We start from the raw sequence: 57,326 nt of genomic DNA, 5'->3' as shown, positions 1-57,326 counted from the left end.
GGAGGGGCGGCCCCGGGTCATGGCGATGCTCGTCGGCTTGGTGATCGTGGTGAGCGCTGTCGGCCTGCTCGCGGTGCTGCTGTTTCCTTGGCAGTCGCTGAACTCGCAGCGGCGCAACATCGACCATGCCGCCGACACGCTCGAACGGCTGCAGGCGCAGACGGCGCACCTGGCCACTCAGGTCGCGGACGCCCAAGACCCGGTGGTCGTGGAGCGGATTGCGCGTGAGCAACTCTCGCTCGTGCGCGAGGGCGACACCCTGTACCGCCTGAACGTGAATCCCGCCGAGGTCGTCACGCTGCCGCCGGCGTGGCCGCTGCCCGGCGTAGCCCATCTGCTCGGCAACGGCGACCGCTGACCGATCGGCTCAGCCCCTAGTCGGTCATGATGCGCAGGGCGCGTCCGATGATCGCATCGCGATGCACATCGAGGTCCACGCCGCTCTGCTCAAGCGAGAGACGAATCGTGCCCACGGCGGCTGCAGCACGTATGCGATCGGCGACGTCGGGGGATGACCCGGTGAGCCACGCAAAGAGGACCGCGGCTTGGGCTCGCAGACGCTGACCGACCGCGCTTCGCTGAACATCGAGATCCTTGGTCACAAGACGGAAGGCCACGATGTCGTGGGCGAGCAGATCGAAATAGCGGTCGAGCACCTCGCGCATGGCCTGTGGCGTTCGCTCGAGGTCCTCCATCTCGGCGATGATGGTCTCGCCGTCGCGTTCCATCGGGGCCAAGATCTCAGCGAGCACCTGTTGCTTGCCGGTGAAGTGGTAGTAGAGCGCAGCCGGCGTCAGGTCGAGTCTCGAGGTGAGCTGCCGGATCGATGTGCCGCGGTAGCCCTGTCGGGCGAACAGGTCACGCGCGAGCAGCAGGAGCGAGCGACGCGTGTCCCGCAGCACCGGTTCGCCCGCGTCTTCAGGCGTGCTGTCAGCACTCGCTGCGCCGCGTTCGCCGGTCACGCCGTCAACCTACTGCTGCACTCGGGAACCGCTGGTCCCCGTGTCTGCGCGTGGTCCTTGGATGTTGCATGATGGTGCGCGCCAGCGTCCGGGGGCCGTGCAGACTGTCACCGCCCGCGGACCGTGTAGACATTCACTCGGTATTGACGAAGAATTCGCTTGGCCTCGTGGCCGGCGAGAAGAGGGGTCATTGTGGAGATCAGCGTCACTGTGAACGGCGAGACTCGCAGCGGCGACGTCGAACCGCGCACGTTGCTCGTGTACTGGCTGCGGGACGACTTGCGGCTGACCGGCACCAACGTGGGCTGCGACACGTCCTCATGCGGAGCTTGCACGGTGCACGTGAACGGCGAATCGGTGAAGTCGTGCACGATGCTGGCGGCGCAGGCCGATGGCGAGGACATCTTGACGATCGAGGGCTTGGCCCCGTCGCACGACGAACTGCACCCGATGCAAGAGTCCTTCCGCCAGAACCACGGGCTGCAGTGCGGCTACTGCACTCCCGGCATGGTCATGGCGGCGGTATCGCTGCTCGAGGAGAACCCCGACCCGTCCGAGCGCGAGGTGCGCTTGGGTCTGGAGGGGAACCTGTGCCGCTGCACGGGGTACCACAACATCGTCAAGTCGGTGCTGGCATGCGCCGCCGGCGAGACATCGGACTGAGGGGGGTACAGCAATGATTCCTGCAGCATTCGACTACGCACGAGCTGGCTCCGCGCAAGAGGCGATAGCGCTGCTCGGCGAGCATGGCGACGAGGCCAAGCTGCTGGCGGGCGGCCATTCGCTGCTGCCGATGATGAAGCTGCGCCTGGCGGTACCCAGCGTGGTTGTGGACATCGGCCGCGTCACCGATCTCAGCTACATCAACGACGGCGGCGATCACATCGCCATCGGTGCGCTGACACGCCACCGGGCGCTGGAGACCAGCAACCTGCTGGCCGCCGAGTGCCCGTTGCTGGGACACGTGGCCGGCGAGGTCGGCGACCCGCAGGTCCGCCACCGTGGCACCATCGGCGGCTCGCTGGCGCACTCCGATCCGGCTTCGGATCTGCCGGCGGCCGTGCTGGCGCTGGGCGGCACGCTCGTCGCGCAGGGCCCGAACGGCAGCCGTGAGATCTCCGCTGGAGACTTCTTCACCGGCTACTTCGAATCGGCCTTGGCCGACGACGAGATGCTCACCGAGATCCGGGTGCCCAAGGCGCCGGGGGACGGCTGGAACTATCAGAAGTTCAACCGACGGGCCCAGGACTGGGCGATCGTGGGCGTCGCCGCAGTGAAGGTGAACGGTGGGACCAATGTCGCGCTCGTGAACATGGGCTCCACGCCGCTGCGCGCGGGTGCGGTCGAAGCCGCACTGGCCGGGGGAGCGTCGGCCGCCGATGCTGCCGAGCAGGCGGCTGAAGGCACTGAAGCCCCCACCGACCTGAACGCCACGCCGGACTACCGCAACCACCTCGCCCGGGTACTCACCCGCCGAGCACTCGAAGCCGCCGGAGTCTCCTAGCCGAGACTTCCGCGATCAGTCCAGGAGGCCGGTGGCCTGGCCGCCGTCGATGAGCAGGCCTGTGCCGGTGACGAATTTGGCTTGCTCGCTGCACAGGAACGCCACCGCGGCGCCGAAGTCATCGGAGTCGCCGCAGACGCCCATCGGGTTGCTCTGACCGGCCTGTTCTTGGTCCATCATCTTTGACACCCGGTCGGTCCAATGCGTACCGGGCTGAGCTGAGTTCACCGTCACTCCGTCGGCTGCCACTTCTCGGGCGGTGAGCTTGAGGAAACTGGTCAAGCCGGCCCGTGCGACCGAGCTGGCGAGCAGGAACGGGATCGGCTGCTTCACGCCGACGCTGGTGATGGCGCACACCCGCCCCCAGCCGCGCTCACGCATTGGTGGGATGGCCACCCGGCACATCTCGATCATGGCTTTGCAGTTCATGTCGAATGCCACCTGGTAGGCATCCATCTCGGTGGTGTCGAACATGCCCGGCGGCGGACCGCCTGCGTTCGTCACCAAGATGTCGACGGAGCCGAGCCCAGCAATGGCCTGCTCCACGAAGCTGCGACCCTCGTTGGGATTGCCCAGATCGGCGGTGATCGAGAGCACGTCGCCATCGATCTGCGCAGCCGCCGCGGCCAGGCGCTCAGAGTCCCGGCCGCAGATGGCCACGCGCACGCCTTCGGCCGCGAGCGCCTTGGCCGACCCGAGCCCCAATCCTGCTGAGCCCGCGGCCACGGCCGCGGTACGTCCTGAAATTCCCAAATCCATCGTCGATTCCCCTGTCTCAGCCGGCTGTGAACGGATCCAGCCACTCGGTGGTCGCCCGGAACCGTAGCTAACGACCGGCTCCCCCGGCCAGCCCAAGCGAGTCGGCAAGTCTGCGGACTCGGTCTGGACCAGCCCAGTGCCGTGACGACTCTGCCGTGCTGTCCGAGCGCCGTAGCATCAAAGCGTGAGCGTGACCGACGCGCCGCCGACCCACGACGAGCTTGTGGCGAAGATGACCGGCGGCATGACGCGCCCCGATCTGCCCCGGTTCGAGGGCTCGGAAAGGCTGCGCCCCGACGGCCGTCCCAAGCCCGCGTTTCGAGCAGAGCTGCGCCGAGTCCCGAATGTGATCAACGCACTCGAGGTCATCGCGACGCTGGCGGCGCCGGTGGCAGTCGTCGCCGCGGTGATCGCCATCGGACACCCGCTCGCGGTGGTCGCGGCGGTGCCCGTGATCGGAACGCTGCAGCTGCGATGGTTCATCCTTCATCACGAAGCGGCCCACCGGTTGTTGTTCTCTCACCGCTGGCTGAATGACCGCATCGGCATCAACCTGTTGGGCTGGCTGCCGATGGGCACCGGCTCGCACTTCTACCGGCGGGGCCACGCCAACCATCATCGTGACGAATTCGGACCCAAAGAGCCCGACTTCCTGCTGTATTCCTTCTACCCGATATCTGCACGGTCGCTGCGGCGGAAGCTGTTGCGCGACCTCGTGGGCGTGTCGGCGTGGCGCATCACCAAGCCCCGTTTCACCGGGCTCGTGAAGCTGAAGTACGTGCCGCTCAGCCTGCGGTTTTTCGCCGGGCAGGCGATCGTGTTCGGGCTGTTCTGGCTGGCCGGCCACCCATGGCTGTACCTGTTGCTGTGGGTGCTGCCGTGGTTCACCTGGTACCAGTTCATCAACCGCCTGCGAGCCGTCGCAGAGCACGGCGGCATGACCCGGACGTCCGATCGCCGCAATACCACGCACCACATCCGCCAGAGCTGGCTGGCGCGGGTGCTGTTCGTGCCGTACCACGTCGGTTATCACCTGGCCCATCACGTCGACTCGGGCGTGCCGGCCCGGAACCTGCCGCGCTTGCAGCGCGCACTGGAAGAGGACGGCTACCTGCCCGCCGCAGCATCGTGGCCGACCTACCGGGCCCTCTGGCGCTCCCTTGCCGCCGGTTCGCCGCAGAGGCTGAGCCGATAGGCGAAGCCGTGGCCCGAGCGGCCCGTGAGCGAAGCGAACAAGAGCGGGAAACAAGAGGTCTACCGACGCAACGGCTCGCCTGTCGGCGGACTGTCGGATCTCGCGTAGCCCCCATTCCCGATTGCCGGCGGGGCAAACCGACGGGTGAGGGCCGCCGTCGAATACGTTTCGGGGCCATGTCGCGACTGAAATCCACCCAGCTCGGTTCGAACTGCGGTCTCCAGGTCTCCGAGCTCTGCTTGGGAACCATGAATTTCGGGATCCCCGGCCGGGGCCACCAGGGCGACTGGACGCTCGGCGTCGACGAAGCCCGCCCGATCTTCGAGGCCGCCATCGAGCGGGGGCTGTACTACTTCGACTGCGCTGACATCTACGGCGTCGGCGCCTCCGAGGAGGTCGTGGGGCAACTGCTGAGGGAATTGCTGCCGCGTGAGCAGTATGTACTCACCACCAAGATTTCGATGCCGATGGGCCGCAACCCCAACGAGGGCGGCCTGAACCGCAAACACATCATCGAGGGCATCGACAACTCGCTGCGGCGCCTCGGCGTCGATTACGTAGACCAGCTGATCATCCACCGCCATCCCCACGGCATCCCCGGCAGCGTCGCGACACCGATCGCCGAGTCGATGGAGGCGTTGCACGACGTGGTCAAGGCCGGCAAGGCGTTGTACCTGGGCGGCTCGTCGATGTTCGCCTGGCAGTTCGTCGAGCTGCAGATGACTGCCGAGATGCGCGGCTGGACGAAGTTCGTCTCGATGCAGAACCACTACAACCTCATCTACCGCGAGGAAGAGCGTGAGATGAACCCCTACTGCGCTAGCACCGGGGTGGCGCTCACCCCGTGGTCGCCTCTGGCGCGCGGCATTCTCACCGGTTCCTACCGGGGCAGCCTCGACGCTGGCACGACCGACCGCTCGAAAGGCCAGGACCGCTCCCGCACCGAGAGCCTCTACCGGGGCGAGCGCGACTTCGACATCGCCGAGCGGGTGTCCGAAGTGGCCGAACGGCTCGATGTGCGCCCCGCCCAGATCGCCTTGGCGTGGCTGGCGAACAAGCCCGAGATCACTGCCCCCGTCGTCGGTGTGTCCAAGATCAGCCAGCTCGACCAGCTCGTCGAGGCAACCACGATCGAGCTCAGCGCCGACGACACGGCCTATCTCGAAGAGCTCTACCAGCCCGTCGAGAACCTGCTCTCGCTCGGCACGAGCTGAGCCGGCGCACAGTGACCGAGGACCCGGTGACGAGATCCCTATGACCGTGCTCGTGACCGGCGGAGCGGGCTACATCGGCTCAGTCGTGGTCGATGCACTCACAGAGCGCGGTGAGCGCGTTGTGGTTGTTGACAACTTGTCGCGATCCTCGCAGCCGGTGCTGCCTCCTGGGGTCATCTTCGAGTCCGCCAGCGTGGGTGACAGCGAGGCGATTTCCCGACTCGTGCGTGGTCATGGCATCACATCGTGCATCCACCTTGCGGGGTTGATCTCCGTCGGAGAGTCCGTGCGGGACCCGGGTACGTACATCGAGAACAACGTCGTTCAATCGGCACGGCTGATCCGGGCGCTCATCGACGGCGGCGTCAAGTTCGTGGTGTTCTCCTCGTCTGCCGCGGTGTACGGAAACGCGTCGACTCAGCCGATCACCGAGAGCGCTCCGCTGCAGCCGACGAGTCCTTATGGCTGGACAAAGCTCTTCGTCGAGCAGATGCTGCGCATGCATGACACCGGCGATGGCCTTCGATCGGTGTCGCTGCGATACTTCAACGCTGCTGGTGCGACGTCGAACCGGACCGAGCGGCACAATCCCGAGACGCACCTGGTGCCCTTGGCCGTGCGCGCAGCATCGGAGCATCAAGAGCCGTTGACCGTGTTCGGTTCGGACTATCCCACGCCCGATGGCACCGCCATCCGGGATTACATTCACATCCGCGATCTCGTTGACGCGCACCTGCTGGCGCTTGACTACCTTCGCGATGGCGGTGCGACCACGGCGCTGAATCTGGGTGGGGGAACGGGCCACTCAGTGCTCGAGGTAGTCGCAGCAGTCGAGCGTGGCCTCGGACGAACAGTTCGGTACGAACTTGGGCCACGTCGCGTCGGTGATCCAGCCGAGCTGATCGCCTCACCGGAATTGGCTCGTCGCACCCTGAACTGGAAGCCGTCGCGCTCGACGCTTGACGAGATCGTGGCATCTCTGGCCGCGTTCGAGGGTTGAGCTGCTGGTGTCACCCGACATGCCATTCGGCTCGGTCGATGATCGAGGCGCCTGCCGCTGGCCGTGACAGCCAGACACTCGCGTCGAGTCCTGAGGTGGCCCGGTAGCCCTCCCGGACAGCGTTGGTGAAGGCACCTGCGGCGGCGGCGGTGACCAGCGCCACAGCGCATCCGGCAAAACCCCCGCCCGTCATGCGGGCACCGATGCATCCGGGACTGGCCTGTGCGATCTCCACGATTGCATCGAGCTCAGGTCCTGAGACCTCGTAGTCGTCTCGCAAGCTGACGTGACTTGCGTTCATCAGCGACCCGAGGACCTCAGCGTCGTTCTCTTCCATGGCTTGCGCAGCTTCGAGCGTTCGCTCATTCTCAGTAACGACGTGTCGCGCTCGCCGTCGCTCGGTTGCGAGTTCCTCCGGCAAGCGCTCGATCTCATCGAGCTGCGCGTCGCGCAGCGCGGGCACTTCGATCCAGTTCGCTGCCCGAGCGCAGGCGGAACGACGGTCGGCGTAGGCCGAGTCGACCAGCTCTCGCCGAGTCGTCGTGTCGAGAATTGCCATCACAGTTCCGTCTGGAAGCCGCCGAGGCCGGACATCGAGCAATCGGCAATCGATCAACGAAGCGTGGCCTGCGATTGCGCAGGCGGAGATCAGGGGATCCATGATTCCGCAGGGCATGCCGACGACTTCGTTCTCGACTCGTTGACACAATTGGGCAGTTTCCGCAGGTTCCCAGCTCTCGCCTGCGAGTCGCAGCAGTGCTCTTGCCAGAGCGACTTCCAGAGCCGCGGATGACGACAAGCTCGCCCCGATCGGGACGTCCGTTGCTATCGAGCAGTTCCATGAACCGGTTGAAATGCCGTGTCCATCCAGCAAGTGGCTGACGCCGAAGACATACGAGGCCCAATGCGTGGAATCGATCGACTCGCATTTGCTGTCCAGTGTTGCCGTGCCGAAGATTTCCGAGATCACTGTGCTGCGGAGACCGCTTCGAGCGGGACTCAGTGCGACGACCGTGTCGAACTCGATCGCCATCGGAAGTACGTACCCGTCGTTGTAGTCGGTGTGCTCGCCGATCAGGTTGACTCGACCGGGGGCCCTGCTCACCACAGCCGGTTCGCCCCAGCTCTCGCGATGCAGCGCAATAGCGCGCTGAGCCGCCGGCGTTCGATTGGTCACGCCGACTCGCGGACAACCAACTCGACGGGCAGCACCACGGTCTCCCTCTGCGCACCCGGCGATCCGATCAGGTCGCTGAGGGCAGCCACGGCCTCTGCGCTGAGCCGTGAGCGATCGAGTCGAATGGTCGTGAGAGCCGGCGTCACGTAGGAGCTCATCTCAATGTCATCGCAACCCACGACGGCGATGTCCTCGGGCACTCGACGACCGCTTGCGACAGCCGCTCGAACGGCTCCGATGGCGACGAGGTCGTTGTACGCAAAGACACCGTCCAGGTCTGGCATCTGGGCCAGCAACTCCGCGAGACCCGCTTCGCCCCCTTTCACCGTCGGATCTGTCTGCGCCATGGCCGGTGGCCGATGGTCGCCGCGGGTGTCCGCCAAGGTTCGCAGGAAGCCGCGCTCGCGATGACGTCGCCGGGGCGGGGACACCGTGGCACTGATGACGCCCATTTGCTGGCAACCACGATCGAGTAGGTGTGTCGCAGCGAGCCCGCCTCCGCCCTCCAGATCGAACGACACGCATGCGACGTTTGGTGCCTCCAGGAAGTCGTCCACGACCACGATCGGCAGCCCGCGCTCTCCGTAGTCGGTGAGTTGGTCGATCGAGTCGAGCGCGGGAAAGACGATGACACCGTCCACGGCGCGCACCCAGAACGACCTGAGTACCTCGGCCTGCCGCTCGGGGTCGCTGCCAGTACTCGCGAAGAACATGGTTTGTCCGGCTCCACGGGCGCGCTGCTGGATCCCTTCGGCAAGGGCGGGGAAGAACGGGTCGGTCATGTCGCCCCCGACGAGACCGACCGTGCCGCTGCGCTTGGTGATGAGTGCCCGGGCGACCATGTTGGGCCGATAGTGCAGTTCATCGACGGCCGCCATCACCTTGCGGCGCGTCTGCTCGGAATAGCCGCCCTCGTCGTTGACGACGCGCGACACGGTGCGCGGCGAAACGCCAACCTTGCCGGCCACGTCGTGGAGTGTTGCTTCCCGATCCATAGCGCTCCGTAAGCGAACTTCTGACCTGATCTGTTCTGTCGAACGTCACCGGATCAGTGTCAGCGCGAACTTACCGGCTCAAGCGAAGCGGGCACCAGTGCCAGGTCATCGTTGACGTCAACGTTGACGCCAACGTTGACGTATAGTAGTTTGGCCGGAGCGATCGACCTTGCGGCAGCCGAGAGCCTCGGCCGCCGAACACCGAGGCCGGATGATCGAAGCCCGCAAGGGGGGCAGATGGCCGCAGTCGCATTCATCGGGGCGGGGAGCACGGTGTTCTCGCGCAACCTGATGGGCGACCTGCTCGCGTACCCCGACCTGCGCGACGACCTCGACATCCGCCTCCACGACATCGACTCCGATCGACTGCGCACCTCTGAGATCGTCGGCCATCGGCTGGTCGAGGCGGCTGACGCACGCGCCAAGATCATGGCAACGACGGACCTCCAACGCGCCATCGAGGGCGCCGACTTCGTCGTGACGATGTTCCAGATCGGCGGTTTTGAACCGGCGACCGTCTTGGATTTCGAGATCCCTGAGCGATACGGCCTCCAGCAGACGATCGCGGACACCATCGGAATCGGCGGAATCATGCGCGGGCTCCGGACCGTGCCTGCACTGCTGGAAGTGGCCGGCGCCATCAGTGAGTTCAGTGCCCACGCACGCTTGCTCAACTACGCGAATCCGATGGCGATCAACATGTGGGGCCTGTCGTCGATGACTGATGTCGAGGCTTACGGGCTCTGTCACAGCGTGCCGATCACAGCGCAGCACCTCGCTACCGACTTGGGCATCGGCATCGCCGAACTGGACTACGAAGCTGCAGGCATCAATCACATGTGCTTCTTCTCGCGGCTGGAGCACAACGGGGAAGACCTGTACCCGAGGCTGAGAACCCTTCATCGGGAGCCGGAAGACTCGCCCAGGCGTGGTGAGTGGGGTTTGCATGATGCTGTCCGCTACGAGATGCTGCGGCGTCTCGGCTATTTCGTCACGGAGTCCAGCGAGCACTTCGCCGAATACACGCCCTTCTTCTTGAAGGACGGACGGCCGGACCTCATCGAGCGATTCAAGATTCCGGTGCGCGAATACGTGCGGCGTTGCGAGGAACAGATCGCCGAGTGGGAAGAGCTTCGGCGACGCCTCGAAGACCCCGAACACCCATTGGAAGTTCCCCGCAGCGACGAATACGCACCTCAGATCATCCACAGCATCGCGACAGGCACCGAGCGCTCCGTGTACGTCAACGTGCCGAATCAAGGCCTGATCGACAACCTGCCCGCGGGCTGCACGGTCGAAGTACCGGCCACAGTGGGAGCCACTGGGATCACGCCACACAAGATCGGTGCGCTGCCACCGCAACTGGCTGCGTTGATGCAGACCAACATCGGTCCCCAAGAACTCACCGTCGAGGCGCTTCGGACCGGTCGCATCGAGCACGTGTTCCACGCTGCGATGCTCGATCCGCACACCGCCGCTGAACTCGATCTTGACCAGATCTGGTCGCTGACAAGCGAGCTGATCGAAGCGCACGGCGAGTTCATTCCGGAATCACTCCGGCTCGAGCATCGGTCCGCCGGAAGCGGACCCGTGACGCAGCCTGCCGGAGGCGGACCCGTGACGCAGCCTGCCGGAGGCGGACCCGTGACGCAGCCTGCCGGAGGCGGACCCGTGACCCAGTCTGCGGGGGCAGACGCGTGACACAGACCGCGGCGCCGTCGCAGGTATCGCGCCGGCGCCGCGGTTTGGGGTCGTCCAACCTGCACGGTGGTTGGCGGTCGGCCTTCTGGTTCCTGCTTCCAGCCCTTGTGGGGTTTGTGGCGTTCTACCTGTATCCCGCGCTGCGGGGCGTGTACATCAGCTTCACGGACTGGAATCTCATCGCCAACCGGGGCAGCTGGGTGGGGGCCGACAACTATGACCGGCTGTTCAACGACCGTCAGGTCTGGGAATCGCTCAAGATCACGTTCAGGTACACGGTGATCAACATCGTCTCGCAGACGATCCTGGCGGTCGCCATAGCGGTGCTCATGGATCGGCTCACCAAGTCGGTCACGATCCGGGGAATCCTGCTGCTGCCGTGGCTGATCCCGAACGTGATCGTGGCGTTGCTCTGGGTCTGGATGCTCGATGGGAACTTGGGCATCGTCAACGACTTCCTCGGGCTCTTCGGGATGGATCCCGTCAGGTTCTTCACCGATTCCGACAAGGTCATTCCGAGCCTGGCGGGAATCAACACGTGGCGCCATATGGGCTACACCGCGCTGCTGATCTTCGCCGGCTTGCAGACCATTCCTCGCAGCCTGTATGAGGCGGCCGCAGTCGACGGTGCAACCGAGCGTCAGATGTTCCGTGACATCACGATCCCGCTGCTGCGCCCGATTCTGGCGCTGGTCTTGGTCATCACGATCGTCGGCTCGTTGCAGGTGTTCGACACCGTGTTCGTCGCCACCGGCGGATTCAACGGACAGCCCGGCGGACCCGCCAACGCCAGCCGCGTGATCTATCTGTACATCTACCAGAACGCCTTCGACTTCAACCAGCTCGGCTACGCAGCCACGATCTCTGTGCTGCTGGTGGCCATCCTGCTGACCGTTACCTTCCTGCAGCTCAAGCTCCTGCGGGCCGGCGAGAGCGACCTGGCATGAGCACGCCGACGGTCGAAGACGTGGCGGCCGACGTAGCGGGACCGCAACCGCTCGCACAGCCCTCCGCCCGGCTGGGAAAGCCGCGGATCGGACGTGCCGCGGCATGGGCATTCATGGTCGCCATCCTGATCGTCAGCGTGTTCCCGTTCTGGTGGGCACTGCGCACTGGCCTGTCGACCAACGGTGAGCTCTTCGCCGGTGAGCAGAGCCTGCTGCCGGTCGGGTACACCGACAACAACTTCGAACGAGTCCTCGGCACCGCCAGCGACGAAGAGATCCTGGAGAGCCTCGGACGCCAGAACACCGGATCGTTCGACTTCCTGCAGTCGTTGAAGGTCAGCGTCATCGTGTCGACGGCGGTGACCGTCGGGCAGGTGGCGTTCTCTGCCATGGCGGCCTATGCGTTCGCTCGCCTGAGGTTCCGGGGCCGCGACAAGCTGTTCTTCCTCTTCCTCAGCGGGCTCATGGTTCCGCCGATCTTCACGCTCATTCCGAATCTGATCCTGGTCAAGAACCTGGGCTGGCTGAACAGCTACGCGGGAATCATTGCGCCGTTCTTCTTCATGACGCCATTTGCGGTGTTCTTCCTGCGGCAGTTCTTCCTGGGCATCAGTCGCGAGGTTGAGGAGGCAGCGCTGCTCGATGGCGCCGGGCACTTCAGGACATTCTTCGGGATCATCGTGCCCGTCAGCGCCGCTCCGCTCGCGACGCTCTCGATCCTCACCTACATCACTTCGTGGAATGAGTTTCTCTGGCCCTTGGTGGTGGCTCGGGACCCGGCGCGCCAGCCGCTCACGGTGGCGCTGGGTCAATTCACGGCTCAGCAGCCGGGGACCTCCCCGGACTGGTCTGGCCTGATGGCGGGCACATTGCTCGCCGCTCTGCCGATCATCGTGATCTTCCTGGCCTTCGGCCGGAAGGTCGTCGACTCGATCGGCTTCTCGGGGATCAAGTGATCCCCACCGACAGTCGGGGGCCCGATGTGGGTCGCCGCTTACTCCTGGGAGGGAGAACCAGATGACTAAAGCGCTATGGAGGCTGCTCGCAGTCCTTTTCGCATTTTCGCTCGTCGCCGCAGCGTGCGGCGGCGACGACGACGAAGAAGCCGACGCCCCTGCGGCGACGGAGGCCCCGGGGGCGGACGACGCCGACTCCGACGCTGACGACGACATGTCCGCAGAGGCAGTCGGCATCGAGTACTGGCTCTGGGACGGCAACCAGCAGCCGTTCTACGAGCAGTGCGCCGCCGACTTCGAGGCGGCCAATCCCGGCATCGACGTCGAGATCACCCAGTTCGGCTGGGGCGACTACTGGACCAATGTGACCGCAGGATTCGCTTCCGGCTCCGGTCCCGACGTGTTCACCGATCACCTCGCTCGTTACCCGGAGTTCGTGGCCAGCGATGTCCTCGTTCCGCTCAATGACTTCGTCGAGCGTGACGGCGTCGATACCGGCGCCTACTTCCCGGGTCTTGCTGAGCTGTGGGTAGACAACCATGGCAACCGCTACGGCCTGCCGAAGGACTTCGACACAATCGCGCTCGTGATGAACGCCGACCACGTTGCCGGCGCAGGCGTGAGCGCCGCGGACTTCGCAGCAGCCGAGTGGAACCCCGACGACGGCGGTTCGTTCGGCGAGCTCATTCGCAAGCTGAGCGTCGATGCCAACGGCAACACCGGCGACTCGGCGGACTTCGATCCGGGCAACGTCGAGGTGTACGGCCTCGGCCTCGAAGGCAACTTTGGCGCATTCGGCCAGACGACCTTCTCGGCATTCGCTGCGTCGACCGGGTTCGAGTTCCTCGACGTGAATCCGTTCGGAGACTCGGCCAACTACGACGACGCGCGCTTGGCGGCCACCATCGACTGGTTCACCCGGATGATCGAGGCCGGGTACGTCGTGCCCATCGAAGACGTTGAATCGCTCGGCGGCACCACCGTGTTCCAGAACGGCTCAGCTGCTGTCATGGCAGACGGTTCGTGGAAGATCGGAACCTACGTCGGCGCCGATACGCCGTTCGACGTGGAGTTCGCTCCGCTCCCGGTCGGACCGAGCGGTTCGCGCGCCTCGATGTTCAACGGCCTCGCCGATTCCATCAACAAGCACTCCGAGCACCAAGAAGAGGCCTGGCAGTGGGTCAAGCACATGGCGTCGGCTGAATGCCAGAACGTCATCGGCGAGGGCGCGGTCGTGTTCCCGGCCATCCCCTCGGCTGCGGAGATCGCGATCGCTGCGCATCAGGGCAACGGCGTGGACGTGACTGCGTTCACCGTGCATGTTGACGACGGCACCACGTTCCTGTTCCCGATCACCGACAGCGCCAGCCAGATCGAGGCCATCGTCGGCCCTGCCATGCAGGAAATCCTGCGCGGCCAAGCTGACGCTGCGGAGCGCCTCGCGCAGGCATCCGACGAGGTCAACGCCGTCCTCGGTTCCTGATGGTTGTCTGCCCTCCCAGCTGAGTTCGGATCGGAGGTGCCAGTGTTGTTGAGGAGTCGCCTCCCGTGTTCCTCGACGCCCCGGTTGCCTCCGATCCGCCTCCGCGCTCGCGCCGGCCGGAGCACGCCTTCCCGAAGGCCGATCCGTACAGCTGGCGTCAGTGTGCTGCTGGCACTGGCAGCGCTGATCGGGAGCGCCTGCGGCGGCCAGTCCTCAACGAGCATGGGAATCCTGGGGATGACTGTCGAGACGTCGCCTCATGGTGATCGCGGGACGTGTGATGGCCGATTCGCGTCGTTCGACCTCGAGCACCACACGCGGGGCCCCGGGACGAGCCGCTCCATGTTCGACGGGATGGGTGCCGGTCTCGCCGTCGGCGACGTGGACTCCGACGGAGACGATGACATCGTGCTGGCCAACATCAGCGGCGAAACCTCCTTGCTGTGGAATGAAGGCGACCTGCGCTTCCGCCGCGATTCACTCATCGAGGGCCGCTTCCGACAGGTGTCGATCGTCGACAGCGACGGCGACGGCAGCAATGACGTTGTGCTCACGACCGGTGTCGGCCGTCCGCTGGCCATGCGCAATACGGGGACGGGATCGACAGCTGCCGAGCGTTTCGAGCGGCATGAGATCGTCGGCCTCGATGCTTACACCTACTCCATGGCATGGGGCGATCTCGGAGGCGACGGAGATCTCGACGCAGTGACCGGCGCCTACAACGCTGAGCTCACTGCCGAGCGTCGCCTGAACCTCGGCGACAAGGGCGGCGTGGGACTGTTCGAGCGCGCCGATGGTGCCTTCGCCCACACACAGCTCGCGCCGGAGTCTCAGGCGCTCGCCACCCGCATCGGTGACATCGACGGCGATGGCAAGGCCGACATCTTCGTCGGCAATGACTTGGCGACACCCGACTACGTATGGTTCGCAGGTTCCGACGGAGCGTGGGAGCAGGCATCGCCGTTCTCCCAGACTGCATTCAGCACGATGGGCGTTGACGCCGGCGACATCGACAACGACGGCGACCTGGACTTGTTCGCCACCGACATGAAGCCCATGGATGATCGCCCTGAGACCCTCGACGCGTACGCGGAGGTCCAAGCTGACATCGACGCCTCGCCCACAGACGACATCCAGAAGCCGGAGAACGTGTTGCTGCTGTCGAGGGGCGATGGCTATGACAGCGACGCACCCTCGTTCGGGGTCGAGGCCACCGGCTGGAGTTGGTCCGGTCTCTTCGGCGATCTCGACAACGACGGTTTCCAGGACCTCTACGTCGTGAACGGGATGGTGGCCGAGAATCTGTTCGGGCATCTTCCCGACGCCAGCCTGGTCGAGCCCAACCAGGCATTTCGCAATGTTGACGGTGAGCGATTTGAGCTGGCCCCGAGCTGGGAACTGAACGACACGACGGGCGGTCGAGGCATGGCATTGGCCGATCTCGACCTCGACGGAGATCTCGACATTGTCGTGAACAATCTCAATGCACCGTCGCGGCTGTACGAGAACCGGCTGTGCGCAGGGAACGCCGTCACGGTGGCGTTGCAGTGGGCCGGCACGGGGAACGCCGCGGCATGGGGGGCTGTCGTCAGGCTTCGTGATCGAGACGGCGACACGCTCGTGCGTACCGTCGAATCGGCGCGTGGCTACCTCTCGGGCGCGTCTGCGGTCCTGCATTTCGGCGTGGGCGATACAACGGGACCTGTCGAGATCGAGGTGACGTGGCCTGACGGCGCAGTCGGCAAGGTCGGCGACATCGACGTGAATCGCCACGTATCCATCACCCGCTCGGCAGGGGAAGTGCAGCGATGAGTCGTGAGTACTCCGTGCAGCCAGGCTCGTCGGCCGATCGTCGCCGAGATGCCGCAGTGCACGTGACGCCGTTGATTCCGGCCGCCGCGGCTGTGGCGGTGATCGGCCGGCCTGCGCTCTGGGCTGCGCCGGTGCTCGTGCTGGGACCGTTGGTTGTCGGCGGGATCCTGACGCGAGGGCGAGATGTCGGCAGGAGGCATCGGATTCGGGCCATCGACTTCAATGCAAACGTCGCGCTCGCTGCGTTGGTCTTGTGGGGAGTTCTGGAACTCGGCACACGAATCGAGTTGCTCGGCATCCTCGTGCCGGTCGGCGTGCTGCTGCTGTCACTGCTTTGGCTGAATTGGCTGCTGATGATCGCGATTGCTGTGAACCGGGCGAGATACGGAGAGCTGTTCGAACCGCCGTGGGTCGTGCCGTTCGCGCGCTGGAGAGACGGACGAAGCCTGCGGATCATGACGAAGGAGCATGCACATGGCGACGGTTGAGCTCGCTGAGCTGACGAAGGTGTATCCGGGCGGCGTCACCGCCGTGAACGCCATGAGCCTGAGTATCGACGACGGCGAGTTCGTCGTGTTCGTCGGTCCATCGGGCTGCGGCAAATCGACGGCGCTGCGTATGGTCGCCGGTCTCGAAGAGATTTCCAGCGGGACCCTGCGAATCGGCAATGCCGACATGACCAAGGTGCATCCGAGAGACCGGGACATCGCCATGGTCTTTCAGAACTATGCGCTGTACCCGCATCTCACGGTGCGCAAGAACATCGCCTATCCGCTGAAGCTGTCCAAGACACCAAAGTCCGAGATCGACGAGCGGGTTCAGCGGACAGCCGAAGTGCTGCACCTGACGGAGTATCTCGACCGCAAGCCGGCGGCGCTGTCAGGCGGACAGCGCCAGCGCGTCGCCATGGGACGGGCAATCGTGCGCGAACCGGCGGTGTTTCTCATGGACGAGCCGCTGTCGAATCTCGATGCGAAGCTGCGCGTGTACATGCGCAGCGAGATCTCCCGAATCCAGCAAGATCTCGGCGTCACCACCGTCTATGTCACCCACGATCAGGTCGAGGCGATGACCATGGGTGACCGCGTGGCCGTGCTCAACGGCGGCGTGCTCCAGCAAGTCGCCGAGCCCTCCGTGCTCTACCGACAGCCCGAGAACATGTTTGTCGCGGGATTCGTCGGATCACCGGCGATGAATCTCTTCGAGTCGGAGATCTCGATCGGCGACGCCGCGATCGCCGTGGAGATGGCTGATCAAACAGTCGAAATGCCGCTCTCGTTTCTTGACGGCTGTCCGGCGCTGCGCGCCCACGAAGGCAGGCGCCTGGTGTGCGGCATCCGGCCCGACGACGTCTACGACGCAGCACTGGCCCCGGAGGGGGGCCAGCGGATCAGCGCCAATGTGCAACTGCTCGAGGAGCTCGGTTCTGAGATCGTGGCTCATCTCGACATCGGCGTCCAACGTGTCGAGGCGGGCGGTCCGACCACCGATGCGGACGACTCCGAAGACCTCGGCAGCGCCTTTTTGGGTCGGTTCGCCCAGCAGAGCGAGGCGCGTGTCGGTCAGCGCATCGAGATCGCCATCGACGTGTCGGCGCTGCACTTCTTCGATATGGCGACTGGCGGCGTCATTCGGGCCTGAACCTGCCTGCATTCGCTAGCTGAATAACCCTCATGGCTTTCTTGAGTTTCGTGAGAGATTTCGTGAGAGATACTGTGCAATTGGGAAGCAGCTACACGGCTTAGGGGGTACGGGAAACGGCAATGGCGTACTTCGATTTGGGCTCGTACCGCTGGCCGGTAACGACGCCCGACGCTGAAGCCCAGCTCTGGTTCGACCGAGGCATGGCTTGGTGCTACGGCTTCCACCACGAAGAGGCGATTGCCTGCTTCGAGCGTGCGCTGCTGCACGATGCCAACTTCGCGATGGCCCACTGGGGCATCGCATACGCCGTCGGCCCGAATTACAACAAGGCGTGGGAAGAGTTCGATCCCGACGACCTGCGCACTTCGTTGCAGCGTGCTCGTGTCGAGGTGGCGGCAGCCGTCGCTCTCTCGCAGGGCACCAGCGACCTCAAGCGAAATCGTGCCGAAGCATCTCTTGCTGCGGAAAGATCAGCAGACATCAGCGACCTCGAGCAGGCATTGATCGGCGCGCTGGCACATCGCTACCCGTCTGCTCCCCACGAACCCGGCCCCGACGACTTCCGGCGCTGGAATGACGCGTATGCGTATGCGATGCGCGAGGTGTACCGGTCCTATGGCGGCGACCTCGATGTCTGCTCGCTGTTCGCCGAAGCCATCATGAACCGGACCCCATGGGGGCTCTGGGACTTGGTGACCCGCGAGCCGGCGGCGGGCGCGGGAACGCTCGAAGCAGTCGACGTGCTGGAGACGGCGTTCGAGACGCTCGACGCCGCAGGCGCCAACGCTCACCTGGGCTTGCTGCACATGTACATCCACCTCATGGAGATGTCGCCGCATCCCGAGCGCGCCTTGGCTGCTGGCGACCGGCTCGTCGAACTGGCGCCCGATGCTGGGCACCTCGTGCACATGCCCACCCATATCGACGTGCTGTGCGGCCACTACCACAACGTCGTCACCCGCAACTCCGCAGCGATCGTCGCCGATCGGAAGTACCTGGACCTCAAGGGCCCTATGAACTTCTATTCCGCCTACCGCTGCCACGACTACCACTTCAAGGTGTACGGGGCGATGCTGGCCGGCCAGTACGCCCCGGCCCTCGAAGCTGCCGAAGAGATGAACCGCACGCTGCCCGAGGAGCTGTTGCGAACTGGCTCGCCGCCGATGGCCGACTGGCTCGAGGGATTCGTGGCGATCAAGCAGCACGTGTTCGTGCGATTCGGCAAGTGGCACGAGATCCTCGATCAGCACCTGCCGTTCGACCAGCAGTTCTATTGCGTGACCACGGCCATGATGCGCTACGCGCGCACCGTTGCATACGCCTCGCTGAACCAGGTCGACGACGCACTCGCCGAACGCGAGGAGTTCATAGCCGCCAAGGCTCATGTCCTGCCGAGCCGGACGCTGTTCAACAACACCGGCCTCGACATCCTGGCTGTGGCCGAAGCCATGCTGAATGGCGAGGTCGAGTACCGGTGCGGCAACTTTGATGTCGCCTTCGCCTATCTCCGCGAAGCGGTAGAGCTCGACGACAACCTGCCCTACGACGAGCCTTGGGGCTGGATGCAGCCGGCGCGTCACGCCCTGGCCGCGTTGCTGTCAGAACAGGGCCAGTTCGAAGAGGCCGAGGCGCTGTACCGAGCCGACCTGGGCCTGGATGACCAGCTGCGGCGCCCCTGCCAGCATCCCGACAACGTCTGGAGCCTCCACGGCTTGCACGAGTGCCTCGTCCGGCGCAACGAGAAGGTGGAAGAGCCGCTGATCCGCCAGCGTCGTGACCTCGCCGTTGCACGGGCAGATGTGCCCATCACGGCGTCCTGCTTCTGCCGCCTCGAGGCCGCTGCATCGGGGTGAATGCCAGGGCGTAGCCTTGGCCGCTGTGTTCACGGCGCCCAGTACCACTGCTGATGTCTCCGCGGCGTTGACCAAGCACGGGTATCTGCCCGATGAGGGCCTCTCGACGGTGGTGTACCTCTCGCTCACGATGGGTCGGCCGCTGTTCCTCGAGGGCGACGCTGGCGTCGGCAAGACCGAGCTGGCCAAGGTGCTCGCGGCTTGGATAGGCGGCGACTTCATCCGCCTGCAGTGCTACGAGGGCATCGATGCTGCCCAGGCGCTTTACGAATGGGACTACACACGCCAGCTCCTCCACCTGCGCACTGCGGAGGCTGCGGGACGTGCCGCTTCCGACGCCGAGGCCATCGAGGATGAGCTGTATTCGGAGCGCTTCCTGATTCGCCGGCCGCTGCTGCGGGCCATCGACCACGACGACGCCACGCCCGCTGTGCTGCTGATCGACGAAGTCGACCGCGCGGACGACGAATTCGAGGCATTTCTGCTCGAGGTGCTGTCGGATTTCACCGTCACCGTGCCCGAGCTGGGCACCATCACGGCGGCCCAGCCGCCGCTTGTGGTGGTCACCTCTAACCGCACCCGCGACGTGCACGATGCCCTCAAGAGACGCTGCTTGTACCACTGGGTGTCGCATCCCTCGGTGGAGCGCGAGGTTGAGATTGTCAAGCTCAAGCTGCCCGACGTGGACGGCGCACTCGCTCGGCAGGTGGCGTCGGCCGTGTCGGTCATGCGCGAGATGCGGCTGTACAAACCGCCCGGTGTGGCCGAGACCATCGACTGGGCAACGGCCTTGGGACGGCTCGGAGCGGCCGAGCTCGATACCCCCATGCTGGAAGCCACGCTGGGCACGGTGCTGAAGTATCGCGAGGACACCCAGCGAGTCACCTCGGTGGGCATGGAGATGATCATGGCCGCCGTGGCTGAGGCCTGATTGAGCAAGCCATGAGCGCCGCCGGCACTGAACTGGGTGCCCCTGCGTCGGCAAGCGACGGTCACGTCAACGAGCCCGAGCGCTTGGCCTCGGCGTTCTCGTCCATTCTGCGCGGCGCCGGGCTGGTGGTCACGATCCGGCGGGTCATGGCCTTCACCGAAGCGCTCCGGCTGCTTGGTGTTGCCGACCGTGCGGACGTGTACTGGGCAGGCAGGGCGACGCTGGTGGGAAGTCCCGCCGATATCGGCGTCTACGACCGCGCATTCGCCGTCTTCTGGGAGGGCCGTACGCCCAGCGGGATCGTCGTGGAGCTGCCGCCGATCTCGGTGACGCTGGCTACCGACACTGAGGACGACGACGACGCTGCGCCGCCAGCCGATGGCGATGAGCCCGACACCGGCCCCACGCTGCGCGTCCGCTACAGCGATGTCGAGACGCTGCGTCACAAAGACTTCGCCGACTGCAACGACACAGAGCTGACTGAGCTTCATGCGCTGATGGGCGAACTGCGCTTTCGGGCGGTCACCCGGCGCTCGCGGCGCGCTGTTCGGGCAAAGCGCGTCTCCCGGCGGCCCGATCTTCGCCGCACGATCCGCCGTGCGCTGCGCACGGGAGGCGAGGCCATCCGCCGCGAGTTCCTGACCGGCGACCGCAAGCCGCGGCGCCTGGTGCTGCTGCTCGACATCTCTGGCTCCATGGAGCCCTACGCCCGTGCGCTCGTGCGTTTCGCTCATGCCGCGGTGGTCGGCCGCACTCGGGTGGAGGCATTCACGATCGGCACCCAGCTCACCCGGGTCACCCGAGAGCTGTCATCGCGCGATCCCGATGCTGGTTTGCGGGCCGCCTCCGACTCGGTACAGGACTGGTCGGGCGGCACCCGGCTGGGTGCAACACTGCATGAGTTCAACGATCGTTGGGGAGTGAGAGGCCACGCTCGCGGTGCGATCGTGGTGATCTGCTCGGACGGCTGGGACCGTGGAGCTCCTGACGAACTGGCCGAGCAGATGGCGCGATTGCACTTGGTCACCCACCGGCTTGTGTGGGTCAACCCGCTCAAGCACACTCCCGGCTATGCGCCGCTGGCCCGAGGCATGGCCGCGGCGTTGCCGCATGTCGACGAGTTCATCGAAGGTCATTCCTTCGATTCGCTCGAACATCTGGCCGCCGCCATCGCGGCCTGAGTCGGGAAGCATCGCTACCTCACCCGACGGATCACTCATCGAGAAGGCGAGACTGGACAGATGGACGAGATCCTGAATGACATCGACCGATGGCGGTCCGCAGGCCAGAGAGTGGCCGTCGCCCGGGTGGTGGACATCGAGGGCTCGGGGCCACGCGACCCAGGGGCTGCGATGGCCGTGAACGAAGAAGGCGAAGTCGCCGGCTCGGTCTCGGGCGGATGTGTCGAAGGCGCCGTCGTAGGCGAAGCGCTGGAGCTGCTGGGCGGACGACGAGACCCGGGTATCACCACCTTCGGCTACAGCGACGACGAGGCATTCGCCGTCGGTCTCACCTGTGGCGGCACGATCCACCTGTTCGTGGAGGAACTCAACTGGTGACCAGCATCTACGAGGAGTTCCGCGACGCCATCCGGGCTGAGGAGCCGGTTGCACTCGCGACGATCATCGAGGGCCCTGATGCGGGCGCTGCGTCTGATGTGCGCCCGCATCTGGGCGCTGCGTCTGATGTGCGCCCGTATCCGGGCGCCAAGCTGCTCGTGCGACCCGATGCGCCGACACTGGGCACGCTCGGCGATCCGGACCTCGACCGCGTCGTGGAACGCGACGCGCTGGGCATGCTCGATGCCGGCATCAGCGAGGTGCGCCACTACGGCCAGCACGGCGAGGCCCGCCAGATGGATCTCAGCGTGTTCGTGGAGTGCCACGCCCGCCGCCCCCACATGGTGATTTTCGGCGCCGTCGACTTCACGAGGGCACTCGCCTCCCAAGCCAAGCTGCTCGGTTACCGTGTCACGGTCTGCGACGCACGAGAGGTATTTGCCACGAGACGTCGCTTCCCGATGGCCGACGAGGTTGTCGTGGACTGGCCGAACCGCCTGCTCGACCGCATAGGCGACGACCTCGGCCCGCGAGACGCTGTCTGCGTCCTCACCCACGACCACAAGTTCGACGTCCCCGCCATAGTCGGCGCCCTGCCGACTCGGGTCGGCTACCTCGGCGCCATGGGCTCCCGAACGACCCACGAGAAGCGAACTGAGCGCCTCCGAGAAGCCGGCGTCACCGATTCCGAACTCGAACGAGTCATGGCGCCGATTGGTCTCGACATCGGCGGCCGCACCCCAGAGGAAACCGCCGTCTCGATCGTGGCAGAGATCATCGCCGCCCACACAGGCCGCCAAGCGCCCCGTTTAAGAGACGGCCAAGGCCGCATCCACTGATCAATAGGGCCGACGGTGTGAGGGGTGGGCGGGGGCAGGGGTGCCCACGCGCAGTTCGCAGCGCCAAAGCCCATCCACCTTGCAGCGGGCGGCGCTGCGCCTGTCCGAGCATGGGTGCGCCTGCCCCCGTCCATCCCGGGCTCGGATTCGCACCACGACCGCCCGGTAGCGTCACCGAAATGGACTTCACGCAGAACGAGGACCACGAGGCAATCCGCGAGGGCGTACGGCGCGTCTGTGCCGACTTCCCCGATGAATACTGGCGCGAGCGCGACGAGCAGCACGAATTCCCCTGGGACTTCTACAACGCCATGGCCGAAGGCGGCTGGGTCGGCATAGCCATTCCAGAGGAATACGGCGGCGGCGGCCAAGGCATCACCGAGGCGTCGATCGTGCTCGAGGAGGTGGCCGCCAGCGGCGCCGCCATGAACGGCTGCTCGGCGCTTCACCTGTCGATCTTCGGCATGGAGCCGGTGCGGAAATACGGCTCAGAGGCTCTGGCCAAGGAGATCCTGCCAGGGGTGGCCGATGGCTCCATTCACGCCGCGTTCGGGGTCACCGAGCCCGACGCCGGCACCGACACCACATCGATTCGCACCCGCGCTGAGCGTGACGGCGACGAGTACGTGATCACCGGCGCCAAGGTGTGGACCACCAAAGCGCCCTACTGCGACGTGTGCCTGCTGCTGGTGCGCACCACGCCCAAGGAGCTGTGCGACGGCCCAACCCAGGGCATGACCCTGCTGCTGGTGGACTTGCAGGACCCGGCGGTCGACATCACCCCGATCCCCAAGGTGGGCCGCAACGCGGTGGTGTCGTGCGAGGTCCGCTACGACGGCCTGCGGGTGCCGGTGGACCGCCGCGTCGGCGAGGAAGGCGAAGGCTTCCGCTACATCCTCGACGGCCTGAATCCCGAGCGAATCCTCATCTCCGGCGAGGCGTTGGGCATCGGCCGCGTCGCGCTGCGCCGCGCCGCGGAGTATGCGAAAGGCCGAGTGATCTTCGGGCGCCCGATCGGTCAGAACCAGGGCATCGCCTTTCCCCTGGCCGACAGCCACGCCCGCCTGCACGCCGCCGAACTGGTGGTGCGCGATGCGTCGTGGCGCTACGACAACGGCCTGAGCTGTGGCGAGCAGGCCAATCTGGCCAAGTACCTGGCCTCGGAGGCGGCGTTCGAGTGCGCCGATCGGGCAATGCAGACCCACGGCGGTTTCGGCTACGCCAAGGAGTACGACGTGGAGCGCTACTGGCGAGAGGCGCGGCTGATGAAGATCGCTCCTGTCAGCCAGGAGATGGTGCTGAACTTCGTGTCGTCCAAGGTGCTCGGCTTGCCGCGCTCGTACTAGCGCCGACACAGGCAGACTGGCGCCATGAATCCGTTCTTGGCACAAGAATGTTCGCATAGCGACGTTTCTTGTGCCAAGAACTTCGTGGGATCAGAGATTCGGTGAGTACGGCGGGAGTGCTGCTCGCGGCGGGGGCGGGGAACCGGTTCACCGGTCCGCAGCACAAGCTGCTCGCCGATATCGACGGTCGGTCCGTGGTCAGCCGTGCATTGGAGTCGCTGTTGGGGGCATCGCTTGACGCCGTGGCCGTCGTCACTGGAGCTGTGGACGTCTCGGAGGCGCTCGTTGGTGCGCCCGGCGGGATCGTCTGGATTCAGAACGAACGCTGGCACTCGGGGATTGCGTCGTCGGCTCGTTGCGCCGCCACATGGGCCGCCCACCAGCAGCATGAAGCGATGGTGGTGGGCCTCGCCGACCAGCCGTTCGTGACGTCGGCAGCGTGGTGGGCCGTCGCTGCCAATGCGGGCCCCATCGCCGTTGCCACCTACGGCGGCCGGCGGGGGAACCCGGTCCGTTTGGCACGGGAGGTCTGGCCGCTGCTGCCGCACGACGGTGACGAGGGCGCACGGACGTTGATGCGCCGGCTTCCGGAAATCGTGGTGCCGGTAGCCTGCGAAGGGCTACCTGACGACATTGACACCGTGGAGGATCTCAGCCGATGGAACTGAAGAGCGAGCTTCGTGTCGGCATACCAGTCGAGCAAGCGTGGGATACGTTGACTGATGTCGAGTTCATAGCGCCGTGCATGCCAGGCGCTCAGCTCACCGAGGTCGATGGTGACGAGTTCAAGGGCGGCGTAAAGGTCAAGGTCGGCCCCATCACTGCGCAGTACAAGGGCACGGCGAAGTTCACGGAACTCGACAAGGCCAACCGTCGGATCGTGCTCGAGGCATCGGGGCGCGACTCGCGAGGTGCTGGAAACGCAGCTGCCGAGGTGACCGCGCTGATGAGGCCTGACGGGGATGGCACCGCGGTGTCGATTGCCATCGACTTGAAGGTCACCGGCAAGGTTGCCCAGTTCGGCCGCGGCGTGATGGCCGACGTCACCGAGAAGCTCATCGGCCAATTCGTGAGTTCGCTGGAGCAGAAGCTCTCCGAGGCCGGCGAGCAGGACGGGACGGAGGCCGCCCAAGCCCCCACAGGCGAGTCCGACGGAGACGAATCAGGCACCGATGCCGCGCCAGCCAGCGCCCCATCGGGCACATCGTCACGCGCCGCAAGCGGACCGCGCAAGATCGAGATGGCCGAGCCGGAGCCTGTCGATTTGCTCGGCACCGCGGGCAAGCCCATGCTCAAGCGCATCCTGGCGCCGCTGGCGGTGGTGGCGTTCTTCCTGTTCAACCGTCGCCGCAGGCGAAAGCGTCGCCGAGGCTGAGGGTCCGCCGCCGCTACTTCGTCCACCGATGCGCGGACATGTGAGCCTTCTCGCTGCGGCATTTCTTGATTCCCGCTCTTGTTTGCTCCGCTCACCGGGCGCGCGGGCCGCGGCTTCGCCCTGTGCTGCCCGCTCTGGCTCGCTGCGCTCGCGGGCCGCCCGGCTCCGGGACTCAGCTTCGTAGGGCATTGCTTGTCCGTCGCGCCCTCGGCGCACCCACGACGCCCGCTCAATCCGAAGCGGTGGCCGCCTTGCTCGGCCGTCGGCCCCAGTGCGCTTTCGATGTGGCTGTCGCGCACGACGACGGGCGACCGGCGGTGATCGCAAACGCGCCATTGCTCGACGATGGGCGTCCCATGCCAACCCGCTACTGGCTGGTGGATGCCGACTTGCGCCGGCGGGTGTCCCGGCTTGAGGGTGACGGCGGTGTCAGGGCGGCCGAGGCGGCCATCGATCCCGAGTCGCTGGCCGTGGCTCACAGCCGCTACGCCGCCGAACGTGATGCGCTGCTGCCTCACGGTCACGTTGGACCTCGCCCGACCGGCGGTGTCGGGGGGACAGCGCGAGGTGTCAAATGCCTGCACGCGCATCTGGCCTACCGGCTGGCCGGAGGCGATGACCCCGTCGGCGACTGGGTGCTGGAACAACTCGACGCACATGGGCCGGACCGGTGACAGAACAGCGTTCTCCCGACCTGGTTGCCGTCGTGGACTGTGGCACGAACACCACGCGTCTGCTCATCGACGACGGCGAGGGGCTGGGGCAGAGGCTGCTGCGGGTCACCGGGCTGGGTCGGGGAGTCGATGCCGGTGGTCGGCTTCGGGACGATGCGATCGTCCGTGTGCTCGACGTGCTGGGGGAGTACCGAGAGATCATTGAAGATCGCCAGGCGATCGCAGTGCGCGCCGTGGCGACCAGTGCTGCCCGCGATGCGGCAAACGGCGCGGAATTCCTCCGCAAGGCGAGCGAAGCCCTCGGCACTGAGGTGGAGCTGCTGGACGGCGGAAGCGAGGCAGCGTATGGATTTGCCGGTGCCACGGCCGGTCTCGACGCCGCCCGACATGGCTCCGCGCTGATGCTCGACATAGGCGGGGGCTCGACTGAGTTCGCCTACGGCACGCCATACGAGGGTGCCGGGCCGAAGGCTGTGACATCGGTCGACATGGGCTCAGTGCGGTGGACCGAGAGGTTCTTGGCGTCGGATCCCCCTCGGCCTGAAGAGTTGAGCTCAGCGATCTCGGTAGCTCGCCTGCATCTCGACGACATCGATCGGGAGCATCCGGTCATCGGCCGGGGCGCTTCGGGGGCCACGCTCCTTGGTGTTGCCGGGACTGCCACGACGGTGGCCGCGGTCGAGATCGGCCTTGATCCCTACGATCCTGAGATCATCGACGGGTTCGTGCTCACGAGGGCCGCGGCAGAGGATGTCTTCCGCACGCTGGCCACCGAGCGGCTGGCTGACCGCGTGCACAATCCGGGCCTGCACTTCGACCGTGCACCGGTGATCGTGGGCGGCTGCTGCATTCTTGTGGCGGTGATGCGTCACTGGGAGATCGACGAGTGCGTGGTGCGCGAGCGCGACCTGCTCGACGGCATAGCGGCTGAGCTCCGCGAAGCGCAGGCCAGCCCAGCGGCTGAGCTCCGCGAAGCGCAGGCCAGCCCAGCGGCTGAGCTCCGCGAAGCGCAGGCCAGCCGCCGAGCTCCGCCAGGCGCGGAGGGAGGGAGCCGCTGATGCCGCTCGGTGAGCGGCGACGGCGCGCCGGTACTGTGCGAGGCGTGAGTCGTCTGCGTACCGAGCGGCTCGAGCTTCGCCCGCTCGTGCCGTCGGACTTCGCCCAATGGAACGAAGTCCGCGACCGCTGCCGTCACTGGCTTGTGAAATGGGAGCCCCGGCCGCCCGCAGGCGTGCCTGATCCGTCGCGCGACCCTCAGGCGTTCACCAATCGCTGCCGCGTGCGTGAACGCGAACGCTCGCTGGGAACGGCGTTCGACTTCGGCCTGTGGCATGAGGGCTGGTTCTGCGGCGAGATCAACATCTCGCATGTGGCGCGCGGGGCGTTCCAGAGCGCCCATGTGGGCTATTGGATCGACGAGCGGCTGGCGGGTAGGGGATTGATCGCCGAAGGACTGATGGCGGTGTTCGGATTCGCCTTCGATCAGGCGGGCTTGCACCGGGTGCAGGTGTCGATCATGCCGCGCAACGCCGCCAGTTTGCGAGTGGTGGAAAAGCTGGGGTTGCGCTCGGAAGGGATCGCGCAGGGATACATCCAGATCGCCGGTGTCTGGGAAGACCATTTGCGCTTCGGCCTGACCACCGAAGAATGGCGAGCCGGCCGTGATGACATGGCGGCAGGGCTGCGATCTGCCCGCAGTGGCGGCATCGCTCAGTCGTCGGGGTCCGACAACCACTCCTGACCGGGTCCGCATTCGGCTGAGATCGGGCACCAACGGCATGGCGGCCCGGGAACCCGGCTGGGTTCGTGATCGCCTCGGCGGAGAGCGATGAGCCGGCCGATCCCATCGAGTGTCCGGCGCAGGGCGCTGTCGAGCACCCCTGCGGTGACTGTCTCGTGCTCGATGCGCCCCTCGGCGACGTAGAACGAGCCGATGCCCAGCGGGGGCACGCCGATCGACAGGGTCTCGACGAGTGCGTAGAACCGGAGGTCCTCGGGGTCGGTCGGTGATCGCGAGCCGGTCTTGAGGTCGATGATGACCTTGCCGGCGCGCTGGCGGCCGTCGGGTCCGCCCAGCGGCGCCGGCGATCCCAGCGTCAAGTCGTACTTGCCGCTGAGCACGAAGGCCCCGCCGCACAGCCGGGCGCGGGCGGAGACTTCGGCGGCGGGCCGCCATGCACGCTGCATCGGCGGGAACGTCTCGCTGAAGCGTGTGAGCAGCGCGACGCAGTTGGCCGTCAGGTCCGCGAGCTCGCCGTCGGATGCATCGGCCAGGAAGCTGCCGAGGTTGTCGTTGTCGGCCACGAGACGTTCGAGGGCGGCGTCGACGGCGTCTTCGGGTTCGAATCGCCGATGGGTGGACAGCTCGACTGCTTTGTGAAGCACGATGCCGCGGGCGATGGGCACGGTCCATGCAAACGGAGACGTCGCCTCGGCAAGGTGCCGCGCTTGGCAGCCGAAGACGCCCGCCAGGTCTCGCTTGCGCACCCACAATCCACGGCTGTCGATATCGTGAGCCGGGTCGACCAGTTCTGCCAGCGCAGACTCAGCCCGGCTTCGCAATTCGGCGGCGAAATCGCCGGCGTAGGTGGGGCGTTCGGGTCCGGGCGTGCGGATTGCGTCGAGCGTGACCTGCTGGGCAGGGAGCATTCCGGGGGCGGCGTTTGCCATCTCGGTCCATTGTGGCCGTAGCTGCGGGGCTGCAGCATTCATCCGACTCGCTGACAGGGTGTCGCCCGTTTGATGTCACACCCCCCGGTGATGCTGGGCACATGCCAGCAACACCCCGAACCCACCCGCCTGCACCGCTGCGGCTGGTCGACGCATCGCCCGCCCGCGGCCGGCCGCACCGAACTGGGAGCGCCTCAGTGCGCGCTCAGCGAGATGCCGGCGGCCCTGCCCCCGACCCGTCCGGCCGGTTCGTCTTGACGGTGCGCACGCTCGCCATGACGGCTCGTTCGCTGGGTCTCACCGCTCCGAGCTTTCAGAGCCCGCCCCGTTCCGACGAGCTCGACCGCTCCATCCAACGCACTCCGTCGGGCGATTGCGTGGTCGCCGTGCGCGTGCGAGGACGCCCGTTCGGCGCTGTCGTGGCCGATGCCATCGAGGGCATCGTGGTCAGCAACGAACTGGGCGTCGACGCCGCCGGGCCGGTGCGCGATGAACTGTGGCGGGAAGCCGAAACCGCCGGGCCGGTGTATGACGAGCTGTGGCGGGCAGCCGAGGCCGCCTGAGCGATACGGCATCGTGACCGGGTCTGCGAGCGAGCATGATAGGAGGTGCGGACGTAGCGACCGCACTGGCTGGCCCGGGTGGCGGAACTGGCAGACGCAGAGGGCTTAAACCCCTCGGCTCCCTCGGGAGCGTGCGGGTTCGAATCCCGCCCCGGGCACCTGCGGCGGAGCGCTGCTTCGTGAAATCGCTTGGCGCCAGCGACCAGAGCCCGCTAGGCAAGGGGCGAGACGAGTGCTGTGCACGGTGTGGCTACACTTGTGGGCACATTGGATCCGTGTGAGCTGCTGCGAAGGGGAGACCGATGAAGTCGGTAGGGATACGGGAATTCCGTGATCGCGCGACTCAGTTGATCGCCTCCGGCGAGACGCTGGTCGTCGAGAAGCATGGCGAACCCGTCGGATTCTTCGTGCCGATTGTCGCTAGAGACCGCCGAGCGGGCGCGGCTGCGCTCGACCGCCTGGGGGAGACGGTGAAGGGCGTACTCGCGAGAACCGGCCTGACCGAAGATGATCTCGTGGCGGAGTTCACGGGAGCGGTTCTCGCCGATGAGGCGGGCGAGAGTGAGGACGAGACGTTCCTGATCAGTTCTCAGACCATTGCGACCAGTGACGCTTCATCGCCGCAGCATGCGTCTGGTCGTTGACACGAGCGTTCTGGTCGGTGAGCTGCTGCGCGAGCGAGGCCGGCAGCGGCTCGCCGAACAGCACATAGATCTGTACCTGCCAGAGCGCATGTGGCATGAAGCGCTGCGCGAGATTCCGCGACGCGCGGAGAGATTCGGTCGTCATCGGGGTCTGAGCACAGACGAAGTCGGCGAGCTGTCGGACCGCTGCCTGCAAGTCGTCGCCCTCAACTGCACCATCGTCGCCGAAGCCATCTACTCGGCATGGGAGGGCCGAGCCCGAGAGCGCTCGATTCGCGATCCCAGCGATTGGCCGGTGGTCGCGTGCGCCCTTGCCGTCGACGCAGGAGTTTGGACCGCGGACAACGATTTCCTCGGCACCGGTGTGCCCACATGGACCACAGACACGCTCGATCTCTGGCTGCGGCGAACAGAGGAAGACTCCTAGCGTTCGACGCTTCACCGCGGTCACCAGCCTCGCGCTGGAGCACTCATTTGCAGTGCCATAGCGGCTCGATCTTGAGCGATGAATCGTCGCTCGCGTCGAGAGTGTGTTACATGGCAATCCGCTTCCGAGTCGCTCGGAGCTGCGAGTAGTCTTGGGTGTCAGAAGCCAGCCTCCCCGAGCTTGGTAGACGTACCGCAAATGGCGTCACTCGGGGGCTGGCCCTCTCGCGAACTTATGCCGCGGCGCTCAGAAACTGAGGTGGATTTCTTGGCGGGGAGATCAGCGTAGGGCGGCGGCGCGCAGTGACGCCACGGTTTCGGTGCCAGGCCCCAGCCGGCGGGCTGCTGCGTCTTGGCACAGTTCGTTCAGCGTCCGGTTCAGCGGCGTGGCGATGCCGAACTTCTCGCCGAGCTCGCATATGCGGCCGTTGAAGTGCTCCACCTCCACAGTGGGACGCCCGAAGTGCAGGTCTTGCCAGGTCGATGGGTAGCTGTGCATCACGGGGTCTGAATCACCGCGGGGCTCGCGTTCGCCCGGCTTGCGCATGCGCTCGATCCACTCGCGCAAGTCCCGGCCGTCGTCCATGACTGACGAGATCCCAGCCGCATCCAGCACATCGGCTGCTTCTTCTTGCAGGTCGGCCATGAAGAAACGGGTTTCTTCGGCGCTGAACCACTCCTGCACGGGCAGGTCAATCAGTGCTGAGAACGCGTTCGTGAGGTTCAGCACCAGCTTTCCCCACTTGGCATCCGCTACGTGGTCGTCAACCGAAGCGCGCATGTCGGCGGCGACAAGGTCGTCCGCCACGGCCGTGCACAGCTCGTCGGCGCCGGTGGGCCAGCAACCGATCTGTGCTCGGCGAGCGCCGGTGTGGGTGACCACCCCTGGCTCGTCGATGCGAGCACCGATTCGCACCATGACTCCGTAGGCCCGAAAGCCCTGCTCAGTCAGCCATTCCTCGTTGGTGACGCTGTTCTGAAAGCAGAACAGCGGCACGTCGTCGTACAGCTCACGGTGCTGTTCGATCGCCTCGAAGGTGTGCTGAGTCTTCATGGCCAGCAGCACGACGGTGTTCGAATCGATCGACAGCTCGTGGGCTCGGCGGGCCGCAGGCAGCCGGAAATGACCCTCGGTGTAACCCGAGATGTGCAGCCCGTCGCGCTGCAGAGCCTCCAGGTGATCTCCGCGTGCGATGAGTGCGACGCTTCGTCCCGCTTGGGCTAGCCGGGCGCCCAGCACGCAGCCGATCGCGCCGGCGCCGTGAACGATGTAGTTCAGACCGGCATCGGCTCGGGCCGTGTCGTCATCAGGGTTACGGTCTGGCGTCACGGCGGTACATCGTGCCAGATGGCCCAGTCCCGGGCCCCACGCGCGCCCCGCAAGCGCCGCCGCGGCAGTGCTCTGGGCGCGCAGGCATTCCGGCACGGCCATGCACGAAGGCGGAGTCTTCCGAGGGCATGGGCGGTGTTGGCGGCCGCTGGCGCGGCGCTACCGTGCTGCCATGCGCGAGTGGAACACCGAACTGCCGAACCTGATGGAGCCGTGGTTCTGGACGCGGCCGGCCGACGAGATCGATGCGGTGATCGCCCGCTACCACGCCGAGGCGCCGCTGGACTGGTTCGAGGAGCCGTACTTCTCCGAGTGGGTCGCTCCCAGCCCCGGTTACTGGTGCGTCACCCGTCACGCAGACATCGCCACTGTCTCGCGAAACGCCGATGTCTTCAGTTCCGCAGGCGGTATCACCTTGGGTGACAACCCGCCCGAGTTCACCGAATTCTTCAGCTCCATGATCGCCATGGACGACCCGCGTCACGCCCGGCTGCGGCGAATCGTGGCCAAGGGCTTCACCCCCAAGATGCTCGAACAGCTCGACGGCGGCATCCGCGAAGGAGCGCGGGAGATCGTCAACTCGATCTGCGAGAGGGGCACATGCGAGTTTGTGTACGACGTGGCGGCTGCGCTGCCGCTGCGCATCGTGTGCGACCTCATGGGCATCCCTCGCTCCGAGTACAAGTTCGTGTTCGACCGCACCAACATCATCTTGGGCATCTCCGATCCCGACTTCCAGCCGCCCGACGGCGACCTCGCCACAGCGCTGCTGCGAGCGGGGGCCGAACTGGCCGAGCTGATGAATGAAGTTGCCGCCGAGAAGAAGGGCGGTGACGGCAACGACCTCACCAGCATCCTCGTCAACGCAGAACTCGAAGACGACCGGCTGAGCGAGTCCGATCTGGCGAGCTTCTTCATCCTGCTGGTGGTGGCCGGCAACGAGACCACCCGCAACTCCACCGCCTGGGCGCTGAAGTTCCTCACCGACCACCCCGATCAGCGCGCCATCTGGATGGCCGACTTCGACGCCGTCGCGCCGACCGCTGTCGAAGAGATCGTCCGCGTCGCGAGCCCGGTGGGTTACATGCGCCGCACCGTGACCAGAGACTTCGAGTGCGGCGGGCGTCAGATGCTCGAAGGCGACAAGGTGGCGATGTTCTACATCGCTGCGAACCGCGACCCTGCGGTGTTCGATGATCCGTTCCGCTTCGACGTGCTGCGCGACCCCAACCCGCAGTACGGCTTCGGCGGCCCCGGCCCGCACTACTGCCTCGGCGCGCACCTCGCGCGTCGCCAGATCACGGTGATGTATCGCGAGCTGCTCTCCCGGCTGCCCGACATCGTCGCAGCAGGCGAGCCGGATCTGTTGCAGGCGTCATTCATCCATGGCGTCAAGCGCCTCGACGCAGAGTTCACGCCCACGGCTCCGCTGGCCGCCTGAACCCGCGCTCCTGCACGACGACAACTCGGCGCAAAAAAGTTCGCTATGCGACCGTTTGGTGCCCAGAATGAACGACAGCACCCGCAGCGTTGGCCGAGGTGCGCCCGGTCGGGCTGCCCGTAGCGTTCTTGTCATGAACCGACCGCAGATCGCGCCCGCCACTGGCAAGCTCGGCGTGCTGACGCCCGGCATGGGCGCGGTGGCCACCACGTTCATCGCCGGAGTGCTCGCTGCACGGGCCGGGCTGGCGGCGCCCATTGGCTCGGTCAGCCAGATGGCCCATATCCGCCTCGGCGGCCGGGCCGACGGCCGCAATCCGCTGATCCGCGACTTCGTGCCGTTGGCCGAGCTCGACGATCTCGTCTTCGGCGGCTGGGACCCCATCACGCCCAACGCGCTCGAAGGGGCCCGCACCGCCGGTGTGCTCGAGGAGCGCGACCTCGGGGTGATCTCGCGCGAGCTGGAAGGCATCGTGGCGATGGACGCCGTGTTCGACCCCCGCTGGGTGAGCCGGCTCGAAGGCACCCGCACGAAGCCTCCGATGAGCAAACTGGACGCCGCACAGGCGCTGATGGATGACGTCGAGCGCTTCCGCGCCGAAAACGAATGCGACCGGTTGGTGATGGTGTGGTGCGGTTCGACGGAGGCCTATCAGGAGCCCACCGAGGTGCACGCCACGGTCGAGGCGTTCGAAGCCGGGCTCGCCGCCGACGACGACAACATCTCGCCGAGTCAGATCTACGCCTACGCGGCGCTCATGAGCGACGTGCCGTTCGCCAATGGGGCCCCGAACCTGGCGGTCGACATTCCGGTGATGACCGAGCTGGCGCAGCGCCGCGGGGTCCCCATCGCCGGCAAGGACTTCAAGACCGGCCAGACCCTCATGAAGACGCTGGTAGCGCCGGGCCTCAAGGCTCGGATGCTGGGTCTGCGCGGCTGGTACTCCACCAACATCTTGGGCAACCGTGACGGCGAGGTGCTCGACGATCCGGAGAACTTCAAGACCAAGGAGACGTCCAAGCTGGGCGTCCTCGACACGATCCTGCAGCCCGAGACCTACCCCGATCTCTACAGCGAGATCGATCACGTGGTGCGCATCAACTATTACCCGCCCCGCGGCGACAACAAAGAGGGCTGGGACAACATCGACATCTTCGGATGGCTCGGTTACCCGATGCAGATCAAGATCGACTTTCTGTGCCGCGATTCGATCCTTGCGGCACCGATCGTGCTGGACTTGGCGCTGTTCTTGGACCTCGCCCAGCGTGCCGGCCACGGCGGCGTGCAGGAGTGGCTGTCGTTCTACCTGAAGGCCCCCCAGTCGGCCGATCCTGCCGGTCCCGAGCACGACCTGTTCATCCAGCAGACGAAGCTGAAGAACACCCTGCGGGAGTGGATGGGCGAAGAGCCGGTCACCCACTCCGAAGCCGGCTGAGATCACCGCTGAGCTCATTCTCATCTTGCTCTCAGGTTGACTTCAGGGACCGTTCAGGTTCGCCTGCCATCGTCTGGGTCGTCGCACATCCCCTTCCGAAAGGAGCGACGGCATGACCGAATCCGACGAGATCAACGAACCCGCCCAGACACGGAGGCGCAAGCCTGCCCGAGGCCGCTTGACGGCGCTGCTGGTGGCAGTGCTCATGGCGGCCACGGCGACCGTCGCGTTCAGTGCGGGCAGCGTGAGCGCCCAAACGGCCGATGACAACGGTGATGCCAGCCAGCAGCAAGCTGACGACGGCGTCGATGACCCCGATGGTGACGGCACCTGCGACCGCGACGGCTCCCACCGGGACGGCAAGCCCTGGCGGCTCGGCGCGAGCGACACGCTGACCGAAGTGCTCGGCATCGATGCCGAGACCTTGCGCACCAAGCTGAAGGACGGTTCGACGCTGGCCGACATCGCCGCCGAGCAAGGGGTCGAGGCTTCCGACGTCGTGGATGCGCTCGTCACCGCCATCACCGAACGCGCCGCCGAGCACGACCGCGAGATCGACGCCGAAGAGCTGACCACCAAGATCGCTGCCTTGGTCAACGGCGAAAAGCCCGAGCGACCCGAAGGCGCCGAGGGCCGCAAGGGCCGCGGCGGCCACCACCGTGGCGGCTTCGGAAACTGGGGGCGCTGGGGCGCACACGCCCACTCCGGCACCGCTGCGCCGTCTGGTTCGGCGACGGCTGCATAGAACAGCTGTGCCGCACGCGGCACCCCCCGAAGCGGGCCGGTCCCCTCTCCGCCGGCCCGCTTCGGCGCGCCTCGGGCGCGGTGCGGTGCGTCGCATGACTGGCGGGCAGGGCACGGCAATCCCCGTGATCGACATCTCCCCCAATGTTCCTTCGCACGACGTGTGCACCCAGATCGACTCGGCCTGCCAGTGAGGGCAGCGCATCGACCGTTCAGACGAGCAGCGGGTCGGTCAACACTTCCACCAGGGCCGGGCCCGGGTGCGCCAATGCGTCGCTGAGCGCCGTGTCCAGCTCGTCCGCCGACGTCACTCGGCGGCCCATTGCGCCGCACAGCTCGGCGAAGGAGGCGAAGCTCGGGTTGTGCAGCGCCGTCTGCCACACGTCGAGTTCGGCCGCTCGCTGCTCCTTGGAGATCTTGCCCAGCTCGGCGTTGTTGAGCAGCACGTGAGTGATGTCCATGCCGTACTTGACTGCGGTGGTCAGCTCCATGGCGTATTGGCCGAAGCCGCCGTCGCCCGAAACCGACACGACCGCTCGGCCTGACCAAGGGGACGCCTCTGCGCCCGACCCATGCTGGGTTGCGGCCCAGCAGCCCATGGCGGCCGGAAACGCGAACCCGATCGATCCCAGATAGCCCGACATGAGCACCGCCTGCCCGCACGGTTCGAAGTAGCGGCCGAACGAATATGCGTGGTTGCCGACATCCACGGTCATGATGGCGTCAGCCGGAACGAGGCGGCTCATGGCCTCGAACACGATCGCCGAGTTCACGCCGCTTCCTCGGTCGTCGACCTGTCTGCGCTCCTTCTCGGCGCGCCAGATGTTCCAGCGAGCTGCCACCTCGGCTGCGGCGCTGCCGGTGCCGGCCCGCCTTCGCAGCGCCCCGGCGAGCGCTCGGGCCCCAACGCCCACATCGGCGAGCATCGGCACCGTCACTGCGTGGAACCGTCCGAGCGCCATGGGGTCGAAGTCCACCTGGACGATCGGCTTGTACGAGGCGATCCCGGTGTGGTTCGCGAACGACACGCCGAAGGTCACCAGAGCGTCGGCTTCGTTCATGAACCAGCTGGCGATCGGCGTGCCTGAGCGGCCCAAGACCCCGCACGCAAGCGGGTGCTGGTCGGCGATCAGCCCCTTGCCCTTGAACGTCGTGGCGATCGGCGCATCGATCGCTTCGGCCAGTGCCACGACGTCGTCGATGCCGCTGCGGGCGCCGTGGCCCACAATGATCATCGGTCGCGCTGAGACCGACAGCACATCGATCGCCGCGTCGAGCGCACTGGCCGCCGGCGAGATGCCGCGATCGCCCGTACGGCCCTGCGGCGAACCGGCAGGGCGCTCGGCGACAGGCGCCGGCTGCACCTGCACCTCGTCGGGCAGCACAAGGTGCGCCACGTCTCGCTCCACCAGGGCCGTCTTGCAGGCCAGGTTCATGAGTTCTGCCGCATCGGAGCCGGCTTGGACCGTCGCCGAATACCGGGCGACATCGGCGAACGCCGCCGACAGGTCGGTGTCCTGAAAGGCGCCTCGGCCCCGCACGCTCGAGGGCACCTGACCGCAGAGTGCGAGCACCGGCGCTCGATCCATCTTGGCGTCGTAGAGCCCCGTCAGCAGGTTGGTGCTGCCCGGCCCGGCGATGGCGAAGCACGCAGCCAATCCGCCTGTCAACTTGCCGTAGGCCGTGGCAGCGAACGAAGCGGCGCCCTCGTGGCGGACGCCGATGAAGCGCAGCGAGCCGTCCGCTTCGGCCTCGCGCAGCGCGTCGGCAAAGCCCAGATTCGAGTGTCCGACCATGCCGAACACCCACGCCACGCCCCACGCCGTCATCGTCTCGACGAGCTGGTCAGACACGGTGCGGATCCGCTGGTCGGTGACCGGCAGCGCCACGTAGACACCGTCACTGCGAACTTCGGTGCGAAACGCGGCTGGTGCGTCGTCGAATGGCGGCGGTGGCTTGCCGTCGTGCGGCGAGTAGTCGTAGCCGTGCCACGGGCAACGTAGCCAGCCGCCCTCGATGCTGCCTTCGCCGAGCGGACCGCCTTGGTGCGGGCATGCGTTCGCGAGGCAGCCGAAGCCTGCCTCGGTGCGGGTGACGCACAAGCTCTCGCGCTCAACAGTGACGGTCGTGACCCGGCCCACGTCGAGTTCGTCGACGCCGATGAGGCGGTGCCAGGAGAACTCCCCGGCAGGCAGTGCGGGCACCGCAGTGGTGGGCACTGCCGCACCGGGAACGTCATCGGTGGCTTGCGGATGCTGGGATGTGTCGCTCATGGCTCACCCCTGTTCGACTCGCGCTCATCGTCGCACACGGTGCTTGGGGTCCCGTAGTCGCGCGGGGACGCCAGACACTCCCGCGCGGCTCTAGCGTTTCGGGCGTGCTGTATCTCGTCCGTCACGCCTCGGCAGGCGACCGGCGAGCCTGGCAGGGCGACGACAGCAACCGGCCGCTCGACCCGATGGGTCACGCCCAAGCCGAGGCCATCGCAGCGACGCTCGCCTCCGCACCGATTCAGCGCGTGCTCACAAGTCCCAGCGTTCGTTGTGTCCAGACGATCGAGCCCCTCGCAGCGAAGCTCGGACTGGACATCGAGATCTCCGGCGAGCTTGCCGAAGGTGCCGATGGCTGGCGAAGCGAGGCCCTCGTGGAGCGTCTGTGCGGCCTAGCGGGCGACAGCGTGCTGTGCAGCCACGGCGACGTGATTCCCGAGGTGCTCTGGCGACTCGCCTACGGCGGCATCGACGTGAACCCGGCACGCTGCAAGAAGGCGTCCATCTGGGAACTCCACGTCGTCGACGGCACCGTCAGTCATGGCGTCTACCGGTCTCCTCGCAGTTTCGGGGCTCGTGCGGAGGACCTGATGTGAGGACCAGCCGGCACTACTACGTCGAGTCGTTCGACACGATCTCGTTGGCGCCCTACCGGATCAGCCGGTCGCCGTTCGCGCACCGCTACACCACCGATCAGACCGTCCACGCGGTGTACTGCAACCGGCTGTACCCCATGAAGTCGAGCCCCGACGAGGACCCCATCCCGGCTTACTGGAAGCTGCGCCGCGGCGTCATGCTGTACGACGTCCCCGAGAAGCCTTTGGCGATCGAGGGTCCCGATGCGGTCGAGCTGCTTGAGCGCGTTCTCGTGTGCCGGGTCGCCGATCTCGGCATCGGCCGCTGCCGCTACGGGCTCGCATGCGACGACGACGGTTCGATCCTGATGGACGGAGTGCTGATGCGCCTCGCCTCCGACCGCTTTTGGTACGTCATCGCCAACGGCGAGTTCTTGAGCTGGCTGGGCGCCCTCGCTATCGGGCTCGAGGTCAAGGTCTTCGACCCCAATTCACGGGTGCTGCAGATTCAGGGCCCCAAGTCGCTCGATGTGGCAGACGCAGCCATCGGCGGCGGGTTGCCGATCGATTTCCGATACTTCCGCGCCGGCTTCTTCGAGGTCTGCGGCCAGACGCTGTGGGTGTCCCGAACCGGCTGGACGGGCGAAGTCGGCATCGAGATCTACACCAACAGCGGGCCCGAGCCCACCGACTGCAACGCCCTGTGGGACGGCTTGTTCGCCTGCGGCGAGCCGCTCGGCATGGAGTTCAGCTCTGGGTCGTCGATGGGGATCCGACGTATAGAAGCCGGAATCCTCGACAACGGCAGCGACATCGAACGAGACCTGACGCCATACGGCGCCGGTCTCGGCCAATTCGTCCGGCTCGACAAAGAGGACTTCGTCGGCAAGGCGGCGCTGGAGCGGGCCGACCGCAGCCAGCTGCTGTTCGGCCTCGCGTGCCCCACCGCGATGCCGGAGCCCCAGATGGGCGTCAGCTTTGGGGGTCGGCACGTCGGGCACGTGACCATCGGGACCTGGTCGCCCACGCTGGAGGTGGGCGTCGGCTACGTGCGCTTCGACGAACCGCTCGGCGGTGACGACTGGTTCGCCAAGTCGGTATCTCTGCACGACTACGACGGCACGCAGCACACGGCGACGGTCGACACCCTGCCGTTCGTCGACAAGGAAAAGCAGCTGCCGCGCGTTAGCTGGCACGGCCCAGGCACGGGCTCTGGGTGATGCTGTCGCTCAACGCGGCGGCGGTGCGAGAGGCCACGCCGTGGGATGAGCTGATGGCCACCATCGCACGCCTGCTCATCGACGGGCGCGCTGGGGGCACACAATCTGGGCACTCCGGCGGGGTGACCAAGTTTTGGGCCGCAGTTGCGGTGGAATGACGTGAAACCCTGCATTGGCACCACATGCTCTGGAATCCGACGCTCGTGATGGCTCGACACGGCAGCCGACGCCTTGGCTGGGGCCTCGCGGCCCTCGGCATGCTGCTGGTCTCCACCGATTCGCTGTGGGTGCGCACCTCGGGGGCTGACGCGCTCGACATCGCCTTCATTGTCGGTGTGCTGTCGCTGGTGCTGTACGGCGCGATGGCGATCCGCCGATCGGCAGAGTCGCTGGCATCTCTTCGCGCCGACAAGAAGCCGCTGCTGGCGATCGGCGTGCTCGGCGCGGTCAGCCAGCTCTCCTTTATCTCGGCGATCACGCACACCGAGATCCCCAACGTGGTCGCGATCGTGGCATCCGCGCCGGTGCTGGCCGCTGGCTTCGCATGGATCGGCTTGCGCGAGCGGACGTCTCCCCGTGTCGCGGTGGGCATTGTGCTCACAGTGGTCGGCATCGGCCTGGTGGTCTCGACATCGGTGGGCTCGCCGAACCTGCTGGGTGATTTCCTGGCCCTCATCGCCGTGATCTGCTTCGCCGCCAGCACAGTCATCTGGCGCCGCTATCAGGGCATGAGTCGCGTCGTCGGTTTGATCCTGGCCTCTGTTCTGCTGGTGATCCCCACGGCCTTCGTCGCCAATCCGACCTCGCTGGACGCACAGGCGCTTGCAGCGATGCTGGTCATGGGCCTGGTCTGCAACCCGCTTGGCCGCTTGTCCTACAGCTACGCACCCAGGTACGCACCCGCAAGCGAAGTGGCTCTGTTCGCGCCGGTGGAGACCGTGGCCGGCATCTTCTGGGCAGCCGTATTCCTGAGCGAATATCCCGAGTTCATCACCGTGGCGGGTGCGGTCGTCGTGATCTTCGGGATGCTGTATGCCACGGTGCTCGACCGCAGAGGCGCAGTGGCGTTCGGCAGCGACTGAGGCGCACGCGCCGGCCAAGCCCTTCTGAGCGCCCGGGTCCTCGTCCTGCGAGCCGCTCGGATACTGTCCGAACCTATGGGGACGACGGCCGCACCGGGAGGCGCTGCGTCGCAAAGCGAGACCGGCACTGGGCCTGATGTCACTTCCGCTCACGAGCCGGAAGATGAGGCGCCTGTACGGCCACCGAAGCGCAAGAGTCGCCTGTCTCGTCGCACGTACGAGCAGGAGCTCAAGCTGCTGCAGCAGGAGTTGGCCCGCCTCCAGCGTTGGATCCGCCACAAGGGGCTCAAGGTCGTCGTCATCTTCGAGGGACGGGACGCGGCTGGCAAGGGCAGCACGATCAAGCGCATCACCGAGCGGCTGAACCCACGTGTGGTGCGTGTGGTCGCCCTCGGGACGCCCAGCGACCGTGAGAAGACCCAATGGTGGTTCCAGCGCTACGTGGAGGAGCTGCCCGCGGCTGGCGAGATGGTGCTCTTCGACCGCAGTTGGTACAACCGCGGGCTCGTCGAGCCGGTCATGGGCTTCTGCACCGACGATGAATACGAGGAGTTCCTGCGCTCGTGCCCCGAGTTCGAGCGGATGATCGTGCGCTCGGGCATCGTCCTGATCAAGTACTGGTTCTCGGTCAGCGACGAGGAGCAGGAGCGCCGCTTTCAGAGCCGTATCGCCGATCCCGCAAGGCGCTGGAAGCTGTCCCCGATGGATCTCGAAGCCCGAACGCGCTGGGTGGATTTCTCTCGGGCCAAGGACACGCTGTTCGCGCATACCGACATCAAGCAGGCGCCGTGGTTCGTCGTCGATGCTGACGACAAACGGGCAGCCCGGCTCAACTGCATCGCCCACCTGCTGTCGCAGATTCCCTACGAAGCCGTTCCGTGGGAGCACGTTGAGCTGCCCGAGCGCAACCCATCGGGCGGCTACGTGCGGCCGCCGATGTCGGACCAGACCTTCGTTCCCGAGCTGTACTAGGCCCTCGACTGAGGCGTTGAGCGCCTCGGTCGCCGGTGAGGCGCGGGGACTCAGGTGTCCGAGCTGGTCTCCATGTTGATCTCGAGCAGTCGTGCAGCGATCAAGCGGGCGTCGTCAAAGCTTGCGACGAAGTGGTCGCCGGGCACCCGGTGGAGCACGTCCAGCGACTGCAGGCTTCCCGAGGGCAGGCTGTCGAGCCCGATCACGATGCACTCGGTGTCGTGTTCCATGGCGGCGTCGATGAGCTGCTCGACTACCAGTGCAGCGCTGTCGTCGATGTAGCTGGTCTCGGAGAAATCGAGGATCACGACCTCGTGCTCCTGGATGTCCTTGCTGATGGCGATCCGCAGCCGGTTCGACGATGCAACGGTGAAGCTGCCACGCATCTTCACCATGCCGACCCGTGCGGTAAACGCATCGAACTGGGTGATGTCGACCCGGTCGCTGTCGGCAAAGAACACAGCGTCGAGCATCGGCACTGACAGAACGCTGTCGAGTTCCAGCCGCTCGAAGCGATGGCTGGCGGCCAGTGCTGCCACGACGATCCCCGCAGCGATGGCCACGAGCAGGTCGACAAACACGGTCAGGCCCAGCGTCAGCAGCATGACCAGCATGTGCTCTGGCTGCACCCGGTACAGGTGGGTGATCAGTCGCCAGTCGATGAGGCTGAGCCCAAGCCAACCCAAGATGCCCGCCAGCACGCCGTAGGGGACGTTGTCGATGAGGCCGGAGAGCACGACAATCAGCACGAGTGCGACCACGGCGGAGACGGCGCCTGCGACACGGGTCTGTGCTCCGGCCCGGATATTCGACTGAGTGGCACCTGGCGACCCCGCACCCGGCAGGCCGCCGAACATTGCGGCTACCGCATTGCCGATGCCCACGCCCAGCAGTTCACGGTTCGGGTCGTGTTGGTGACCGGTCATCGAATCGGCTGCCGAGGCGCTCAGCAGGCTGCTCAGCGAGCCGATGAGGGCAATGGTCATGGCGGCCGCGACGGCTGTCCAGAAACCGCCGCCCGGCATCTCCATGGCCCAGAACGACGGCGCTTCCACTACCTCTGAGATTCGCGGCGCTCCGTCAAAGATCCACGCGCCGAGGATGGCTCCGCACACCAGGGCGCCAGCTGCTGAGGGCACGTACTTGCGCCACTGCTTCGGCCACCCGGCGCAGATCACGAAGGTGGCGACTGCCACACCGAGTGCGTGGAAGTCCATGTCGCGGGCCGCGTCATCCCAATGACGGATGGAGTCGATCGGATTGCCCAGCACCGGGTCGGCGCCGAAGAACGGCAGCACTTGCAGCAGCACCACCATCACCCCGACACCGCTGACGAAGCCTGACGTCACCGAGTGGGGCGTGTACTGGAACAGGTTGCCGATGCGCAGCAGCCCGAGCAGGACCTGGATGATCCCCGCAATGAAGATGATGGTCAGCGCCTCGACCGGTGAATCTGCATACCTGACGAGGACGAAAGACACCGCCAGAGCCACCGGTGCCGTCGCGGCGGAGATCTGCACCCGTGTGCCGCCCGCGACGGCGGCAATGAAGCCGACGGCGACCGCTCCCCACAGACCTGCGATGGGCCCCAGACCCGACACCACGCCGAAGGCAAGTGCCAAGGGCAGCACCACAATCGCCGAGACGATTCCGGCTCGGAGATCCGCACGGAAATTTCCGCTGTCGTAGTTCATCTCAGACCTCGCCGCGTGGGATACACCCGCGGGTCACAGTAGTTCAGCCCCGGGACCACTCAGCCGATGTGTCTGATGGTTCGGCCGAGCAAGCTCAGCCGATGTGTCCGATGGTTCGGCCGAGCAAGCTCAGCCGATGTGTCCGATGGTTCGGCCGAGCAAGCTCAGCCGATGTGTCCGATGGTTCGGCCGAGCAAGCTCAGCCGATGTGTCCGATGGTTCGGCCGAGCAAGCTCAGCCGATGTGTCCGATGGTTCGGCCGAGCAAGCTCAGCCGATGTGTCCGATGGTTCGGCCGAGCAAGCTCAGCCGATGTGTCCGATGGTTCGGCCGAGCAAGCTCAGCCGAACATGCCCCCATCGACGGTGAATTCCTGGCCGGTGCAGTAGCTGCTGGCGTCCGAGGCCAGGAACAGCACCACGCGGCCGACTTCGGCGGGCTCGGCGATGCGGCCCAGCGGCACCTGACGCAGCACTCGGCGGGTGCGGTCGTCGTCCTCGGTGAACACGCTGGTCTGGGCCAGCATCTCAGTGTCGATGTAGCCGGGATGCACCGAGTTGACCCGCACGTTGCGGCGGCCCAGTTCTTTCGCAGCCGACTTGGTCATGCCTCGTACAGCCCACTTGCTGGCGCTGTACGCGAACGATCCCATCGTTCCCATGAGGCCGGCGACCGAGCTGATGTTGACGATCGAGCCCGTCTCGGCGCCGGCCATGGCGGCACCGACCTTCTGCATGCCCAAGAAGACGCCTCGGGCGTTGATTGCGAGCATGCGGTCGAAGTCGGCAGCCGATGTGTTCATGAGACCCGCACCCTGGAAGATGCCGGCATTGTTCACCAGGACGTCGATGCGATCGTGGCGATTCACGACATCGGTGACGACCGCATCCCAATCGGCCTCCGAAGCCACATCATGGTGCAGGTACTCACACCCCACCTCCGCGGCAGTCCGTCCGCCCTCGTCGTCGAGCACGTCGGTGAGCACCACCGTCGCGCCCTCGTCTGCAAAGAGCTGGCCCTCGATGGCGCCCTGCCCTCGTGCGCCGCCGGTGATGATCGCAACCCGTCCGTCCAGGACACCCATCTGCTGTCTCCCCATCGCTGTGCTGTTGCACCTATTGACGTGGCCCTGCGTCTGGCGAGGGCCGACGGCGAGACCCTAGACCCCCGGAGATTTGCCGTCCGAAGACCGAATGCTCACGGACGGGTTGCGGAGCCCAATTCGACCAGGATTGCCGAGAGCTGCTCGCCGTCGCTGGGTGCGCTGACGGGGATCGAGAACTCGATGCGGTCGATGTGAGGGCCGTACCGCTCGGCGAGCAGCCGGCCGATCTCGTCGTAGGTGCCGACGGTGGCGATGGTGTGGAGCATCTCGTCGGACACGATCGCCGAGATCTCGTCCCATCGCTGTGCCTTCGACAGCACCGCGGCCTGGTTCGCCTCCTCGGTCCAGTCGTGCACATCGAAGGCTGCCCGGTAGGCGGGTGTCGAGAGGTAAAAGCCCACGCGCTCGCGCACCGTGCGGGCCACCACGGCCAGCGTTGCCTCGTCGGGCGCCGTAGCAACCAGCGGCTTCATGCACCAGTCCACTTCGTCGGCGTCACGCCCAGCGCGTTCGGCGCCTCGGGCCACTGCAGGCGCCATGACCTCGGTGATGTAGCGGGGCGAGCACACCGGGTGCAGCCGGACGCCGTCGGCGACTTCACCAGCGACGCCGCACATGTTCGGGTTGATCGCTGCGAGGTGGACGGGAATATCGGGATGGTCGATCGGGCCGGGATCGAACAGCGGCACCATCAAGTTGAGGTTGTAGTGCTCGCTCTCGAACTCCAGCGGAGTGCGGTCCTGCCAGCAGCGCCACACCGCACGCACCGCGCCGACGTAGTCGCGCATCCACGGGCCCGGTGCCGACCAGTCCATGCCGTAGCGGCGGCGGATGTGGCCGCGCACCTGGGAGCCCAGCCCCAAGATCGCCCGTCCTGCGGAGGCTTTCTGCAATGTCCAAGCCGACAGCGCGGTGACTGTCGGGGACCGGGGGAACGCCATCGCCACCGACGTGCCGAGTCCCAGCGTCGAGGTCGCCACTGCCGCCATGGCGAGCAGTTGGTACGGGTCGTCTTTCGTCTCTTCGACGACGAGGGCGTCGTAGCCGAGTGACTCGACCTGTGCTGCGGCCTCGCCGATAGTCGTCACATCGAGCGGCACGTCAGGTGCGCGCAGCCCCGGGTCGAGCTTGCCCAACGGCAGCAGCGTCTCTGTCTTCATGATGCAGCTCTCACAATCCAGCTCTCATGGTTCAGCCCGCCACGAGCAGGCGCGGCGTATCGCCAGCGAGGAACGTCTCGAGCTGGCTGACGAACAGGTCGTCGTTGCGGGCCGCCATGCCGCTGCCGGCACCGCCGATGTGGGTGGTCATCACCACCTTGGGGTGATTCCACAGTGGGCTCTCAGCGGGCAGCGGCTCGGTGTCGAAGACGTCGAGCGCTGCGGTGGCCTCGTTGTCCGCGTCCAGCCACGCCAGCAGCGCTTCAGCGTCGATGACGGGGCCCCGAGAAACGTTGACCAGGACAGCGTCGCCGCGCATGGCCGCCAGGAAATCGGCGTCGACGAGCCCCCGCGTCTCATCGGTGAGCGGGCAGGTCAGGACGACGACATCGGCCAGCGGCAGCTCGTCGGCCACGGCCTCCATCGTGACCATCGCGTCGGCGGCTGCGAGATCGGCGTCATCAGCGACGCTGCGGCGGGCGCCGACAACAAGTGCGCCAAAGGGTCGGGCGAGCGCGGCAAGCTTGCGGCCGATCGATCCGAATCCGACGATGAGCCAGCGGCTGCCGCGCACCTCCCGCCATGGCACCTGCAGCCACGTGCCAGCCCGCCGCCGATCGATGCGCCCAGCCCAGTCACCGAACGTACTGAGCACCAGCGACATCGTGTGCTCAGCGGTGGCGTCGTTGGGAGCGTCGCTGCGACTCAGCTGCACGCCTTCGGCCAGCAGTTGCTGAAATGGCGGCGCATCAGTGCCGGCGAGACATGCCTGCGTCCAGCGCAGCGTCCCCGGAGCGAGGGCGGCTTCGACGAAGGGCGCTAGGTCGCCGCCGAACAGCAGCCCGATCGAGATGCAGGCGGCGCTGGGTGCGTAGCCAGCCTCGCCGATCGGCGTTCCGTCTGCGTCTGCAATCGCCGAACCGTCAGGGAGGCTCACTCCGTCGCGGCTCCACAGCAGCGGCTCGATGTCGTGGTCAAGCGCCGACAGCCGGTCGGCGAGCCGCTCGTAGTCGTCGGCGGGAATCAACACCTGGGGAGAATTCACGCTGGAACGCTATGCACTCTGGACGGCCGCTGCCTTCGTGGGAATGTGCGGCTGATGCCTCGTCGCTGACCGAGGTGTGCCTGGCGACACAACTGTGCCGAGTCACAGCGGCCGCACGGTTGTCGGGCAGCAGACATAGGGTGCCAGTCGATGACAACGGGCGACGCTGCAAGGGCAACGTCAGACGCGCCTGCAGCGCCCGGATCGACCGGCGACAGCCCGATGCAGCGCCTCGGTCTGAACTTCGTGCTGGTCGCGACGATGGTGCTCGGCCCGATCCCCATGATGCTGCCGGCGGTGATGGCAGTTGATCTCATTGCCGAGCTTCACATCACGACCGGCGCGTTCAGCGTGGCCCTAACAGCCAACACGGTCGTCGCGGCCGTGTTCGCCCCCCTCTCGGGCCGGCTGACCGATCGCGTCGGGCCGAAGCTCTCTACCGTGCTGACGATCAGCACCGCAGGTGTGGGCATGTTCGGCATGGCGTTTGCCACCAACCTGTGGGTGCTCATGGCTTCGGCAGCGTTCGCCGGTCTCGGCCAGGGCTGGTGCAACCCGGCGACCAACAAGCTCATCGCCGAGCGTGTCCCCGCAGGACATCGCGGCACCATCACGGGCCTCAAGCAGTCGGGCGTCATGTTCGGCATCTTCCTGTCGGGCTCCACGCTGCCGACGCTGGCCGTCTGGTTCGGCTGGCGGACCGCCATGGGCATCTACGGCACTGTGGCGCTGGTGTGCGCCCTCGGCATCGGGCTGTGGATGCGGCCCGATGCCCGCCCGGGCGCCGGTGGCGAGCCCGAGTACGACGCGTCGCCGGGCGCGGCGTTCGCCGACAAGCCCAATCATCGCCGACCTGAGCGGATGGAGTTCGCTGAGCGGGTATTCATCACCAAGATCGCTTGGTTTTCGCTGCTGATGGGCGGCGTGGTCGGTGGCGTCGGCCGATTCCAGGTCCTCTTCGCCGAGCAGTCGCTGGGCTGGACCAACTTTTGGGCTGGGATGGCCAGCGCGCTCGCAGGCATCGTCGCGGCAGCGTCGCGCATCTGGTGGGCCCGTCTCACGGAGTCGCGGGTCCGCCCGGCGAGCGCGCTCGCCGTCCAGTCGGCGTTCACCGTTGTCGCGATGGTGATGCTCCTGGCTGCCACCTCAGTCCATGGCTCGCTCATGTGGGCGATGTCGCTGCTGGCGGGCTTCACGATGATGTCGTGGAACGCCGTCGCGATGCTGGCCATCATCACCGGCGTCCCCGTTGCGCTGACCGGGCGGGCGTCAGGCATCGTGATGTTGGGCTTCATGTCGGGACTGAGTGTCGGCGGCCTGGCGGCTGGCTTCGTCATCGAGTGGACGGGCAGCTTCGACGTGGTCTGGATGGCGTTCGCCGTGTGCGCCGCTGGCGCCTCAGTACTGGCGATGACCATGCGCCGCCGGCGTCCGGTCGGCCCTTGAGACGGCCCACGGCCTCCGTGAAGGAAGCTGTCAGAGGCCCGATCTAGGCTGGCCGCCATGGGGGACGACTTTGGCATCGAGTACCAGAGCGGGTTCGGCAACGAGCACGCCACCGAGGCTGAACCCGGCACGCTGCCGATCGGCCAGAACAGCCCCCAGCGCGTCACCCATGACCTGTACACCGAGCAGTTGACCGGCAGCGCCTTCACAGTTGCCCGGGCCGATGCGCTGCGGACGTGGATGTACCGCATCCGCCCGTCGGTGCGCCACGTCACTGCGCTTGGTGACATCGATCCGGGCAACATCCGCACCTCGCCGTGCCGCGAGGGCACACCGCCGGTGGCGCAGTTGCGCTGGAGCCCCGTCGGGATCGGAGATGAGCCCCGAACCTGGCTGGAAGGTCTCTGCACGCTGGCGGCAAATGGCGACGCCCATACCCAATGCGGCGCAGCCACGCACCTGTACTTCGCCAACCGTTCGATGGAAGACGAAGTGTTCGCAAACGCCGACGGCGAAATGCTGATCCTGCCCCAGCTGGGGACGCTGCGGCTCGTCACCGAGTTGGGCACGCTCACCGTCGGGCCGGCTGAAATGGCAACCATCCCCCGTGCCGTCAAGTTCCGGGTCGAGCTCATGGAGGAGACCGCTCGGGGCTACGTGTGCGAGAACTACGGGGCGCCCTTCCGTCTGCCTGACCCGGGCCTCATCGGCGTCGACGCGTTGGCGATGCCGCGGGATTTTCTGTATCCCGTAGCCGGCTACGAGGCCGAGGATCGGCCTACACGGCTGGTCTTCAAGCACGACGGCCGCCTGCTCGAGACTCACCTGCCCCATTCGCCGCTCGACGTCGTGGCCTGGCACGGCAATTTCGCCCCGTACAAGTACGACCTGCGCAACTACTGTCCGCTCGGACCGCTGCTGTTCGACCATCCGGCGCCGTCGATCTGGACGCTGCTGACATCTCCCTCGGACATTCCGGGCACTGCCAACGTCGACTTTGTGCTGTTCCGCGAGCGTTGGGCCGTGCAGGAGCACACCTTTCGCCCGCCCTGGTACCACTCCAACGTGATGAGCGAGCTGATGGGGCTCATCGAGGGCACCTACGACGCCAAGCTCGAGGGATTCATGCCCGGCGGCGTGAGCATCCACAACGCCTTCCTGCCTCACGGCCCCGACATCGACGCCTACGACGCCGGCACCACAGCTGATCCGGAGCCCCGGCGGATGGCCGACATGCTCGTCTTCATGCTCGAATCCCGCTACGCGTGGATCCCCACGGCCTGGGCAGCTGGACTCGATGAGCTGCAGGACGGCTACGCCGATGCATGGACGCCGCTGGAAGACCGCAGCACGTTGCGCCGCAACGGTGGCCGCTGAGCGCGCGCCCCGTTCGAGGGCTGGCTGATGACTGGGGCACGGGCGAGCGCGGATCTGAGCGGGCGGGTGGCGATCGTCACCGGTGCGGACGCCGCTCGTCGGCGGCGACGACATGCCCTCCGAACTCGCCGAGGCCCGTCGACGGGCCAGCGTGCTGAGAATCGAAGGCAACGGCTGGGACATCGGCGCGGCGGTCAGATTCCTGTGCACCGACGAAGCCCGCTACATCACGGGCCACACGCTGGTCGTCGACGGCGGCGTGACCCTGCGGGGACCGTCACGGGCCACGTTGGCTGGCTGAACAGGCCGCATTCCGGCCAGCGCAGCATTCCTCCACCAAACCCGTCCGCAACTCTCCGCTGAGCGAGCGATCCGGCGCCAGGAGCGCGCAAGTGCGAACTTGCCGCGTCGGCTATTGGCGGAAACCGGCGCCGTAGTGGGTGTCGGGCAGGCGACTGCGGCCGAAGAGCTTTTCGCGCAGCGTTCCCGGCAGGTATTCCCGCTGCACGAGACCTCGCTCGCGCAGCACTGGGACGACCCCTTCGATGAAGTCCACGAACGTGCCTGGGGTGGTGGCATACACCAAGTTGAAACCGTCGACGCCTTGGTCCAGCCGGCGCGCCATGCCATCGGCGATCTGCTCGGGTGAGCCCACCAGGAACTGCCCAGCCATGTTCAGCTTGATGAGGTCGCCGAAGGTTCGGGTGCCCGGCCGAGCTGAATCCAGCAGGGACTTGACCGTCCCGCGCACTCCTTCGGTGCGCAGCGATTCGAGCGGCTGGTCGGGGTCGATGTGGCTGAGATCGACATTGAGATTGCCGCTCAGGTGCGCCAGACCCGCTTCCACCGAGAGCGTCTCGAGGTAGTCGGCGTGCTTGGCCTTCGCCTCGGCCTCCGTCCCGCCGACGATGGGGGACAGGCCCGCGATGATCTTCACATCGTCGGGATGACGCCCCGCAGCGCTCACCCTGCGCCGGATGTCCTCCGCAATGCGCCCGAGGCCTCGTGAGCCCCCCACGACGAAGACGCACTCGGCGTGCTTCGCTGCGAAGTCCCGCCCCCGGTCCGACGAGCCGGCCTGGTAGATCACCGGCGTGCGCTGCGGCGACGGCTCCGACAAGTGAGGTCCGGCCACCGAGTAGTACGGGCCCTCGTGGTCGATCGGCCAGACTCGGTCGGGGTCGGTGTAGACGCCGCGTTCGGTGTCGGCCACCACGGCATCGTCAGACCAGCTGCCCTCCCAGAGCTTGTAGCACACGTCCAGGTAGTCCTCGGCTCGTTCGTAGCGTGTGTCGTGCTTGGGCAGCCGGGGGTAGCCGAGGCTCTGCGCACCGTTCTGCAGGTACGAGGTCACAACGTTCCAGGCCACGCGCCCGCCGGTGAGGTGGTCGAGCGTGGAGATCTGGCGGGAGAACGTGAACGGGTGCGCCTGCAGCACGTTGCTGGTGAAGGCGAACCCGAGGTGCTCGGTGACCGTTGCCATGGCTGGGATCAGCAGCATCGGGTCGTTCACGGGCACCTGCATGGCCTCGCGCAGCGACGTGTCGGGGCTGCCTCGGTACGTGTCGTAGAGCCCGATCACGTCCGCCAGGAAGATGGCGTCGAAGCAGCCCGCCTCGCAGATGCGGGCAAGTTCCAGCCACGGCTCGAGCGAGGTGTATTCGCGCTGGCGGGTGTCGTCGCGCCTCCACAGGCCCTGCTGGATGTGACCGACGCAGTTCATCGTGAACGCGTTCAGGATGATGCGCCGGCCCGAGCCGTTCACCCCCGCCCCCGCAGCCACGGGGTCAGTCTCGCACCCCAGGCTGCGAGCCGCCCGAGTCTTCAGCGGGAGTTGGAGCTGGGGGCCGAGAGGTAGTCATCGACGATCTCGGCGGGCTCGCCGACCGCCCGGATGCGGCCCTCGTCCAGCCAGACCACCCGATCGCAGAATCGCCGGATCTCGTTCATGTTGTGGGTGACCAGCACGACCGAGCCAGCCGCTGAGCGCACGTCGTCGATGCGCTCGGCCGCCAGCCGCCGAAACTCCTCGTCACCCACGGTCAGCGCCTCGTCGATCAGCAGGATCTCGGGTATCCGGGCCGTGGCGATGGCGAAGCGCAGCCGGGCGCGCATTCCCGCGGAATACGTCCGCATCGGGCGGTCGATGGCGGCACGCAACCCGGCGAAGTCGATGATCTCGTCCATCCGGCGCTCGACCTCGGCGCGGGTGAAACCCAGCGCCAGCCCGCCGATCAGAATGTTGCGCCGGCCTGACAATGCCGGCCGCAGCACCGACGACACGCCGAGCAGCGACGGCCGCGACCGTCCTCGGATGCTGCCCGAGCGCAGGGGCAGCAGACCGGTCATCGCAGCGAGCAGCGTCGACTTGCCCGCACCGTTCGGCCCGATCAGGCCCAGGGTCTCGTGCTCGTGCAGATTGAGTGTCACGCCCTGAACTGCCGGGATCATGCGGTACTGGCGGCGCATCCGTCCCCGGGCGAAGCCCTGCTTGAGGCCCATGGCAGGCTCTTCGAACACCCGGTAGCTGACGTGAGCCTCGCGCACCTCGACCGTGACAGTCGGGTCGCTCACGCGCCCAGCCTCTGCTCGGACCGGTGGAACACGACGAACCCCACAGCCGGCATCACGATGCACCACACCGCCAGTCCAGCCACAACCCACAGATCCACCGGCTCGCCCAGCAGGCACCAGCGGGCGCAAGTGATCACGTCGTAGATCGGGTTGAGCGCGAAGGCCCGCCGCCACGCTGTGCTCTGCACGAACGCGTCGACGCTGAAGATCACGCCCGAGCCGTAGAACAGCAGCCGGAACAGGTGCGGCAGGATCTGGCGAAGATCCGGCATCGTCGTCCCAATGCGGGCTACCAACAGCGCGACCCCGAAGTTGAAGGCGAACTGCGCCACCAGCACGGCCGGCAGGACGAACCATCGCAGCGTCGGCAGCTCGCCGGTCGCCAGCACCGCCAGCAGCGCCAGCACCAGCGCAGGCACGAACGCCGCAGTCTGGCCGTTCACCGACGCTGCGGGCAGCAGGATGCGCGGGAATTGGATCGAACGGATGAGGCCCAGGTTCTGGGTGATCGAGCCGGACGCTTCCAGCGTGACGCGTTGGGTCAAATGGAACAGCACGACGCCGACGATGAGGAAGCCTAGGAAGTTGTCGACCCCGCGTTTCGTGTCGATGATCACGCCGAACACCAGGAAGTACACGCCGACCAGCAGCGCCGGATTCACCAGGTGCCAGAGCTGACCCAGCGTGGTGTCCATGTTCTGGGCCCGCAGATCCTGTGCGGGCACCACGATGGCGAACTCACGCCGCCGCCACGCTTCGCGCAGATAGGTCAGCGTCGATGGCCGTGATGTCAAGTCGATGAGCGGTCTCACCGTTGCATCGCCGGCACCGGAGCCGTCGGCGTCCATGCCGGTCATCCTACGAAGGCGCCCGAGGCTGAGCCGTAAGGCGAAGCCGTGGCCCGAGCGGCCTGTGAGCGAAGCGAACAAGAGTGGGAAACAATTCTCGTAACGACGAGAAGGTTCACCAATCCGCGCGTCCGCGGACGGCCCCCGTTGCAGGGCGGGGCAGTCAGCGGGGGCATACTCACGCCGCTGAGTGATGTCCGGCGACGGATGTCTGACCGCAACGGACCGCCCTTGTTCACACTGCCTCCACACCGTCCCGCGCCGCCGCCCGCCGACGTGCGGGGCAACGACTGGCGCTCGCTGGGGGTGGCCCCGCTGGACGTGTTCGAGCCGCTGCTGCCGGTGACGGTGGTCGTCCCTTACTACGCGGCGCCGAAGGCGCTCGCGCTGACGCTGGCCGGACTCGAGCGCCAGACCTACCCCCTGGACCTCTTCGAGGTCATCGTGGTGGACGACGGGTCCGATCCGCCCCTCGACTTGGCTGCGCTTGAGCTTCGAGCCCCCGACGCAGCGAGTCCGAGCCGGTTGAGCCTGCGAGTGGTCCACCAGGAAGATCTCGGCTTCGGCCTGGCACGGGCTCGCAACAACGGCGCCCGTGCCGCGCAGGGCGATGTGCTGGTCTTCCTCGACTGCGACATGGTCCCCGAGGCCGACTGGCTCGCCGCCCACGCCCGCTGGCACCACGCCGCCAGCGACTTGCTCACGCTGGGATTCCGCCGCCACGTCGAAGTGGACGGCATCGGGGCGCCCGACGTGCGCGACCGGCCCGGCACGCTCGCCGATCTCTTCTCCGGTCGGCCGATTCAGCACCCCGAGTGGATCGAGCGCCGGATGGAGGTGACCGACGACCTCGCCTCGGATGCCGACGACGTGTTCCGGGTGGTTACCGGCGGCAACTTCGCGGTGTCGAAGAAGCTCTTTGAGTCCGCAGGGAGCTTCGACGAGTCGTTCACGCAATGGGGCTCGGAGGACATCGAGTTCGGCTGGCGTGCTTACGCGTTGGGGGCGGTGCTGGTGCCCGAACGCGCTGCGCTGTGCTGGCACCAAGGCGCTGGAGCGGTGCTCAGCGAGGATGAAACGATCAGTCTCACCCAGCAGCGCGACAAGCTCTCGCACCTCATCCCAGACCGTCGGCTGCGCACCTCACCCCCGGGCCGCTCCTACACAATCCCGCAGTTCGTGGTGACGGTCGAGCCCGGGCACAACGACGAAACCGACGTGCTGGACACCGTCGAACAGGTGCTGGCAAGCGACATTCACGACCTGGTCGTGTGGGTCGACGAACGGCCCGGCGAGGCGTTCGAACGGCTCCGCCGCCTGCTCGACCCCGACCCGCGTGTCAGCGTGGGCGATGCCGGCGGTGCAGCCCGCGCACACCCCGCAACGGCCTTTCACGTGCGGGTGCCTGCTGGCGCCCAGGTCCGCCCCCGGATGCTCGGCCGTCTCCACAACCAGCTCGGCACCGCGGCCGCCGGCGAGTCGGACCTGGCCTCAGGTCACCGGGTCGGCATCGCCCGCGGCTGGGCCATCCACCGTGCCCGCCGCTCAGGCCGCACAGTGGCCGAATTGGGCACAGTCATCGAACTGGACGTCGACAGCCTCCTCGTCACCCAGGAGGCCAAGCCCCAGAGCTGGCTCGCCGGCAAGCTGCACGGTCCCGCCAGGCGATTCCTGCGGCTGTGGGCCCGTACGCGCCGTCACCTGGCGACGCTGGGCGCCGGACTGCGTCGAATTCGCCACCCGAAGGATTTCGCCCCCTTCGTCGGCACCGTGCTTCGCGCCATCGGCTGGCGGCTGGCGAACCTTCGCTGGATTGGACGCGGCATCCGCTGGCGAGTTCGCCGGCTGCGGTTCACGCTGCGCCGCGTGCGCAGGCAATGGCCCCGTCGCGCGCGCAAGACGATCAGGATCTGGCTGGGACTGCAGGCCCGCAGTCAGCGCTACGTCCAACGCCTGGCGCGCTACCCGCTCGGCGCCAACTTCTCCGCAGCCGGTCGTACCGCATCGTCAGTGCTCGCCGCCTCCACCCGAGTCGCGCCTCACGTCGGCGACGGCGGCGACCACCACGTCGACGTGCTGCTGGCTGACTCCGCCCGCGTGGCGCAGGCGGCTCTGCGCACCAGCACGCTCGAACGTCCGCCGGTGGTCGCGGTGCTTGCCGAGCTGCCGGAGGGGGCCAGCGTGCAGGCCTTCAACCCTGAGGCGGTCAACCCGGTCGGCTGGTCCGCTGAGTGCGAGCCCGAGAGCGCAGCGCTGCGCTCGGTGCTGTCGCCCGAACGCGGATCGGTGTTCAGCCTGCAGATCGGCGGCGAGCTGCTCAGCGAGCTGCGTTCCCGACATCACGTGGTCGACCGGGCTGCCGATCATCGCCATCACACCGAACGGGCAGGTGCGCTGGCGGCGCTGGCCGCAGCCGGCGTGCTGGTGCACATCGACGCGCCGGACCCGGCGCTCGCAGCGACGCTCGGGCCGGAGCTGCACGACCTGATGGCGTCGGGCGAGGTCGTCGATGCCGACGCCCACCGCCGCGAGCAGCTCAGCATCGAGATGCGCCGCTGCGCGCTGCGTGACCACTCGCTGCGCAGCCGGGCCCACCAGATCCTTGCGTCGACCGGTGTCAGCGCTCAGCCGCCCGAAGTGTCGATTTTGGCCCCGACACGGCGGCCGGACCGGGTGGCCGATGTCATCACGACTGTCGCCCGCCAGACCTACCCCTGCATCGAGCTCGTGCTCGCCCTGCACGGCGACGGCTTCGACAGTGATGCCGAGATCCAAGCCCTGGCCGGCGACCTCGGCCACTCCCTGCAGATCGTCCGCGTCGACGGCGCGCAGACTCTCGGCGGGGTGCTGCGAGCTGCTGCGGAGGCGGCCGGCGGGTCGTTGGTCACCAAGATGGACGACGACGACTACTACGGCGCCGAGCACATCGGTGACCTGGTGCTCGCCCACGAGTACTCCGGCGCCGAGCTGATCGGCAAGTCCGCCGAGTACGTGTACCTCGAACGGCTCGACACGACCGTGCGCGACCAGAACCGCCAGAAGTTCTCCGAGCGCTACATCCCGTTCGTTGGGGTCTCTGGCGGCGTGCTCATGATCTCAAGGCACGATCTCGAAGCCGCCGGCGGCTGGCGACGCGTGCCGCGCCGGGTCGACATCGCCCTGGCCCACGACGTCACGCTGGCCGGCGGTCGCATCTACTGGACCCACGGCGCCGGCTACCTGCGGGTGCGCCACGGCGACGAGCACACCTGGAACGTCGAGGACAGCCACTTCCTGGGACGCGCCAGCGAGGTGCGCGACGGCTGCGACCTGCGCTTCGCCGGTGTCGAAGAGGCCTGAGCGCTCTCATCCTGCGAGACTGGTGTCATGAGCGGCATCACCGATCTCACAGCGAACGAAACCGAGCTTCAGCGCTATCTCGACGAAGTGGAAGAGAACGGCTACTGCATCGTCGAGAACGCCATCGAACCTGAATTGGTCAGCGAGATCCGCGAGACCGTCGCGCGGGTCGAAGACGAGCTGAACGTCGAACCGAAGGGAAACCGCATCGAGGGGTTCGCCACCAAGCGCATGTACAACCTGCTGCACAAGGACCGCTCGTTCTGGAAGCTGCCGATCCACCGCAATGTGCTGCCGTTCCCGCAGAAGCTGATGGAGCCGGGGGCGATCCTGTCGGGCACCACGTGCATGCACATCGGCCCCGGCGAGGTGCACCAGGGCCTGCACTCCGACGACGGCCTCGTGGATCAGATCGACGTGCCGCGGCCCCGCCCGCCTTTCATGGTCACGACCATCTGGGCGTTCACTGACTTCACCGACTCCAACGGCGCCACCCGCCTGGTGCCCGGCTCGCATCGCTTCGACCACGAGCCCCAGCCGGGCGAGAAGCCCGAGTACATCGCCGCCGAGATGGGGGCTGGCTCAGTGCTGGTGGTGAACGGCGGCACTTGGCACTGTGGCGGCGCCAACACCTCCGAAGACGACTGGCGCCTGGGAATCAGCGTGCAGTACTGCCGGGGCTGGATGCGCCAGCAGCAGAATCAGTACTACAGCCTCGCGCCCGATGACGTCCGCGACATGCCCGAAGAGCTGGCAGCCCTGTGCGGGTTCAGCCTGTACCGGGGGATCATGGGCCATGTCGACGGTGCCAGCCCCGGCCGGCACCTGGGTGCCGAGCGCCTCGCCGAGACCGCGTACGCGGCTCGGATCAAGGCAATCGACGACGGCGAAGAAGTCGGCGGCATCGGCACCGCCGAGCCGGCGGCCTAGCGCAAATCTGCGCAATCGCGCCGCTGTCGTCGGTTTTTCTGCGCAAGTAATGCGCCGTCTTGCAAATCTGCGCAAATATGCCGCTGTCGTCGGCTTTTCTGCACTGAGAACGCGGTGCAGTTCACGGCGGCAGGAGGGAAGAGTGTCATGGAGTTGCGCGATCGGGTAGCGATCATCACGGGAGGCGGGGGCGGCATCGGTTCTGCTACCGCTCGCCATTGGCTGGCGCAGGGCGCCCGCCATGTGGTGGTCGCCGACTACAACGCTGATGCTGCGGGAGCCGTGGCAGCCGAACTCGGCTGCGAAGGCGTCGGGTTGGACGTCACCGACGAGGCGGCAGTCACAAGCCTCGTAGAGCAAACGCTCGAAGCACACGGCCCGATCGACGTGTTCTTCTCCAATGCAGGCGCTGGTGCCGAAGGCGGGGTGGTTGCGTCAAACGACGCATGGCAGTCCCAGTGGGAGCTGCACGTCATGAGCCACGTGTACGCAGCTCGTGCAGTGCTGCCCT

53 protein-coding genes, 1 tRNA gene and 1 pseudogene (2 of these 55 only partly in view) are annotated in these 57,326 nt (G+C 66.6%); 41 read left to right on the top strand and 14 right to left on the bottom strand.

From position 1 onward, the window contains the following. A protein-coding gene (locus ACOGJB_RS07200; protein ID WP_419840132.1) for an FtsB family cell division protein crosses the window boundary here: on the top strand, positions 1–358 show its 3' portion. Its footprint begins 59 nt before the window's first position; only the last 358 of its 417 coding nucleotides appear in the window; its start codon lies off the left edge, out of view; it ends in the stop codon at positions 356–358. Positions 359–374: 16 nt separating this feature from the next. On the opposite strand, the gene ACOGJB_RS07195 is transcribed toward ACOGJB_RS07200, so the two are convergent. Next, positions 375–962 (bottom strand): TetR/AcrR family transcriptional regulator, encoded by a 588-nt coding sequence (locus ACOGJB_RS07195; RefSeq protein ID WP_419840131.1) that lies wholly within the window; start codon positions 960–962, stop codon positions 375–377. A 192-nt stretch (positions 963–1,154) separates the two neighbouring features. Between ACOGJB_RS07195 and ACOGJB_RS07190 the strand changes: the two genes are divergently transcribed. Further along, the gene (locus ACOGJB_RS07190) at positions 1,155–1,625 is read left to right on the top strand and encodes a (2Fe-2S)-binding protein (protein ID WP_419840130.1); all 471 of its coding nucleotides are present in this window, start codon (positions 1,155–1,157) and stop codon (positions 1,623–1,625) included. A 13-nt stretch (positions 1,626–1,638) separates the two neighbouring features. Next, positions 1,639–2,466, top strand: coding sequence for an FAD binding domain-containing protein (locus tag ACOGJB_RS07185; RefSeq protein WP_419840129.1), 828 nt, complete (start codon positions 1,639–1,641; stop codon positions 2,464–2,466). 15 nt (positions 2,467–2,481) lie between these two features. Here ACOGJB_RS07185 and ACOGJB_RS07180 read toward each other — a convergent pair whose 3' ends face one another. Then, a complete protein-coding gene (locus ACOGJB_RS07180; RefSeq protein WP_419840128.1) occupies positions 2,482–3,225 on the bottom strand; it encodes an SDR family oxidoreductase in 744 nt (247 codons plus the stop codon). Between the two features lie 184 nt (positions 3,226–3,409). Here ACOGJB_RS07180 and ACOGJB_RS07175 point away from each other — a divergent pair, with 184 nt between their 5' ends. From ACOGJB_RS07175 to galE, 3 genes are all read left to right on the top strand, one after another. Continuing rightward, entirely contained in the window at positions 3,410–4,420 is a 1,011-nt protein-coding gene (locus ACOGJB_RS07175; RefSeq protein WP_419840127.1) for a fatty acid desaturase, read from the top strand. Between the two features lie 176 nt (positions 4,421–4,596). Then, complete coding sequence (locus ACOGJB_RS07170) at positions 4,597–5,634, top strand: aldo/keto reductase (protein WP_419840126.1); 1,038 nt, start codon at positions 4,597–4,599, stop codon at positions 5,632–5,634. A 40-nt stretch (positions 5,635–5,674) separates the two neighbouring features. Beyond that, a complete protein-coding gene (gene galE / locus ACOGJB_RS07165; RefSeq protein WP_419840125.1) occupies positions 5,675–6,634 on the top strand; it encodes a UDP-glucose 4-epimerase GalE in 960 nt (319 codons plus the stop codon). A 10-nt stretch (positions 6,635–6,644) separates the two neighbouring features. Here the strand turns inward: galE and galK are convergent, their stop codons facing one another. Further along, entirely contained in the window at positions 6,645–7,811 is a 1,167-nt protein-coding gene (gene galK / locus ACOGJB_RS07160) for a galactokinase (protein WP_419840124.1), read from the bottom strand. Continuing rightward, positions 7,808–8,779 carry a LacI family DNA-binding transcriptional regulator gene (locus tag ACOGJB_RS07155; RefSeq protein WP_419840123.1) on the bottom strand — a complete coding sequence of 324 codons (972 nt, stop codon included), beginning with the start codon at positions 8,777–8,779 and terminating at the stop codon, positions 7,808–7,810. The genes galK and ACOGJB_RS07155 overlap by 4 nt, the downstream gene beginning before the upstream one ends. Positions 8,780–9,043: 264 nt before the next feature. Between ACOGJB_RS07155 and ACOGJB_RS07150 the strand changes: the two genes are divergently transcribed. The 17 genes and pseudogenes from ACOGJB_RS07150 (at position 9,044) to ACOGJB_RS07070 (ending at position 27,667) form a co-directional block, all read left to right on the top strand. Next, the gene (locus tag ACOGJB_RS07150; RefSeq protein ID WP_419840122.1) at positions 9,044–10,507 is read left to right on the top strand and encodes an alpha-glucosidase/alpha-galactosidase; all 1,464 of its coding nucleotides are present in this window, start codon (positions 9,044–9,046) and stop codon (positions 10,505–10,507) included. Then, on the top strand, positions 10,504–11,454 hold the full coding sequence (locus ACOGJB_RS07145) for a carbohydrate ABC transporter permease (protein WP_419840121.1): 951 nt from the start codon (positions 10,504–10,506) through the stop codon (positions 11,452–11,454). The genes ACOGJB_RS07150 and ACOGJB_RS07145 overlap by 4 nt, the downstream gene beginning before the upstream one ends. Further along, positions 11,451–12,410 (top strand): carbohydrate ABC transporter permease, encoded by a 960-nt coding sequence (locus ACOGJB_RS07140; protein ID WP_419840120.1) that lies wholly within the window; start codon positions 11,451–11,453, stop codon positions 12,408–12,410. Before ACOGJB_RS07145 ends, ACOGJB_RS07140 begins: the two co-directional genes overlap by 4 nt. Positions 12,411–12,471: 61 nt before the next feature. Further along, entirely contained in the window at positions 12,472–13,893 is a 1,422-nt protein-coding gene (locus ACOGJB_RS07135; RefSeq protein ID WP_419840119.1) for an ABC transporter substrate-binding protein, read from the top strand. A gap of 162 nt (positions 13,894–14,055) precedes the next feature. Next, positions 14,056–15,705 (top strand): CRTAC1 family protein, encoded by a 1,650-nt coding sequence (locus tag ACOGJB_RS07130; RefSeq protein WP_419840118.1) that lies wholly within the window; start codon positions 14,056–14,058, stop codon positions 15,703–15,705. Further along, a complete protein-coding gene (locus ACOGJB_RS07125; RefSeq protein WP_419840117.1) occupies positions 15,702–16,193 on the top strand; it encodes a hypothetical protein in 492 nt (163 codons plus the stop codon). The genes ACOGJB_RS07130 and ACOGJB_RS07125 overlap by 4 nt, the downstream gene beginning before the upstream one ends. Continuing rightward, positions 16,180–17,346: an ABC transporter ATP-binding protein gene (locus ACOGJB_RS07120; RefSeq protein WP_419840116.1), complete on the top strand. Its 1,167-nt coding sequence runs from the start codon at positions 16,180–16,182 to the stop codon at positions 17,344–17,346. The genes ACOGJB_RS07125 and ACOGJB_RS07120 overlap by 14 nt, the downstream gene beginning before the upstream one ends. A gap of 122 nt (positions 17,347–17,468) precedes the next feature. Then, the gene (locus tag ACOGJB_RS07115) at positions 17,469–19,202 is read left to right on the top strand and encodes a hypothetical protein (protein WP_419840115.1); all 1,734 of its coding nucleotides are present in this window, start codon (positions 17,469–17,471) and stop codon (positions 19,200–19,202) included. Then, positions 19,147–20,133 carry an AAA family ATPase gene (locus ACOGJB_RS07110; RefSeq protein WP_419840114.1) on the top strand — a complete coding sequence of 329 codons (987 nt, stop codon included), beginning with the start codon at positions 19,147–19,149 and terminating at the stop codon, positions 20,131–20,133. Before ACOGJB_RS07115 ends, ACOGJB_RS07110 begins: the two co-directional genes overlap by 56 nt. A gap of 11 nt (positions 20,134–20,144) precedes the next feature. Then, a complete protein-coding gene (locus tag ACOGJB_RS07105; RefSeq protein ID WP_419840113.1) occupies positions 20,145–21,314 on the top strand; it encodes a vWA domain-containing protein in 1,170 nt (389 codons plus the stop codon). A gap of 60 nt (positions 21,315–21,374) precedes the next feature. Further along, positions 21,375–22,531: pseudogene (locus tag ACOGJB_RS07100) on the top strand (XdhC family protein). Positions 22,532–22,710: 179 nt separating this feature from the next. Next, on the top strand, positions 22,711–23,877 hold the full coding sequence (locus ACOGJB_RS07095; RefSeq protein WP_419840112.1) for an acyl-CoA dehydrogenase family protein: 1,167 nt from the start codon (positions 22,711–22,713) through the stop codon (positions 23,875–23,877). A gap of 101 nt (positions 23,878–23,978) precedes the next feature. Next, complete coding sequence (locus ACOGJB_RS07090) at positions 23,979–24,545, top strand: nucleotidyltransferase family protein (RefSeq protein ID WP_419840111.1); 567 nt, start codon at positions 23,979–23,981, stop codon at positions 24,543–24,545. Then, positions 24,536–25,252 carry an SRPBCC family protein gene (locus ACOGJB_RS07085; RefSeq protein WP_419840110.1) on the top strand — a complete coding sequence of 239 codons (717 nt, stop codon included), beginning with the start codon at positions 24,536–24,538 and terminating at the stop codon, positions 25,250–25,252. The genes ACOGJB_RS07090 and ACOGJB_RS07085 overlap by 10 nt, the downstream gene beginning before the upstream one ends. Positions 25,253–25,536: 284 nt before the next feature. Further along, positions 25,537–25,926, top strand: coding sequence for a DUF501 domain-containing protein (locus tag ACOGJB_RS07080; protein WP_419840109.1), 390 nt, complete (start codon positions 25,537–25,539; stop codon positions 25,924–25,926). Then, positions 25,923–26,984, top strand: a complete 1,062-nt coding sequence (locus tag ACOGJB_RS07075) for an exopolyphosphatase (RefSeq protein ID WP_419840108.1) — start codon at positions 25,923–25,925, stop codon at positions 26,982–26,984. Before ACOGJB_RS07080 ends, ACOGJB_RS07075 begins: the two co-directional genes overlap by 4 nt. Before the next feature lie 44 nt (positions 26,985–27,028). Next, positions 27,029–27,667 carry a GNAT family N-acetyltransferase gene (locus ACOGJB_RS07070; protein ID WP_419840107.1) on the top strand — a complete coding sequence of 213 codons (639 nt, stop codon included), beginning with the start codon at positions 27,029–27,031 and terminating at the stop codon, positions 27,665–27,667. Here ACOGJB_RS07070 and ACOGJB_RS07065 read toward each other — a convergent pair. Continuing rightward, positions 27,637–28,596 carry a PD-(D/E)XK nuclease family protein gene (locus ACOGJB_RS07065; protein WP_419840106.1) on the bottom strand — a complete coding sequence of 320 codons (960 nt, stop codon included), beginning with the start codon at positions 28,594–28,596 and terminating at the stop codon, positions 27,637–27,639. The genes ACOGJB_RS07070 and ACOGJB_RS07065 overlap by 31 nt on opposite strands. Positions 28,597–28,697: 101 nt before the next feature. On the opposite strand from ACOGJB_RS07065, the gene ACOGJB_RS07060 reads away from it, so the two are divergent. The 4 genes from ACOGJB_RS07060 (at position 28,698) to ACOGJB_RS07045 (ending at position 30,230) form a co-directional block, all read left to right on the top strand. Continuing rightward, complete coding sequence (locus tag ACOGJB_RS07060) at positions 28,698–29,159, top strand: hypothetical protein (protein WP_419840105.1); 462 nt, start codon at positions 28,698–28,700, stop codon at positions 29,157–29,159. 72 nt (positions 29,160–29,231) lie between these two features. After that, positions 29,232–29,317, top strand: a tRNA-Leu gene (locus ACOGJB_RS07055). 144 nt (positions 29,318–29,461) lie between these two features. After that, positions 29,462–29,803 (top strand): type II toxin-antitoxin system Phd/YefM family antitoxin, encoded by a 342-nt coding sequence (locus ACOGJB_RS07050; RefSeq protein WP_419840104.1) that lies wholly within the window; start codon positions 29,462–29,464, stop codon positions 29,801–29,803. Continuing rightward, entirely contained in the window at positions 29,787–30,230 is a 444-nt protein-coding gene (locus tag ACOGJB_RS07045; RefSeq protein ID WP_419840103.1) for a PIN domain-containing protein, read from the top strand. Before ACOGJB_RS07050 ends, ACOGJB_RS07045 begins: the two co-directional genes overlap by 17 nt. A 279-nt stretch (positions 30,231–30,509) precedes the next feature. Here the strand turns inward: ACOGJB_RS07045 and ACOGJB_RS07040 are convergent, their stop codons facing one another. Further along, positions 30,510–31,559, bottom strand: a complete 1,050-nt coding sequence (locus tag ACOGJB_RS07040) for a ketopantoate reductase family protein (RefSeq protein WP_419840102.1) — start codon at positions 31,557–31,559, stop codon at positions 30,510–30,512. Positions 31,560–31,731: 172 nt separating this feature from the next. On the opposite strand from ACOGJB_RS07040, the gene ACOGJB_RS07035 reads away from it, so the two are divergent. From ACOGJB_RS07035 to ACOGJB_RS07025, 3 genes are all read left to right on the top strand, one after another. Further along, a complete protein-coding gene (locus tag ACOGJB_RS07035; RefSeq protein WP_419840101.1) occupies positions 31,732–33,000 on the top strand; it encodes a cytochrome P450 in 1,269 nt (422 codons plus the stop codon). A gap of 133 nt (positions 33,001–33,133) precedes the next feature. Next, positions 33,134–34,435 carry an inositol-3-phosphate synthase gene (locus ACOGJB_RS07030; RefSeq protein WP_419840100.1) on the top strand — a complete coding sequence of 434 codons (1,302 nt, stop codon included), beginning with the start codon at positions 33,134–33,136 and terminating at the stop codon, positions 34,433–34,435. Between the two features lie 112 nt (positions 34,436–34,547). After that, a complete protein-coding gene (locus ACOGJB_RS07025) occupies positions 34,548–35,180 on the top strand; it encodes a hypothetical protein (protein WP_419840099.1) in 633 nt (210 codons plus the stop codon). Between the two features lie 211 nt (positions 35,181–35,391). Here the strand turns inward: ACOGJB_RS07025 and ACOGJB_RS07020 are convergent, their stop codons facing one another. Beyond that, complete coding sequence (locus ACOGJB_RS07020; protein WP_419840695.1) at positions 35,392–37,374, bottom strand: thiamine pyrophosphate-binding protein; 1,983 nt, start codon at positions 37,372–37,374, stop codon at positions 35,392–35,394. A 182-nt stretch (positions 37,375–37,556) separates the two neighbouring features. On the opposite strand from ACOGJB_RS07020, the gene ACOGJB_RS07015 reads away from it, so the two are divergent. From ACOGJB_RS07015 to ppk2, 5 genes are all read left to right on the top strand, one after another. After that, positions 37,557–38,045: a SixA phosphatase family protein gene (locus ACOGJB_RS07015; RefSeq protein WP_419840098.1), complete on the top strand. Its 489-nt coding sequence runs from the start codon at positions 37,557–37,559 to the stop codon at positions 38,043–38,045. After that, positions 38,042–39,244 carry a glycine cleavage T C-terminal barrel domain-containing protein gene (locus ACOGJB_RS07010; RefSeq protein WP_419840097.1) on the top strand — a complete coding sequence of 401 codons (1,203 nt, stop codon included), beginning with the start codon at positions 38,042–38,044 and terminating at the stop codon, positions 39,242–39,244. Before ACOGJB_RS07015 ends, ACOGJB_RS07010 begins: the two co-directional genes overlap by 4 nt. Next, positions 39,244–39,402, top strand: coding sequence for a hypothetical protein (locus ACOGJB_RS07005; protein WP_419840096.1), 159 nt, complete (start codon positions 39,244–39,246; stop codon positions 39,400–39,402). Before ACOGJB_RS07010 ends, ACOGJB_RS07005 begins: the two co-directional genes overlap by 1 nt. Before the next feature lie 24 nt (positions 39,403–39,426). Beyond that, positions 39,427–40,326 (top strand): DMT family transporter, encoded by a 900-nt coding sequence (locus tag ACOGJB_RS07000; RefSeq protein WP_419840095.1) that lies wholly within the window; start codon positions 39,427–39,429, stop codon positions 40,324–40,326. A 75-nt stretch (positions 40,327–40,401) separates the two neighbouring features. Then, entirely contained in the window at positions 40,402–41,298 is an 897-nt protein-coding gene (ppk2, locus tag ACOGJB_RS06995) for a polyphosphate kinase 2 (RefSeq protein ID WP_419840094.1), read from the top strand. Positions 41,299–41,348: 50 nt separating this feature from the next. Here ppk2 and ACOGJB_RS06990 read toward each other — a convergent pair whose 3' ends face one another. The 4 genes from ACOGJB_RS06990 to ACOGJB_RS06975 all read right to left on the bottom strand — a co-directional run bounded on the left by ACOGJB_RS06990 (position 41,349) and on the right by ACOGJB_RS06975 (position 46,301). Further along, entirely contained in the window at positions 41,349–42,992 is a 1,644-nt protein-coding gene (locus ACOGJB_RS06990; RefSeq protein ID WP_419840093.1) for a SulP family inorganic anion transporter, read from the bottom strand. Between the two features lie 339 nt (positions 42,993–43,331). Beyond that, on the bottom strand, positions 43,332–44,075 hold the full coding sequence (locus ACOGJB_RS06985; RefSeq protein WP_419840092.1) for an SDR family NAD(P)-dependent oxidoreductase: 744 nt from the start codon (positions 44,073–44,075) through the stop codon (positions 43,332–43,334). Positions 44,076–44,188: 113 nt separating this feature from the next. Beyond that, positions 44,189–45,256 (bottom strand): TIGR03617 family F420-dependent LLM class oxidoreductase, encoded by a 1,068-nt coding sequence (locus ACOGJB_RS06980; protein WP_419840091.1) that lies wholly within the window; start codon positions 45,254–45,256, stop codon positions 44,189–44,191. Positions 45,257–45,287: 31 nt separating this feature from the next. After that, on the bottom strand, positions 45,288–46,301 hold the full coding sequence (locus ACOGJB_RS06975; RefSeq protein WP_419840090.1) for an NAD(P)-dependent oxidoreductase: 1,014 nt from the start codon (positions 46,299–46,301) through the stop codon (positions 45,288–45,290). 150 nt (positions 46,302–46,451) lie between these two features. On the opposite strand from ACOGJB_RS06975, the gene ACOGJB_RS06970 reads away from it, so the two are divergent. The 3 genes from ACOGJB_RS06970 (at position 46,452) to ACOGJB_RS06960 (ending at position 49,425) form a co-directional block, all read left to right on the top strand. Continuing rightward, a complete protein-coding gene (locus ACOGJB_RS06970; RefSeq protein ID WP_419840089.1) occupies positions 46,452–47,747 on the top strand; it encodes an MFS transporter in 1,296 nt (431 codons plus the stop codon). 57 nt (positions 47,748–47,804) lie between these two features. Continuing rightward, positions 47,805–49,124: a homogentisate 1,2-dioxygenase gene (gene hmgA / locus ACOGJB_RS06965; RefSeq protein ID WP_419840088.1), complete on the top strand. Its 1,320-nt coding sequence runs from the start codon at positions 47,805–47,807 to the stop codon at positions 49,122–49,124. Positions 49,125–49,206: 82 nt separating this feature from the next. Continuing rightward, complete coding sequence (locus ACOGJB_RS06960; RefSeq protein ID WP_419840087.1) at positions 49,207–49,425, top strand: SDR family oxidoreductase; 219 nt, start codon at positions 49,207–49,209, stop codon at positions 49,423–49,425. A 111-nt stretch (positions 49,426–49,536) separates the two neighbouring features. On the opposite strand, the gene ACOGJB_RS06955 is transcribed toward ACOGJB_RS06960, so the two are convergent. Genes ACOGJB_RS06955 through ACOGJB_RS06945 form a run of 3 tightly spaced genes read right to left on the bottom strand, consistent with a single transcriptional unit; the run spans position 49,537 to position 52,546 of the window. After that, the gene (locus ACOGJB_RS06955; protein WP_419840086.1) at positions 49,537–50,907 is read right to left on the bottom strand and encodes an LLM class flavin-dependent oxidoreductase; all 1,371 of its coding nucleotides are present in this window, start codon (positions 50,905–50,907) and stop codon (positions 49,537–49,539) included. A gap of 41 nt (positions 50,908–50,948) precedes the next feature. Then, on the bottom strand, positions 50,949–51,698 hold the full coding sequence (locus ACOGJB_RS06950) for an ABC transporter ATP-binding protein (RefSeq protein ID WP_419840085.1): 750 nt from the start codon (positions 51,696–51,698) through the stop codon (positions 50,949–50,951). Next, on the bottom strand, positions 51,695–52,546 hold the full coding sequence (locus ACOGJB_RS06945; RefSeq protein ID WP_419840084.1) for an ABC transporter permease: 852 nt from the start codon (positions 52,544–52,546) through the stop codon (positions 51,695–51,697). The genes ACOGJB_RS06950 and ACOGJB_RS06945 overlap by 4 nt, the downstream gene beginning before the upstream one ends. A gap of 231 nt (positions 52,547–52,777) precedes the next feature. Here ACOGJB_RS06945 and ACOGJB_RS06940 point away from each other — a divergent pair, with 231 nt between their 5' ends. From ACOGJB_RS06940 to ACOGJB_RS06930, 3 genes are all read left to right on the top strand, one after another. Then, entirely contained in the window at positions 52,778–55,885 is a 3,108-nt protein-coding gene (locus ACOGJB_RS06940; protein WP_419840083.1) for a glycosyltransferase, read from the top strand. Between the two features lie 27 nt (positions 55,886–55,912). Then, on the top strand, positions 55,913–56,815 hold the full coding sequence (locus ACOGJB_RS06935) for a phytanoyl-CoA dioxygenase family protein (protein ID WP_419840082.1): 903 nt from the start codon (positions 55,913–55,915) through the stop codon (positions 56,813–56,815). 147 nt (positions 56,816–56,962) lie between these two features. Next, positions 56,963–57,326, top strand: partial view of an SDR family NAD(P)-dependent oxidoreductase gene (locus tag ACOGJB_RS06930; protein ID WP_419840081.1) — the 5' portion only. The gene runs 413 nt beyond the window's last position; 364 of the gene's 777 nt are visible here — the first part of the coding sequence; the start codon lies at positions 56,963–56,965; its stop codon lies beyond the right edge, outside the window.

The sequence above is a fragment of the Candidatus Poriferisodalis sp. genome, assembly GCF_965208895.1.
GTDB lineage: Bacteria > Actinomycetota > Acidimicrobiia > Acidimicrobiales > Poriferisodalaceae > Poriferisodalis.
This window is presented reverse-complemented; position numbering and strand designations above follow the sequence as displayed.

Coding starts and splice junctions, on each gene's coding strand:
- hmgA (WP_419840088.1), top strand. CDS start 47,805: ATGGGGGACGACTTTGGCATCGAGTACCAGAGCGGGTTCGGCAACGAG.
- ACOGJB_RS07045 (WP_419840103.1), top strand. CDS start 29,787: ATGCGTCTGGTCGTTGACACGAGCGTTCTGGTCGGTGAGCTGCTGCGC.
- ACOGJB_RS06980 (WP_419840091.1), bottom strand. CDS start 45,256: ATGAAGACAGAGACGCTGCTGCCGTTGGGCAAGCTCGACCCGGGGCTG.
- ACOGJB_RS07185 (WP_419840129.1), top strand. CDS start 1,639: ATGATTCCTGCAGCATTCGACTACGCACGAGCTGGCTCCGCGCAAGAG.
- galE (WP_419840125.1), top strand. CDS start 5,675: ATGACCGTGCTCGTGACCGGCGGAGCGGGCTACATCGGCTCAGTCGTG.
- ACOGJB_RS07085 (WP_419840110.1), top strand. CDS start 24,536: ATGGAACTGAAGAGCGAGCTTCGTGTCGGCATACCAGTCGAGCAAGCG.
- ACOGJB_RS07035 (WP_419840101.1), top strand. CDS start 31,732: ATGCGCGAGTGGAACACCGAACTGCCGAACCTGATGGAGCCGTGGTTC.
- ACOGJB_RS07110 (WP_419840114.1), top strand. CDS start 19,147: ATGTGCCCATCACGGCGTCCTGCTTCTGCCGCCTCGAGGCCGCTGCAT.
- ACOGJB_RS07180 (WP_419840128.1), bottom strand. CDS start 3,225: ATGGATTTGGGAATTTCAGGACGTACCGCGGCCGTGGCCGCGGGCTCA.
- ACOGJB_RS07120 (WP_419840116.1), top strand. CDS start 16,180: ATGGCGACGGTTGAGCTCGCTGAGCTGACGAAGGTGTATCCGGGCGGC.
- ACOGJB_RS07000 (WP_419840095.1), top strand. CDS start 39,427: ATGCTCTGGAATCCGACGCTCGTGATGGCTCGACACGGCAGCCGACGC.
- ACOGJB_RS07050 (WP_419840104.1), top strand. CDS start 29,462: ATGAAGTCGGTAGGGATACGGGAATTCCGTGATCGCGCGACTCAGTTG.
- ACOGJB_RS07105 (WP_419840113.1), top strand. CDS start 20,145: ATGAGCGCCGCCGGCACTGAACTGGGTGCCCCTGCGTCGGCAAGCGAC.
- ACOGJB_RS07005 (WP_419840096.1), top strand. CDS start 39,244: ATGCTGTCGCTCAACGCGGCGGCGGTGCGAGAGGCCACGCCGTGGGAT.
- ACOGJB_RS07140 (WP_419840120.1), top strand. CDS start 11,451: ATGAGCACGCCGACGGTCGAAGACGTGGCGGCCGACGTAGCGGGACCG.
- ACOGJB_RS07030 (WP_419840100.1), top strand. CDS start 33,134: ATGAACCGACCGCAGATCGCGCCCGCCACTGGCAAGCTCGGCGTGCTG.
- ACOGJB_RS06985 (WP_419840092.1), bottom strand. CDS start 44,075: ATGGGTGTCCTGGACGGACGGGTTGCGATCATCACCGGCGGCGCACGA.
- ACOGJB_RS06945 (WP_419840084.1), bottom strand. CDS start 52,546: ATGGACGCCGACGGCTCCGGTGCCGGCGATGCAACGGTGAGACCGCTC.
- ACOGJB_RS06970 (WP_419840089.1), top strand. CDS start 46,452: ATGACAACGGGCGACGCTGCAAGGGCAACGTCAGACGCGCCTGCAGCG.
- ACOGJB_RS07095 (WP_419840112.1), top strand. CDS start 22,711: ATGGACTTCACGCAGAACGAGGACCACGAGGCAATCCGCGAGGGCGTA.
- ACOGJB_RS06990 (WP_419840093.1), bottom strand. CDS start 42,992: ATGAACTACGACAGCGGAAATTTCCGTGCGGATCTCCGAGCCGGAATC.
- ACOGJB_RS07065 (WP_419840106.1), bottom strand. CDS start 28,596: ATGGCAAACGCCGCCCCCGGAATGCTCCCTGCCCAGCAGGTCACGCTC.
- ACOGJB_RS07025 (WP_419840099.1), top strand. CDS start 34,548: ATGACCGAATCCGACGAGATCAACGAACCCGCCCAGACACGGAGGCGC.
- ACOGJB_RS07060 (WP_419840105.1), top strand. CDS start 28,698: ATGCCAGCAACACCCCGAACCCACCCGCCTGCACCGCTGCGGCTGGTC.
- ppk2 (WP_419840094.1), top strand. CDS start 40,402: ATGGGGACGACGGCCGCACCGGGAGGCGCTGCGTCGCAAAGCGAGACC.
- ACOGJB_RS07135 (WP_419840119.1), top strand. CDS start 12,472: ATGACTAAAGCGCTATGGAGGCTGCTCGCAGTCCTTTTCGCATTTTCG.
- ACOGJB_RS07170 (WP_419840126.1), top strand. CDS start 4,597: ATGTCGCGACTGAAATCCACCCAGCTCGGTTCGAACTGCGGTCTCCAG.
- ACOGJB_RS07150 (WP_419840122.1), top strand. CDS start 9,044: ATGGCCGCAGTCGCATTCATCGGGGCGGGGAGCACGGTGTTCTCGCGC.
- ACOGJB_RS07125 (WP_419840117.1), top strand. CDS start 15,702: ATGAGTCGTGAGTACTCCGTGCAGCCAGGCTCGTCGGCCGATCGTCGC.
- ACOGJB_RS07115 (WP_419840115.1), top strand. CDS start 17,469: ATGGCGTACTTCGATTTGGGCTCGTACCGCTGGCCGGTAACGACGCCC.
- ACOGJB_RS06935 (WP_419840082.1), top strand. CDS start 55,913: ATGAGCGGCATCACCGATCTCACAGCGAACGAAACCGAGCTTCAGCGC.